The sequence below is a fragment of the Sporosarcina sp. P34 genome, assembly GCF_002743375.1.
Taxonomy (GTDB): Bacteria; Bacillota; Bacilli; order Bacillales_A; family Planococcaceae; genus Sporosarcina.
The window spans coordinates 228,149-285,819 of record NZ_PDZC01000002.1 but is presented as its reverse complement, the minus strand read 5'-3'; the positions used below and the strand labels follow the sequence as shown (position 1 = coordinate 285,819).

The 57,671-nt window shown below is 42.2% G+C and carries 58 protein-coding genes, 2 riboswitches and 2 other annotated features (2 of these 62 running past the window's edge); of the genes, 50 read left to right on the top strand and 8 right to left on the bottom strand.

What is annotated here, in order from left to right; genetic code table 11:
* Positions 1–500: the 5' portion of a phosphatase PAP2 family protein gene (locus CSV63_RS05335; protein ID WP_158233915.1), read on the bottom strand. Its footprint begins 136 nt before the window's first position; the window shows 500 of its 636 coding nt (coding positions 1–500); it begins with the start codon at positions 498–500; its stop codon lies beyond the left edge, outside the window.
* A 293-nt stretch (positions 501–793) separates the two neighbouring features.
* On the opposite strand from CSV63_RS05335, the gene desA reads away from it, so the two are divergent.
* The 4 genes from desA to CSV63_RS05315 all read left to right on the top strand — a co-directional run bounded on the left by desA (position 794) and on the right by CSV63_RS05315 (position 5,045).
* Positions 794–1,840, top strand: coding sequence for a Delta(5) desaturase DesA (gene desA, locus CSV63_RS05330; protein WP_099694864.1), 1,047 nt, complete (start codon positions 794–796; stop codon positions 1,838–1,840).
* A 116-nt stretch (positions 1,841–1,956) separates the two neighbouring features.
* The gene (locus CSV63_RS05325) at positions 1,957–3,084 is read left to right on the top strand and encodes a sensor histidine kinase (RefSeq protein WP_099675780.1); all 1,128 of its coding nucleotides are present in this window, start codon (positions 1,957–1,959) and stop codon (positions 3,082–3,084) included.
* Position 3,085: 1 nt separating this feature from the next.
* Positions 3,086–3,697, top strand: a complete 612-nt coding sequence (locus tag CSV63_RS05320; protein ID WP_099694863.1) for a response regulator transcription factor — start codon at positions 3,086–3,088, stop codon at positions 3,695–3,697.
* A 43-nt stretch (positions 3,698–3,740) separates the two neighbouring features.
* Positions 3,741–5,045, top strand: coding sequence for a D-serine ammonia-lyase (locus CSV63_RS05315; RefSeq protein WP_099694862.1), 1,305 nt, complete (start codon positions 3,741–3,743; stop codon positions 5,043–5,045).
* A 169-nt stretch (positions 5,046–5,214) separates the two neighbouring features.
* Here the strand turns inward: CSV63_RS05315 and thiW are convergent, their stop codons facing one another.
* The 4 genes from thiW to thiM are packed head-to-tail and all read right to left on the bottom strand — an operon-like array spanning position 5,215 to position 7,979.
* On the bottom strand, positions 5,215–5,703 hold the full coding sequence (gene thiW / locus CSV63_RS05310) for an energy coupling factor transporter S component ThiW (RefSeq protein ID WP_099695012.1): 489 nt from the start codon (positions 5,701–5,703) through the stop codon (positions 5,215–5,217).
* A gap of 11 nt (positions 5,704–5,714) precedes the next feature.
* Positions 5,715–6,374 carry a thiamine phosphate synthase gene (thiE, locus tag CSV63_RS05305; protein ID WP_099694861.1) on the bottom strand — a complete coding sequence of 220 codons (660 nt, stop codon included), beginning with the start codon at positions 6,372–6,374 and terminating at the stop codon, positions 5,715–5,717.
* On the bottom strand, positions 6,374–7,189 hold the full coding sequence (gene thiD, locus CSV63_RS05300; protein ID WP_099694860.1) for a bifunctional hydroxymethylpyrimidine kinase/phosphomethylpyrimidine kinase: 816 nt from the start codon (positions 7,187–7,189) through the stop codon (positions 6,374–6,376). Before thiD ends, thiE begins: the two co-directional genes overlap by 1 nt.
* A 16-nt stretch (positions 7,190–7,205) precedes the next feature.
* On the bottom strand, positions 7,206–7,979 hold the full coding sequence (thiM, locus tag CSV63_RS05295) for a hydroxyethylthiazole kinase (RefSeq protein WP_099694859.1): 774 nt from the start codon (positions 7,977–7,979) through the stop codon (positions 7,206–7,208).
* A gap of 62 nt (positions 7,980–8,041) precedes the next feature.
* Positions 8,042–8,143, bottom strand: a riboswitch (TPP riboswitch).
* 192 nt (positions 8,144–8,335) lie between these two features.
* On the opposite strand from thiM, the gene CSV63_RS05290 reads away from it, so the two are divergent.
* The 3 genes from CSV63_RS05290 to CSV63_RS05280 all read left to right on the top strand — a co-directional run bounded on the left by CSV63_RS05290 (position 8,336) and on the right by CSV63_RS05280 (position 11,973).
* Complete coding sequence (locus CSV63_RS05290; protein WP_099694858.1) at positions 8,336–9,532, top strand: DUF3238 domain-containing protein; 1,197 nt, start codon at positions 8,336–8,338, stop codon at positions 9,530–9,532.
* Between the two features lie 500 nt (positions 9,533–10,032).
* Positions 10,033–11,574: an aldehyde dehydrogenase gene (gene adh / locus CSV63_RS05285; RefSeq protein ID WP_099694857.1), complete on the top strand. Its 1,542-nt coding sequence runs from the start codon at positions 10,033–10,035 to the stop codon at positions 11,572–11,574.
* A 42-nt stretch (positions 11,575–11,616) separates the two neighbouring features.
* Positions 11,617–11,973: a DUF779 domain-containing protein gene (locus CSV63_RS05280; RefSeq protein ID WP_099695011.1), complete on the top strand. Its 357-nt coding sequence runs from the start codon at positions 11,617–11,619 to the stop codon at positions 11,971–11,973.
* A gap of 96 nt (positions 11,974–12,069) precedes the next feature.
* On the opposite strand, the gene CSV63_RS05275 is transcribed toward CSV63_RS05280, so the two are convergent.
* Positions 12,070–12,471, bottom strand: coding sequence for a thiol-disulfide oxidoreductase DCC family protein (locus tag CSV63_RS05275; RefSeq protein ID WP_099694856.1), 402 nt, complete (start codon positions 12,469–12,471; stop codon positions 12,070–12,072).
* A 171-nt stretch (positions 12,472–12,642) separates the two neighbouring features.
* Here CSV63_RS05275 and CSV63_RS05270 point away from each other — a divergent pair, with 171 nt between their 5' ends.
* Both CSV63_RS05270 and CSV63_RS05265 read left to right on the top strand, forming a co-directional pair.
* Positions 12,643–12,843, top strand: coding sequence for a hypothetical protein (locus CSV63_RS05270; RefSeq protein ID WP_099630506.1), 201 nt, complete (start codon positions 12,643–12,645; stop codon positions 12,841–12,843).
* 137 nt (positions 12,844–12,980) lie between these two features.
* A complete protein-coding gene (locus CSV63_RS05265) occupies positions 12,981–13,337 on the top strand; it encodes a hypothetical protein (protein ID WP_099694855.1) in 357 nt (118 codons plus the stop codon).
* A gap of 175 nt (positions 13,338–13,512) precedes the next feature.
* Here CSV63_RS05265 and metH read toward each other — a convergent pair whose 3' ends face one another.
* Together metH and CSV63_RS05255 are read right to left on the bottom strand one after the other, a co-directional pair.
* A complete protein-coding gene (metH, locus tag CSV63_RS05260) occupies positions 13,513–16,950 on the bottom strand; it encodes a methionine synthase (RefSeq protein WP_099694854.1) in 3,438 nt (1,145 codons plus the stop codon).
* Positions 16,931–18,790, bottom strand: coding sequence for a bifunctional homocysteine S-methyltransferase/methylenetetrahydrofolate reductase (locus tag CSV63_RS05255; protein WP_099694853.1), 1,860 nt, complete (start codon positions 18,788–18,790; stop codon positions 16,931–16,933). The genes metH and CSV63_RS05255 overlap by 20 nt, the downstream gene beginning before the upstream one ends.
* 83 nt (positions 18,791–18,873) lie before the next feature.
* Positions 18,874–18,985: riboswitch (SAM riboswitch) on the bottom strand.
* Positions 18,986–19,149: 164 nt separating this feature from the next.
* Between CSV63_RS05255 and CSV63_RS05250 the strand changes: the two genes are divergently transcribed.
* From CSV63_RS05250 to rplP, 41 genes are all read left to right on the top strand, one after another.
* Complete coding sequence (locus CSV63_RS05250) at positions 19,150–19,347, top strand: hypothetical protein (protein ID WP_099694852.1); 198 nt, start codon at positions 19,150–19,152, stop codon at positions 19,345–19,347.
* Positions 19,348–19,476: 129 nt separating this feature from the next.
* Positions 19,477–20,076, top strand: coding sequence for a biotin transporter BioY (locus CSV63_RS05245; RefSeq protein WP_099694851.1), 600 nt, complete (start codon positions 19,477–19,479; stop codon positions 20,074–20,076).
* On the top strand, positions 20,076–21,077 hold the full coding sequence (gene bioB, locus CSV63_RS05240) for a biotin synthase BioB (protein WP_369823785.1): 1,002 nt from the start codon (positions 20,076–20,078) through the stop codon (positions 21,075–21,077). The genes CSV63_RS05245 and bioB overlap by 1 nt, the downstream gene beginning before the upstream one ends.
* A 361-nt stretch (positions 21,078–21,438) precedes the next feature.
* Positions 21,439–21,909 carry a CtsR family transcriptional regulator gene (locus CSV63_RS05235; protein ID WP_099695010.1) on the top strand — a complete coding sequence of 157 codons (471 nt, stop codon included), beginning with the start codon at positions 21,439–21,441 and terminating at the stop codon, positions 21,907–21,909.
* An 11-nt stretch (positions 21,910–21,920) separates the two neighbouring features.
* The gene (locus CSV63_RS05230) at positions 21,921–22,472 is read left to right on the top strand and encodes a UvrB/UvrC motif-containing protein (RefSeq protein ID WP_099694849.1); all 552 of its coding nucleotides are present in this window, start codon (positions 21,921–21,923) and stop codon (positions 22,470–22,472) included.
* Complete coding sequence (mcsB, locus tag CSV63_RS05225; RefSeq protein WP_099694848.1) at positions 22,462–23,550, top strand: protein-arginine kinase McsB; 1,089 nt, start codon at positions 22,462–22,464, stop codon at positions 23,548–23,550. Before CSV63_RS05230 ends, mcsB begins: the two co-directional genes overlap by 11 nt.
* 184 nt (positions 23,551–23,734) lie before the next feature.
* On the top strand, positions 23,735–26,182 hold the full coding sequence (locus CSV63_RS05220) for an ATP-dependent Clp protease ATP-binding subunit (protein ID WP_099695009.1): 2,448 nt from the start codon (positions 23,735–23,737) through the stop codon (positions 26,180–26,182).
* Between the two features lie 89 nt (positions 26,183–26,271).
* Positions 26,272–27,642 carry a DNA repair protein RadA gene (gene radA / locus CSV63_RS05215; RefSeq protein WP_099694847.1) on the top strand — a complete coding sequence of 457 codons (1,371 nt, stop codon included), beginning with the start codon at positions 26,272–26,274 and terminating at the stop codon, positions 27,640–27,642.
* 163 nt (positions 27,643–27,805) lie between these two features.
* Positions 27,806–28,894, top strand: coding sequence for a PIN/TRAM domain-containing protein (locus CSV63_RS05210; RefSeq protein ID WP_099694846.1), 1,089 nt, complete (start codon positions 27,806–27,808; stop codon positions 28,892–28,894).
* Positions 28,895–28,920: 26 nt separating this feature from the next.
* Positions 28,921–29,601: a 2-C-methyl-D-erythritol 4-phosphate cytidylyltransferase gene (gene ispD, locus CSV63_RS05205; RefSeq protein ID WP_099694845.1), complete on the top strand. Its 681-nt coding sequence runs from the start codon at positions 28,921–28,923 to the stop codon at positions 29,599–29,601.
* Between the two features lie 13 nt (positions 29,602–29,614).
* Positions 29,615–30,094 (top strand): 2-C-methyl-D-erythritol 2,4-cyclodiphosphate synthase, encoded by a 480-nt coding sequence (ispF, locus tag CSV63_RS05200; protein WP_099694844.1) that lies wholly within the window; start codon positions 29,615–29,617, stop codon positions 30,092–30,094.
* An 83-nt stretch (positions 30,095–30,177) separates the two neighbouring features.
* Positions 30,178–31,638, top strand: coding sequence for a glutamate--tRNA ligase (gltX, locus tag CSV63_RS05195; protein ID WP_099694843.1), 1,461 nt, complete (start codon positions 30,178–30,180; stop codon positions 31,636–31,638).
* A gap of 57 nt (positions 31,639–31,695) precedes the next feature.
* Positions 31,696–31,910: a binding site (T-box leader), on the top strand.
* A 92-nt stretch (positions 31,911–32,002) separates the two neighbouring features.
* Positions 32,003–32,677 carry a serine O-acetyltransferase gene (gene cysE / locus CSV63_RS05190; protein WP_099630521.1) on the top strand — a complete coding sequence of 225 codons (675 nt, stop codon included), beginning with the start codon at positions 32,003–32,005 and terminating at the stop codon, positions 32,675–32,677.
* On the top strand, positions 32,658–34,058 hold the full coding sequence (gene cysS, locus CSV63_RS05185) for a cysteine--tRNA ligase (protein WP_099694842.1): 1,401 nt from the start codon (positions 32,658–32,660) through the stop codon (positions 34,056–34,058). Before cysE ends, cysS begins: the two co-directional genes overlap by 20 nt.
* 4 nt (positions 34,059–34,062) lie before the next feature.
* Entirely contained in the window at positions 34,063–34,482 is a 420-nt protein-coding gene (locus CSV63_RS05180; protein WP_304442416.1) for a Mini-ribonuclease 3, read from the top strand.
* Positions 34,479–35,237 (top strand): 23S rRNA (guanosine(2251)-2'-O)-methyltransferase RlmB, encoded by a 759-nt coding sequence (gene rlmB / locus CSV63_RS05175; protein WP_099694841.1) that lies wholly within the window; start codon positions 34,479–34,481, stop codon positions 35,235–35,237. The genes CSV63_RS05180 and rlmB overlap by 4 nt, the downstream gene beginning before the upstream one ends.
* Positions 35,234–35,749: an NYN domain-containing protein gene (locus tag CSV63_RS05170; protein WP_099694840.1), complete on the top strand. Its 516-nt coding sequence runs from the start codon at positions 35,234–35,236 to the stop codon at positions 35,747–35,749. Before rlmB ends, CSV63_RS05170 begins: the two co-directional genes overlap by 4 nt.
* Positions 35,750–35,831: 82 nt before the next feature.
* Complete coding sequence (sigH, locus tag CSV63_RS05165) at positions 35,832–36,470, top strand: RNA polymerase sporulation sigma factor SigH (protein ID WP_099694839.1); 639 nt, start codon at positions 35,832–35,834, stop codon at positions 36,468–36,470.
* An 81-nt stretch (positions 36,471–36,551) separates the two neighbouring features.
* Positions 36,552–36,701 (top strand): 50S ribosomal protein L33, encoded by a 150-nt coding sequence (gene rpmG, locus CSV63_RS05160; protein WP_099694838.1) that lies wholly within the window; start codon positions 36,552–36,554, stop codon positions 36,699–36,701.
* 56 nt (positions 36,702–36,757) lie between these two features.
* On the top strand, positions 36,758–36,943 hold the full coding sequence (gene secE / locus CSV63_RS05155; protein WP_099630527.1) for a preprotein translocase subunit SecE: 186 nt from the start codon (positions 36,758–36,760) through the stop codon (positions 36,941–36,943).
* Positions 36,944–37,049: 106 nt separating this feature from the next.
* On the top strand, positions 37,050–37,586 hold the full coding sequence (gene nusG, locus CSV63_RS05150; RefSeq protein ID WP_099630597.1) for a transcription termination/antitermination protein NusG: 537 nt from the start codon (positions 37,050–37,052) through the stop codon (positions 37,584–37,586).
* Between the two features lie 170 nt (positions 37,587–37,756).
* Positions 37,757–38,182: a 50S ribosomal protein L11 gene (gene rplK / locus CSV63_RS05145; RefSeq protein ID WP_029053289.1), complete on the top strand. Its 426-nt coding sequence runs from the start codon at positions 37,757–37,759 to the stop codon at positions 38,180–38,182.
* Between the two features lie 121 nt (positions 38,183–38,303).
* Positions 38,304–39,002, top strand: coding sequence for a 50S ribosomal protein L1 (rplA, locus tag CSV63_RS05140; RefSeq protein ID WP_099694837.1), 699 nt, complete (start codon positions 38,304–38,306; stop codon positions 39,000–39,002).
* A gap of 43 nt (positions 39,003–39,045) precedes the next feature.
* Positions 39,046–39,184, top strand: a sequence feature (ribosomal protein L10 leader region).
* A gap of 30 nt (positions 39,185–39,214) precedes the next feature.
* Positions 39,215–39,715 (top strand): 50S ribosomal protein L10, encoded by a 501-nt coding sequence (gene rplJ / locus CSV63_RS05135; RefSeq protein WP_099630529.1) that lies wholly within the window; start codon positions 39,215–39,217, stop codon positions 39,713–39,715.
* 67 nt (positions 39,716–39,782) lie between these two features.
* Positions 39,783–40,142 (top strand): 50S ribosomal protein L7/L12, encoded by a 360-nt coding sequence (rplL, locus tag CSV63_RS05130; protein ID WP_099694836.1) that lies wholly within the window; start codon positions 39,783–39,785, stop codon positions 40,140–40,142.
* A gap of 87 nt (positions 40,143–40,229) precedes the next feature.
* Positions 40,230–40,832, top strand: coding sequence for a class I SAM-dependent methyltransferase (locus tag CSV63_RS05125; protein WP_099694835.1), 603 nt, complete (start codon positions 40,230–40,232; stop codon positions 40,830–40,832).
* 220 nt (positions 40,833–41,052) lie between these two features.
* Positions 41,053–44,598, top strand: coding sequence for a DNA-directed RNA polymerase subunit beta (gene rpoB, locus CSV63_RS05120; protein WP_199203604.1), 3,546 nt, complete (start codon positions 41,053–41,055; stop codon positions 44,596–44,598).
* Between the two features lie 175 nt (positions 44,599–44,773).
* Positions 44,774–48,367 (top strand): DNA-directed RNA polymerase subunit beta', encoded by a 3,594-nt coding sequence (rpoC, locus tag CSV63_RS05115; protein WP_099694833.1) that lies wholly within the window; start codon positions 44,774–44,776, stop codon positions 48,365–48,367.
* Positions 48,368–48,663: 296 nt separating this feature from the next.
* The gene (rpsL, locus tag CSV63_RS05110; RefSeq protein ID WP_085132019.1) at positions 48,664–49,083 is read left to right on the top strand and encodes a 30S ribosomal protein S12; all 420 of its coding nucleotides are present in this window, start codon (positions 48,664–48,666) and stop codon (positions 49,081–49,083) included.
* Positions 49,084–49,118: 35 nt separating this feature from the next.
* The gene (gene rpsG, locus CSV63_RS05105) at positions 49,119–49,589 is read left to right on the top strand and encodes a 30S ribosomal protein S7 (protein WP_099630534.1); all 471 of its coding nucleotides are present in this window, start codon (positions 49,119–49,121) and stop codon (positions 49,587–49,589) included.
* A gap of 47 nt (positions 49,590–49,636) precedes the next feature.
* The gene (gene fusA / locus CSV63_RS05100) at positions 49,637–51,715 is read left to right on the top strand and encodes an elongation factor G (protein ID WP_099694832.1); all 2,079 of its coding nucleotides are present in this window, start codon (positions 49,637–49,639) and stop codon (positions 51,713–51,715) included.
* A 115-nt stretch (positions 51,716–51,830) separates the two neighbouring features.
* The gene (gene tuf / locus CSV63_RS05095; protein WP_099694831.1) at positions 51,831–53,018 is read left to right on the top strand and encodes an elongation factor Tu; all 1,188 of its coding nucleotides are present in this window, start codon (positions 51,831–51,833) and stop codon (positions 53,016–53,018) included.
* 365 nt (positions 53,019–53,383) lie between these two features.
* Complete coding sequence (rpsJ, locus tag CSV63_RS05090; protein WP_085427465.1) at positions 53,384–53,692, top strand: 30S ribosomal protein S10; 309 nt, start codon at positions 53,384–53,386, stop codon at positions 53,690–53,692.
* A 37-nt stretch (positions 53,693–53,729) separates the two neighbouring features.
* Positions 53,730–54,359, top strand: a complete 630-nt coding sequence (rplC, locus tag CSV63_RS05085) for a 50S ribosomal protein L3 (protein ID WP_099630537.1) — start codon at positions 53,730–53,732, stop codon at positions 54,357–54,359.
* Positions 54,360–54,384: 25 nt separating this feature from the next.
* Complete coding sequence (gene rplD, locus CSV63_RS05080) at positions 54,385–55,008, top strand: 50S ribosomal protein L4 (RefSeq protein WP_099635778.1); 624 nt, start codon at positions 54,385–54,387, stop codon at positions 55,006–55,008.
* Positions 55,008–55,295 (top strand): 50S ribosomal protein L23, encoded by a 288-nt coding sequence (gene rplW, locus CSV63_RS05075; RefSeq protein WP_099694830.1) that lies wholly within the window; start codon positions 55,008–55,010, stop codon positions 55,293–55,295. The genes rplD and rplW overlap by 1 nt, the downstream gene beginning before the upstream one ends.
* A 33-nt stretch (positions 55,296–55,328) precedes the next feature.
* Positions 55,329–56,159 carry a 50S ribosomal protein L2 gene (rplB, locus tag CSV63_RS05070; protein ID WP_099630539.1) on the top strand — a complete coding sequence of 277 codons (831 nt, stop codon included), beginning with the start codon at positions 55,329–55,331 and terminating at the stop codon, positions 56,157–56,159.
* A gap of 60 nt (positions 56,160–56,219) precedes the next feature.
* A complete protein-coding gene (rpsS, locus tag CSV63_RS05065; RefSeq protein WP_099630540.1) occupies positions 56,220–56,498 on the top strand; it encodes a 30S ribosomal protein S19 in 279 nt (92 codons plus the stop codon).
* Between the two features lie 20 nt (positions 56,499–56,518).
* Complete coding sequence (rplV, locus tag CSV63_RS05060) at positions 56,519–56,863, top strand: 50S ribosomal protein L22 (RefSeq protein WP_037561627.1); 345 nt, start codon at positions 56,519–56,521, stop codon at positions 56,861–56,863.
* A gap of 3 nt (positions 56,864–56,866) precedes the next feature.
* Positions 56,867–57,529 (top strand): 30S ribosomal protein S3, encoded by a 663-nt coding sequence (gene rpsC / locus CSV63_RS05055; protein ID WP_099694829.1) that lies wholly within the window; start codon positions 56,867–56,869, stop codon positions 57,527–57,529.
* Between the two features lies 1 nt (position 57,530).
* Positions 57,531–57,671, top strand: partial view of a 50S ribosomal protein L16 gene (gene rplP / locus CSV63_RS05050; protein ID WP_029053270.1) — the 5' portion only. 294 nt of this gene lie beyond the right edge of the window; only the first 141 of its 435 coding nucleotides appear in the window; the start codon lies at positions 57,531–57,533; the stop codon falls past the right edge of the window.

Here is a 57,671-nt window from a genome sequence, read left to right as displayed (position 1 = left end):
ATAAAAACCGCAAGAATCGTAATAGCAATTCGGCTTCCTGTAGTCTTAAGATCTCTCCATACAATATAAGCGAGTATTGTATAGAGGCTGAATGCCATCATCGTATGTCCACTAGGAAAACTATACCCGCCAATATCGATCAGACGATGAAAGTTAGGGCGTTCCCGTTTGAAGATGAATTTGAGTACTTGATTAAGAATGCCGGTCCCAGCTAGTGCTATAGCAAATAGTACTGCTTGGTCACGGTGTTTCTTCCATAAAAGAACTCCAAGTGTCAGTACGGCTAGTAGGGCAACTGACGTCGTGGAACCAATAGTAGTAAAGAGTTTCATCAAAGACGTGAGTCCCTTAGATTCTGCACTTTGTACAAAGTCTATTATAGGTTCATCAAAACTAGAGATCGTTTGCAAATGAATCGATCGGGCAATATAAGCGAAAAATCCGGTAAATAGAATACAAATAATCCAAACGGATACTAAACGAAGTGATAATTCACGCACGGTATACATTCCTTTCTATTGTTGTATATTGTGAACGATTATAAAAAGATTGTACAGTGAAATGTAGAAATATATGGGGATAAATGTCGAAAGGTCAAAAAACGGATACTATCTAACTTTAGCACCAACACAAAGTTATATAACGATTTAACTCATGTATCGTATACTGTTGGGCCCGTCCCAAAACATATGACATTTGTCATCTCAAAGTCATGACACCTAAGTCTACCTCTCCTGCTGTATACAAGTTATTCTTAATGTACTAGCAAACCCAGTAGGAGGGAAATTCAAACATGAGTAAAGAACAAACGAAGCAACTGCACAAAGACGTCGCGCCTTTTGCGAAGTCTGATTTGAAAAAGAGTATTGTTCAGATGATCAATACGATTCCACCGGTATTGATTTTATGGTTCTTGGCTTACCAAAGCTTGAGTGTATCTGTCACATTAACGATTGCATTGGCAATCGTTGCAGCGTTCTTTGTAGTTCGCACATTCATCATCTTCCATGACTGCACGCACGGTTCATTCTTCCGCAACAAGAAAGCGAATAATATTGTTGGAACAATCACTGGCGTCTTGACATTATTCCCATACGAAAAATGGAAAAGAGAGCACTCGATTCACCACGCATCTAGTTCAAACTTAGATAAACGGGGTGTTGGAGATATCTGGGTCATGACTGTTGAAGAGTACGAAAATGCTTCCAAGTTCGAGCGTTTCTGCTATCGTGTTTATCGTAACCCTATTGTCTTGTTTGGATTTGGACCTTTATATTTGGTACTCATCTCAGGTCGTTTCAACCGTAAAGACGCTCGTAAGAAAGAGCGTATGAATACGTATTTGATCAATATTATTCTAATTGCAATCTATACAGTGTTAATCGTAGCAATTGGCTGGAAAGCATTCTTGCTGATTCAAGGTACTATGATGTTCACGGCTGGTGCTCTTGGTATTTGGTTGTTCTACATTCAACATACATTTGAAGATTCGTATTTTGAAGAGGAATCTGACTGGGATTACGTGAAAGCAGCAGTTGAAGGAAGTTCATACTATCAATTGCCGCGTGTTCTTCAGTGGGCAACAGGCAATATTGGATTCCATCACGTACACCACTTGGCACCACGTGTACCGAACTATAACTTGGAAATGGCGCATGAATTGACTCCGCCGCTGCAAAAAGCTACAACAATTACATTGAAAACAAGTTTGGAATCATTACGTTACCGCTTGTATGATCCAAATAATAAAAAGTTTATCACATTTAAAGAAGCAAAACGGTATTCATTGAAAGATAAGTTGTCGATTGATTTAAAACCAAAACGTACACGCTTATCATAAAATGGCAGGAGAAGGAGCAATCCTTCTCCGCCTTTTTATTTTGTCCACATATCTCCAAAGAGCTAGTGTAGTCAATGTTTGTTACAATGGAAGGAAAAGGACGGTGATGAGATCGAATGTATAGTTGGTATAGTATTTTCCCGAAAAGCCCATGGCTCAGTATTTATGCTTGGGTTGTGTTTTGTATATTGCCTTTCTTTTTTATTTTACGAAGCGCATCCCCATTTAATTTAACAATTGGTATCATATTATTAGTATTATTTTTCCTGTCATATTATTTTTCCGCTAAGTCAAAAAGTGGTCTTATGTATATGTGGATCAGTTTTGAAATTGTCATTACGGTCGTGATGACATTGTTATTTGGCTATGTTTATCTGTCACTGTTTATTGCTTTCTCTATTGGGCATATCAGAAGACCGGTCGGCTTTTTTGTTATTTACGGATTACATATTGCGATTTTAATTGCCGCAATCGTTGCGGGGTTCTTTCTTGAAATCGAATTATTTTTACCACAAATACACTTTGTTATTATCACGGTTATCGGAGTAGTATTACTGCCATTTAATTTGTACAACCGTCAAAAACGAGACTTACTTCAAGATCAGTTGGAAATTGCAAGGGAACGGATATCAGAACTGATGATCATTCAAGAGCGTGAGCGTATTGCTCGAGATCTCCATGATACACTTGGACAAAAGTTATCTATGATTGGTTTAAAGAGTGACTTAGCTTCTCGATTGATGGATCGGGATATCGAGTCGGCAAAAGCAGAAATTCAAGATATACGTCAAATTTCTAGTACGGCATTAAAAGAAGTACGAGATCTTGTTAGTGGTATGCGACGTGTGAAGCTTAAAGATGAACTGGTGCGCGTCCAACAAATGCTGAAGGCGGCTGAAATTGAAGTGGATATAGAAGGGAATCCCAACTTCCCCGACGTGTCGCCTATTGTAGAAAACGTACTCGTAATGTGTCTCAAGGAAGCAATTAATAATGTAGTAAGACACAGCTATGCAAAACAATGTTGTATTATATTTGAACAGACAGAAAAAGCATTTGTCATTCGAATAAACGATAATGGGATTAGTATCGCGCAAAATGGCGTGAATTTACCAGGGAATGGGCTGGATGGCATGAAGGAACGATTAGAGTTCGTCAACGGTAAGTTGTCGATTAAAAGTGACAATGGGACGCAACTAAAAGTCATGGTACCTGCTGTCTTAAAGCAAATAAAGGAGGGGTAATATGATTCGCATTGTAATTGCTGAAGACCAAGGAATGCTGCTCGGTGCACTAGGGTCGTTGTTGAACCTGGAAGAAGACATGGAAGTAGTAGGCAAGGCTAAAAATGGTCAGGAAGCCGTAGACTTGGTAAAAAGTCTTCAGCCCGATATTTGTATAATGGATATTGAAATGCCGATTAAAACCGGCTTGGATGCTGCGGAAGAACTACAAGATATGGAATGCCAAATTATTATTCTCACGACGTTTGCTAGGGCGGGTTATTTCGAGCGAGCGCGGAATGCAGGAGTTCGTGGATATCTGCTGAAAGATAATCCCATTGAAGAGTTGGTTAAATCGATTCATTCGATTATAGAAGGGCGCCGAATTTATGCACCGGAATTAATTGACATAGCATTTGATATGAAAGAAGAAGAGAAGAATCCATTGACTGAGAGGGAAGTTCAAGTACTTAAGTTGGTATCGGAAGGGAAGACTACGAAACAGATTGCGGCTGAACTGTTTTTATCACCCGGTACTGTCCGTAATTATGTCTCCACCATACTAGATAAACTTGGTGTTCGTAATCGTATTGAAGCGATTACGTTATTCAATGAAAAAGGCTGGTTTGAGTGAAAACTACACGGACGTACATTCATAACAAGGGAGTGAGTGATAAGTGAATAAGATTACGCAAAGTGAATGGCTTGTAAAGCTACCCTTATTACAAAGCGTGATGGAGCAGAAGGAAGTGTTATGGTGTAATCCTTCCGTCGAATTGGTAGCAGCGGGCCTGTTGAAGACCCGTTTATCAAAATTCGATATAGTTGACGCCAGTGATCGTCTGGAGAGATTCGCTCCCTATTTGGCGAAAGTCTTTCCAGATACGGATAAAGGTATCATTGAATCCCCATTAACCCCAATTCCAAAAATGAAGCAAGAACTTGAAAAAGCGTATGCTATTCATATTCCTGGAAAGCTTTTATTAAAACAGGATAATGCGTTGCCGATCTCAGGTTCAATCAAGGCGCGTGGTGGTATTTATGAAGTTTTAAAGCATGCAGAGACACTCGCGGTAAGTAGTGAGTTGCTGGATTCTACAAAAGACTACAGTCAATTCGATACTCCGAGATTCCGAGAGTTGTTTGCGAAGCACAAAATTGCCGTAGGCTCGACAGGGAATCTGGGATTGAGTATTGGTATTATGAGTGCAAAGCTTGGCTTCAATGTCACGGTGCATATGTCAGCCGATGCCAAACAGTGGAAAAAGGACTTACTGCGCTCAAAAGGTGTTCAGGTCGTGGAGTATATCGATGATTACAGTAAAGCAGTAGAAGAAGGCCGGCGTCAGGCAGAAGCTGATCCGTCTTGTCATTTTGTGGATGATGAAAACTCTACGGACTTATTCATGGGATATGCAGTGGCAGGGGAACGTGTTGCGGCACAATTGAAAGAGCAGAATATTACTGTCGATGAAGCGCACCCTCTATTCGTCTATTTACCTTGTGGTGTAGGCGGGGGACCAGGCGGTGTGGCATTCGGATTAAAATTGGCTTTAGGTGATCATGTGCATTGCTTCTTTGCAGAACCGACACACTCACCGTGTATGATGATTGGCATGATGACAGGAATGCACGACCAAGTATCGGTTGCAGATTTTGGCTTGGACAATAAAACTGCGGCTGATGGTTTAGCAGTCGGAACAGCTTCTGCATTTGTGGGAAAAACGATGGAACCATTCCTCACAGGATGCTATACGGTAGAAGATCAGACATTATTCACGCTCCTGAAAGAACTGGCGGACAGTGAAGACATCTGGCTGGAACCTTCAGCACTTGCTGGTATGACAGGACCTATACAAGTTATTAAGTCTACATTACCGTCAGCGGACTCCAAAAACGCAACGCACCTTGTGTGGGGAACGGGTGGAAATATGGTGCCTGAGGACGAAATGAAGAGTTATTATCATTATACGAGGAAATAATACACTCGACTTCCCGGGAAATCGACAAAAGATCCGCAGAGACTAATCTCTGCGGATCTTACTTTTTTAAATGGAAGATTTGGAAGCTAGGAGACATCGTTGTTCGACATTCCCGAACACAAATTTGATTTCATTACGGTTGCCCGACATTTTGTGCTACATCATGGTCTTACCGTAAGTCTTTAAAAATCTTCAATTTCAAGAGTTTTGGAACCAATAATAGACCGATAATTGTCCCACTCACCGTCGATACAAGAAAAGGGGGTAGGAAAAATAAAGCGGTTACGGTTGTGCCCATCAAAATTTTGGCATAAGGCACTGCAAACAATGGTGCTAACAAACCGGTACCAATAATCTCTCCAATACCTGCACTCCAATTCTTTTTGAAACGCTGATATAATACGCCTGCTAAAAATGCACCAATCATCCCACCAGGAAATGCGAGCAGTGAACCTGTCCCTGTCAGTATACGTACGAGTCCTGTCATAAACGCTACCACGACAGCGGCCCACGGACCCATTACGATTGCCACTACGACGTTCACAGTATGCTGTATGGGATATGCTCTGGCGATCCCAGCAGGGAATGAAACGAATGCAGAGCCGGCAACTGCAATGGCGACAAACATTGTCATAAAAATCATTTTACGTGTATTCATACGATCCCCATTCATGCCAACAAGGAGTGTATTGTTTTTGATAAATCACTTGCTGCATACTGTGGATCTTTAGCCGATGCGATAGCGGAGACCACAGCAATACCGTCTGCCCCGGCTTGGATAACAGAGCCGGTAGTAGCCAGCGTAATGCCTCCTATAGCGACGATCGGCATATCAGGGAACGCAGTATGAATTTCTTTTACTAGAGTGGTACCTACAACTGCCGAAGCATCGAGTTTGGTTGACGTCGGATAGATCGGACCTAGACCTACATAATTCGCCCCAATTGATTGTGCAATTTGTACCTCATGTGCATTGTGAGTCGAAACTCCAAGCCACTTATCCGGACCCATTCGCTGACGCACGCTGTCTGCCTGTTCATCATCTTGTCCTACATGAACCCCGTCTGCATTAATGGCCAAAGCCAAATCCACATCGTCATTGATGATGAAAGGAACACGATACACTTTGCAAAGTGCCTGACACTTTCTAGCAAAACCGAGCAAAGCCTCGCCTTCAAGTGCATTCGATCCCTTTTCACGCAACTGAAAACATGTAACACCACCGCGAAGAGCCGCTTCTACTATTGCTAACGGATCTTGATTCCCTGCATTTGGTGTGCCCATTACAAAATATAAGCCTAATGCTTTCCTCACATCCATGTTTGGCATCAGTGCATCTCCTTTTTCAGGTCACCGTACGCCCAGTGATTGGTTGGTCCGTGCCCTGAACCAATCTTTAAGCCATTTTCAATCGCTGCCTGTATGAATTGCTTCGCTTCGGCAACTGCATCCGTTAAGGAATAGCCCCTAGCTAGAAAACTCGTCAAAGCCGCTGCGAATGTGCATCCGGTTCCGTGTGTATCTTTAGTTTGAATCCAAGGTGTTGTTACAGTGAATGACTGCCCTTCTTTGTCCGCGTAATAATCCTTTGCATCCAGTACATCATTGCGGTGACCGCCTTTCATAACGACGGCTCTTGCTCCCATTTTGATAAAAGCGGCTGCAGCTTGCCGAATGTCTTCGTCTGTTTGTATTTTCATTCCGGTTAGCACTTCCGCTTCAGGAATATTTGGAGTCACAACGGTAGCCAGCGGTAGTAAATGTTCTTTTAATGCTTCAATCGCCTGTTGTTGCAATAAAGCCTGTCCTCCCTTTGCAATCATGACAGGGTCAATGACTAAAGGAAACGGAGGATATTCTTTTAATAGCGTTGCTACTTCCGTAATGATTTCTGACGAAAACAACATCCCGGTTTTACATGCTTTCACATCAAAGTCATCAAGTACTGCACGTATTTGTGCTATTACTCCGTCTGTCTGTATTGGATAAACACTGTGAACGCCGTGTGTGTTCTGAGCCGTCACTGCGGTTATGGCAGATGTGCCGTATACACCTAGCTCCTGAAACGTCTTTAAGTCGGCCTGAATTCCTGCGCCTCCTCCGCTATCTGAACCGGCAATGGTCAATGCTACTTGTACTGTCAATTGAAAAACCTCCTGTCTAGTATACTGAAATTTTTTTCCGTTCGTTATCCAATGTATGTAAAGTATTTAAGAAGTTCACAGCAAAGTCGCCAGGACCACGTGATACTTTTGCTGTTTGTTCACCAGCCCGTTTATAAAATGAAAGGGCATCCGCTACGGCCTCCAAAGGATGTTCCATTCCTACAGAGAGAAAAGCACCCGTTACAGAACTGAGTAAACAACCCGTGCCGGTTATGGTAGTCATCATCGGGTGGCCGCCTGTAATGGATAATGTGGAATGGCCATCCGTAACTACATCAACTTCGCCTGAAACCGCGACGAGACAGTTGTGCTTAAGAGCAGTCTTTTTCGCCATACTTTCTATGTCGGCAGAACCTTCTCCTGCGTCGACACCCTTAGCGGCCCATGGAACATCTGCAATCGCAGCAAGTTCCCCTGTATTACAGCGGATCAGTGTGATATCTACCTCGTCCAGTACTTTTAGGACACTAGCTTTACGAAAAGCCGTAGCACCTGCACCCACTGGATCTAGTACTACAGGTTTCCCTTCTGTGCGGGCGCTTTTTCCTGCCAAAATCATTGCATCTACTGTTTGTTGCTTCAATGTACCAATATTTAAAATACTGCAAGCGGCAATTCTTGCTATGTCTTCTGCCTCCTCCACTGCATCCGCCATAACGGGAGAAGCGCCTATTGCAAGTAACCCATTTGCCTGGAAATTCGCGACTACAAAGTTTGTCATGCAATGAACGAGCGGTTGCTTTTTACGAAGTTCTTGAATAAGCTGCATGTTTCTTTTCCTCCTTAAAAAGGTATATATACAAAAAGCCCATGCAAAGATGGGCGGTTGGGTATGAAAACTACCCACTTTCCTCCGCTAGTATGGACTAGATCAGGTTCAAAGGGTTTGCGTAATTGCATCTCAGCCGAAAGAAGGCGCCCCTAGTGGTGGCTATGTATTAGACAGGATGATTATATCATATACATGAAAAAGGTTAAAATTTTACTGGCATTATAGGATCAAAGTAATTGAAAATGAGTGATTGTGCATAGACGAAAAGGTATAACGATATGCTGAATGTTACATAATTATCTGAAGGCGTATAACTGTTTCAGATGAAATAGATAAAAGGGAGCAGATCGCAAATGGAAAAATTATTCGAAATTCAACAGATGAATCATACATTGGATGATATATCATTCACGTGGAGTGACACAGGTGGTTATTACCGTGTTTATAAAAATGACCGACAAGTATATGAAGGAACGGCTCCGAAGTTTACGGATGGGGAGCTAGATCGGTCATATCCTTTACAATATACAGTGGAACGAGTGGAGGAAGGGCAGGTTCGAGATGTAATTGTTATTCAGACATCACCGCTGACAGAAGTTCAGGAAGATGAACATCCTTTACAACGCTTGGTGATCACAACGATTGCCGCCCCATCACAAATTGCTCTGTCATGGGAGTGGATTAAGGATGTAGAGAAGTTTGATGTTTACCGTAATGGACAATACATCGAGACGATTTCTGATAATCGTTTTATTGATCGCGAGACAAGTTCTTCTGAGGCGGTTGTATATAGTATCGTGGCAACGCGCCCATTAATTGATAGCAATCAGAAAATGAATGTCAGTAAATCAATCGCATCAAAAGTGTTTGAAGTGATCATGCCTACGGATCCTACTAATAAACCAACAGAAGAAGTCTATACATTTTCCGTGCGAGTAAAGCAACGTGATCGATTACTCATTCCAGTGGCTGACAGGAAAAAGTTTAATGAAGTGAAGCAATGGAAGTTTCGCTACACGACTTTTTTAAAGGAAGATATTATAAAAAACCCGAATCTTTTTTCGCCGATTCCATACTTTACAGGAGATGATCGGGACTTCAACCCAGAAGGAAAAAGCTTCCGCACCCGTGTAGATATAGAAGGAGAGTTTATAGGTGAAGACAGCCATCTGCGGTTTACGAAAGCAACGGGGCCGTCAATTGGCTTAAATACTATGAAACGGTATAAACGCCATGCCCATGCTTCTGTAGAGGGGATAGAAATTGATCGGTTAGAGGGGAAACCGAAAGAAGTTCATTTTACAATTACTCATGATGTAGGCAATCCATTAACCGCTTCACCATCTATTCACTATGAAGTGAAAGCTCATTTGGATCAGCAAGGTAACTTAGATCTGGTTGGCTATCATAATGATGCGCCTCATCATGAAATTTATTTAGCGCTTGATGGCGAGAACTGGCGCACTGTACATCGTACTGAAAGTGAAGGATTGGCGTATTTGACGGGTGTGCTAGGAGATAATTATTGGCGCTATGTGACATGTAATTAATAACGAACCGCCGCAATCCACAAAGGATTGCGGCGGTTCGTTTAACTATACCTTACTAATTGATCGTATCTTGAAAACTCCTCCGTTCTGAATTTAGCTTTCTGACGTGGACGTTCAACTTCTTAATTGACTCTGCTGTCAGTTCAATTTTTCCGTCTGCTCATGTATTTTCCATGTCTCTAATTTTTCACTTATTTCTTTTATATTTTATCTATAGGCTACAAAACTTCGGGTCAATCAATCTATTACTCGAAAACAAGTCGCCGAAGTGCTATTTCGTTGGTTCGAACTTTATAAGCTTGGAACTTCAAAATCTTTTTCATTGATTTATAGTAATGTTTTGTTGAAAGCGCTTACCAAATGGTTTAAAATAAAAGATAGCTTATGAAAGCGCACACATCAGGCATAATGTGAAACTATGTTTCGTATAATAGCTTTGCGTGCATAACGATTGCGCTGGGATACAAGCAAAATAATGGGAACGGGGAGTGTGACGCAGTATGGTACAAGCTTCAGAAAATCTAGTTTATGCAAATCCGAATACACAAGGTTCAAAGGTTCAGTTCAAAGAACGCTATGATAATTTCATCGGTGGCAAGTGGACGGCACCAGTAAAAGGCCAGTATTTCGATAATTCCACGCCAGTTACAGGTAAGGTATTTACCCAAGTGGCGAGATCTACGGAAGAAGACATTGAACTGGCTCTGGATGCAGCTCATGCAGCAAAAGATGCATGGGGAAAGACATCGGTCACTGAACGTTCTAATATTTTGTTGAAGATAGCGGATCGTATTGAAGAGAACTTGGAAATGCTAGCTGTAGCTGAAACGTGGGATAACGGAAAAGCTATCCGTGAAACATTGAATGCTGATCTTCCGCTTGCAGTGGATCATTTTAGATACTTTGCTTCTGCAATACGTGCGCAAGAAGGCGGAGTTAGTCAAATTGACAACGATACAGTAGCCTACCATTTCCATGAGCCGTTAGGAGTCGTTGGGCAAATTATTCCCTGGAACTTCCCGCTTCTGATGGCGGTATGGAAACTTGCTCCGGCATTGGCTGCAGGAAACTGTATCGTATTAAAACCGGCTGAGCAAACACCTGCCTCCATTTTGGTATTGGTTGAATTAATCGAAGACTTACTACCAGCAGGTGTTCTGAATGTAGTCAACGGTTTCGGGCTAGAAGCAGGAAAACCACTAGCATCCAATCCGCGCATCAATAAAGTTGCCTTTACGGGGGAGACGACAACAGGTCGTCTAATTATGCAGTACGCTTCTCAAAACTTGATTCCGGTTACACTGGAACTGGGCGGAAAATCTCCGAATATTTTCTTTGAGGATGTCATGGCGCAAGACGATGCATTCCTTGATAAGGCAGTTGAAGGTTTTGTTATGTTTGCATTGAACCAAGGTGAGGTCTGTACATGTCCGTCCCGTGCATTGATTCAGGAATCCATTTATGACAAATTCATGGAACGCGCACTTGAGCGTGTTAAAGCGATCAAAATAGGAAATCCATTGGATCCAACGGTCATGATGGGTGCTCAGGCATCCACTGAACAACTAGAGAAAATTCTTTCTTACTTAGACATTGGAAAACAAGAAGGCGCGGAATGTTTGACGGGCGGTGAGCAAAATAAACTTGAAGGTGATCTTGCAGAGGGGTATTATGTGCAGCCGACTGTATTTAAAGGACATAATAAAATGAGGATCTTCCAAGAAGAAATCTTTGGTCCTGTAGTAGCGGTTACGACATTCAAAGATAAAGAAGAAGCACTGGAAATAGCGAATGACACATTGTATGGACTAGGTTCAGGTGTATGGACGCGCGATATGAATACAGCGTATCGTTTCGGTCGTGGTATTCAGGCAGGACGTGTATGGACAAACTGCTATCACGCGTATCCGGCACACGCTGCATTTGGTGGCTACAAAGCATCAGGAATCGGACGTGAAAACCACTTGCAAATGCTGGCACATTATCAGCAGACGAAGAACATGCTAGTTAGCTACGACGAAAGCAAACTAGGATTCTTTTGATTGAATCTATCTGGAGGATCCGAAGTGAATGGAGGAATTCCTATGCCAGATCGAGTAGTCGCAACAGAAGATGCGTTGGCCCTTATAGAATTGTTAAAAGATAAGCACGGCCCTTTGATGTTTCACCAGTCTGGCGGTTGCTGTGATGGATCTTCTCCGATGTGTTACGAAGATGGAGACTTGATTATAGGTAATCAAGATATCTTGCTTGGGCATATTGGCGGCATGCCATTCTATATGATGAAAAGCCAGTTTGAATACTGGAAGCATACACAACTGATTATTGATGTAGTCGACGGACGTGGAGGGATGTTTTCGCTTGAAGGGGTAGAAGGCAAACGTTTCTTAACTAGATCCCGTGCTTTCACCGACGGGGAGTATAAGGAATTAACTTCATAAAAAAGCCTTCCGAAGAATAGGAAGGCTAGGACTGAAAGCAACTCTCATCACATGAGACCTTGCTTTCAGTTTTTTATTTACTGTATTTGATTTCTATCATGCCAGAAAACGTTGGCGATCCTCGGGCGAAGGCAACATGCAGGATAACTCCTTCTTACCGAACCATTTATATCGATTTTTTGCAATATAGTCATAGACGACGTCGCGGATTGCTGGCGGAATGACTACGAATAAAAATGCCAAGTGCCATAAACCATCCAATTTTTTGGCGATACGTAAAGCTGCGCCTGACTTTGTATAGGCTTTACCGTTTTCAATCAATACTAAGCTATCTACGTCATCAGAAATTTGGTAGTCTTTCCGAAGTTTTCTACCTACATCGTCTTGTAACGAAGCAAATGAAAAGTGTTTGTACGGGTCACGTTTAATGATAAATTGAACGCTTGCATCACAGAAGTTACATTCGCCATCAAATAGTATAATTCTATCTCGTTTCATAGTTACTCTCTCCTTCGAAAATAGATGATATCGTACTATACCCACATAGCTTTGACTTCACTCATGCGCAGTAAACAGAATAGTGTGAATTTGTTGGCGTGTAGTATATAATAAAAGATAATAAGCTCGCCTTGTCTTGTGCATCATATAAAAAAGAAGGAGTGAAAAAGTATGGAGCGTCAATACATCCATCCAGCTGAGCTGGAGTTGCGTCGTGACTCTGACTTTTTACGTTCTGAGAATATGGTAGGCGAAGGTGCTCCGGTTCATGGCGCGTTAAATGAATGTAAATTTATTGTGAAGAAGCTGGAATTAATAGAGAATAGTCTAGGTTATGAGAAGCCTTCTACACCTAGAAGCTGTGAATTATAAATAGCTTATTCAAAATATAGCAATGACCTTTATCTCTATTGATAAAGGTCATTGCTATTTATTTTTCACTATACTATGGCGGCAGCCCGTAACAAACTTGTTGGCTCGCATGTAATAAGGTATAAGGAGGTGGAGAAATGAACCAAGGACATTGTGGAATGTCAGGCGGACATGGTCAGCAGGGATGGGGACACCATCAGCATCATCAAGGAATGCATGGCCATCAAGGTTTTCAACCCGTTTTTTGCCCGCCACAATATCGCTTTAACGATTGCTTCACTAAACAGGAAATGCCATTTATTCATCCGATCGTGAATGTGAATCGACACCACGTAGTCGGCGTGCCACAGCACTACTACACAGAAACTACGGAAAACGTTATGGGCTCTACTATCATGCCAGGAAGAGGACCAGGCTATGGACCAGGATTTGGACCAGGATCTGGAGGTATGTGGGGTGGCGGAGGTTGTCACCGCCGTAGAAGATGCCGCTGATCATTTTTTAATATGAAGAATCCGCCATCTCTAGTATTTCAGAGATGGCGGATTGTTTTATTTCCTCAAGCGCCAGACTCTCGGGACGTTTCAGAACTACCAAAAAGGCAAAGAGCGCCTTTGTGGTATTTCCTCCAACGCCTGTCGAGTCTAAATGGCGCTTTCAGCATTAGGGTTATGCGTTAAAGTATCTTGCGTCGGGATGGGCGAAGACGATGGCGGATACGGATGCTTCTGGTTCCATCATGAATTCTTCTGTTAGTACGACGCCGTGGTCTTCCGGTTTGATGAGGCGGAAGAGTTTAGCTTGATCTTCTAGATTTGGACAAGCCGGGTAGCCGAATGAGAAACGTTGGCCTTGGTATTTGGCCGCGAAACGTTCGAGCATTGTAAAGTCTGTCGGATCAGGGAATCCCCATTGGTCACGTATTTCTTGGTGAATCCGTTCAGCGAAGCCTTCTGCCAACTCCAACGCAGTCGCTTGGAACGCATGGCTTTCAAGGAATTTGCCTTCTTCCTTCAGTTTGTTTGCATAATCACGGACCCCTTTACCAGCAGTCACTTGCATGAATGCAACGTAATCCATTTCACCACTTTGCACTGTTTTCAAGTAATCAGCCAAGCACAGGAAAGGCTCTTTTTCTTGACGGGGGAACGTAAATCGTTCAATTTCAGTTTTTGAATCTTCCGGATCATAAATGATCACGTCATCCCCGTCTGCCTGAGCGGGGAAGAATTGATAGATACCGGAAGCTTTCATCTTGTCGGACTTCAAGAACTCCGTTACCATTTCATGAAGTTGTACTGCGCGTTCTTCTTTTCTTTCAAGCATTTTATCGACATTTCCTCGTAGACCTAAGTGGTGACCGATAAGTGTACGCATATTTACGTAAGGATGTAAGTGGGCAACCGAGTAATCTTTCACGACCCGTCTACGTAAATCGGTTGGTGTGAATACAGGAACGTCAGTGCGTACCGTTTTCACAGGACGTGGCTTCACTGCAACTGCTGTCGTGCCTCGACTTGCTTTAATCGCATCATTGGTTTCGCGTTTCTCGATACTTTCTGCTAATTCTTCGAGTAACGCCCCTTTGTCATTACTTTGTAGACGGTTTGCTAAGTCGAGACCTTGCATCGCATCTTTTGCAAAAATAACCGGGCCATCGTACTCAGGTGCGATTTTCGTTTCAGTAAAGCGCCTTGTTAATGCGGCTCCACCTACCATTACTGGCGTGTCGATTCCTGCTGCCTTAAAGTCCTGTGCTGTCAACACCATTTGCTGGGCAGACTTTACGAGAAGTCCAGATAGTCCTACAATGTCTGGTTTTTCTTTACGAATTACTTCGATTAATGTAGCTGGCGTAACTTTAATACCAATATCTATTACTTTAAATCCGTTATTACTTAAGATGATTTCCACGAGGTTTTTTCCGATATCATGTACGTCACCTTTGACTGTTGCCAGAATGATCTTGCCTTTCCCGCTATCGTCTTCTTTCTTTTCCATGAACTGTTCAAGGTATGAAACAGAAGCTTTCATGACTTCAGCACTTTGAAGAACTTCCGCTACGATCAGCTGGTTGTCATTGAATAGACGCCCAACTTCAGCCATTCCTTTCATCAAAGGACCATTGATGATATCAAGTGGTGTGTCGTATGTCTTTAAAGCCGTTTCCAAATCAGGAATTAAGCCTTCCTTTGTACCCTCCACTACATAGTACGCAAGACGATCAGGCACAGTTTTTGGAATATCGTCTTCTGATTTCTCTTTTTTCTTACCACGATAGAAGTCCGTAAACTCCGCTAATGTTTCATCTGTAGTGTTAAACAGTAATTCGTTCGCCAGTTTAATTTCTACTTCTGGAATCGAAGCAAAGCGCTCAAGTTTCTCCGTATTTACAATTGCATAATCCAGACCTGCTTGTGTGCAGTGATACAAGTACACGGCATTCAACACTTCACGGCCAACAGGGGGCAACCCGAAGGATACGTTACTGACACCGAGAGTCGTTAAAGTGCGCGGAAGTTTTTCTTTGATTAATCGAATTCCTTCAATTGTTTCTACTGCCGATCCAATGTATTGTGCGTCACCTGTACCAACAGGGAAGACGAGTGGATCAAAAATAATATCTTCCGGTGGGATCTCCCATTTATTAACGAGTAAATCATAAGAACGCAACGCAACTTCTAGCTTACGTTCTCTCGTCACTGCCATTCCGGTTTCATCAATCGTTCCTACAACTACGGCCGCTCCATATTTTTTTACTAAAGGAAGTACGGCATCAAAGCGTTCTTCACCATCTTCTAAGTTAATAGAGTTGATGATTGCTTTACCCTGCGAGAATTTCAAGGCCTCTGCAATGACGTTTTCGTCTGTAGAGTCGATGACTAGAGGAACTTTGACTTTTTTTACGACTTCTTTCATGAAGCGAGTCATATCGTATAATTCATCACGGTCAGGGTTCGCAAGACAAATATCCAATACATGCGCACCACGTTTTACTTGTGCCCGTGCGATTTCTGCAGCTTCCTCAAACTTTTCTTCTATAATTAGTTGTTTGAATTTACGTGAACCGATAACGTTTGTACGTTCCCCGATTAATAATGGACGTAATGTATCATCGTAGAGCAAAGGTTCAATCCCTGAAATGGCATGACCATGAGGATTTTCTGGCATCTTGCGTGGAGCCTTGTCTTTAACTACCTCACGAATTGCGCGAATATGATCAGGCGTTGTACCGCAGCAACCGCCAACCATGTTCAACCAACCTTTTTCAGCGAAGCCTTCCAGCTTTTTCGATAATGATTCAGGAGATTCATGATAATGTCCTTCTTCATCCGGCAATCCGGCATTTGGATAACAGGTTACGTAGCTAGTCGCCAATTCGGACAATGAACGCAAATGGTCAGTCATGAATTCAGGACCTGTTGCACAGTTTAAACCGACCGAAAGTGGGTGGACGTGTTCAATGGAAATATAGAAGGCTTCAATACTTTGTCCAGCAAGCGTTGTACCCATCGGTTCAATCGTACCTGAAATCATGATAGGAATTTCGCGTCCAAGCTCTTCAAACGCCTTCTTAATACCAATTGTTCCAGCTTTCACATTCAGCATATCCTGACTTGTTTCCATCAGTATCAAATCGCTGCCTGCTTCTATAAGCGCTCTTGCCTGTACATAGAAATCATTAGATAGTTCATCGAACGTAATACCGCCCGTTACAGAAAGCGTCTTTGTCGTGGGCCCGATCGCGCCCGCGACAAAACGTGGCCATTCTGGTGTGGAAAACTTCGCTGCACTCTTTTTCGCAATTTCTACAGACTTTGCATTAATTTCAACTGCACGATGACCAAGTGAAAATTCATCCAATACAAGGGGAGTACCGCCAAATGTATTCGTACAAATGATATCAGCACCGGCTTCTAAATATTCATCGTGAATCTTCTCCAAAACATCAGGGCGTAACACACTCATGTATTCATTACATCCATCGTATTCTTCTCCGCCGAAGTCTTCCGTTGAGAAATCTTCCGCTTGCAGCATCGTCCCCATCGCACCATCAATGATAAGGATTCTTTTTTCTAGTTGTTCTTCAATGGGATGTCTCTGCATGTGTTAATTCCCTCTCCTTCTGCTGGTCTATTTTCTTAATATATTCATGTAACTCTAATGTCATATCGTAACGTAGGAACGGTGTGATGAGGTACAGTCCATTAAAATACTGAGCCGCTGTATCTATCAATTCTTTTGCAATTTCAAGCCCTGTTTCAGTTGATTTTTCACGGTCATCTCCGCATTCACGCATTCTTTCCAACACATCTTCCGAAAGCTTGATACCCGGTACCTCGTGATGCAGGAACTCTGCATTTCGTATATTCGTCAATGGCATGATCCCAATAAAGATCGGTGTATCCAGGTGTTTTGTTGCTTCGTATACATCAATAATCTTTTCTTTCGTGTAAACTGGCTGAGTGATGAAATAGTCCGCACCCGCTTCAATCTTCTTCTCGAGCCGTTGTACAGCACGATCGATGACGCGGACGTTCGGATTGAAAGCTGCTGAAATAGAGAAGCTGGCTTTCTTGCGCAACGGCTTACCGGAGAATGAAATTCCTTCATTCAATTTCTTAATTAACTGTAATAACTCCATGCTAGATACATCGTAGACGCTTGTAGCACCGGGGAAGTCCCCAACCTTTGTCGGGTCGCCTGTCACAGCTAGGATATCGTGAATGCCTAATGCATCAAGCCCCATCAAATGCGATTGCAAGCCAATGAGATTGTGATCGCGACACGTTAAATGTACAAGCGGGCGGATATTATGTTGCATCTTGACGATCGAGCCCATCGCCATGTTGCTGATGCGTGGAGAAGCAAGTGAATTATCTGCCATGGTTATAGCGTCAACTCCCGCGTCATATAACAAATTTGCACCTTTGATATAATCTTCTGTTTCCAAGTGGCGCGGTGTATCTAGTTCTACTATTACTGTACGCTCTGTTTTTGCTTTTTCGTGAAGAGGTTGATGTTTTGCAGGTTCCGCTTCATGAATCACGATGGGTTTCGCTGGTTGTACGATCTTTTCTGTGATGGGTGTCAGTCGCGCTAACTGTGTTTTCGCAGCTTTAATATGCTTAGGTGTTGTCCCGCAACATCCTCCAATCAATCGAACACCTTGATCACGAAGTAATACAGCAGCGCGTCCAAAGTATTCTGCTTCTGATTCATAAACAATACGTCCATCTTCTACATCTAAGAGACTGGCGTTTGGATATGCGGATAAAAATGCTTTCTCTGGTAGTGTCACATTATCGAATGCTTGAATCGTGTGGTAAGGACCTAATCGACAGTTAACGCCTACGATATCCGCTCCGAGCGACTCTAGCTGATGAAGTGCATCGTTTAATGAAAGTCCGTTCTGTAAGACGCCGGGGTCATGCATAGAAACTTGTGCAATCAATGGAACATCCGTGATTTTCTTTAATGTTGTAACTACGGATGATAGCTCTTCGAAGTCATAATACGTCTCTAATAGAAGACCGTCAGGATCACCTGTTAATAATGCATTGGCTTGTTCAAGTACGACTTTTTCAATTTCATCCAGTGTCGCATCGCTTTTACGTATACCTCGCAAGCCGCCTATTGTTCCAAGTACAAATTGCCCCCCAGGCGCAGCTGCACGTTTGGCAATTTGAATGGCTGCTTTATTGAAATCCGTGACATGACTTTCTAAGCCGTAGCGAGCTAATTTGATTGCGTTCGCACTGTAAGTGTTTGTCTGGATTATATCTGCACCAGCTGAGATGTAGTCTTGATGAATTTGCTCTATAATTTCAGGCTTTTCTATATTTAGTTCTTCATAACAGTAATCAATTCCGTAAGAATATAAAATCGTCCCCATTGCACCATCTGCCGTTAGGACATTTGTTTGTAGTTTCTCGAGCAATGACATAAATCCATCTCCCCTTTAGCTTGTTTAATCAAAAAAAGCCTTCAAGTATATTAGAAGGCTTTGTAATCTCAATGACTAGTTCCCTCTCATCTTTTCAGAGTGTCAATTTGACAGTCTGCTGGAAGTAGCACCTTGCCCAAATGGCTGGTTGCTGAAGCGTCGACGGGCCAGTCCCTCGGCTTCTCTTGATAAGATATGTTTCTTATTCAATTATTTAGATTATTCTAACCACATCATAGCGGCTTTGTTGGCTATCGTCAAGTGTCCGTTTGGTGAAGTTCAAAGCGTGGAGTTAGTGCATAGAGAAATTACGGTGTATATGCTAAAATTAATGAAATAACTTGAAAAGGTGAGAAATTATGCGTTTCTTTAAATACTCATTTCCAATCGCTGTTCTTGTAGGTACACTTGCTTGGATTATGATAGGTAACAGTTACGAAGAAGTTGCTTATGATATGCGTGTGTATATTACAATTGGGGCTGCTATATTCAGTGGTTTACTCTCAAGTGTTTTGTTTCGCAAAGAAAAGGAAGAACAGATCGATGAGAAAAAGTAGACTGTCAGCTTTATGCTGCAGTCTTTTTTTGTCTGTTTTTATAAGTTAACCAAGAAATAAATTGTGTTGACATGCAATGGGTTAACCGATATTATTTATGAGGTAACCAATTTAAAAAGAGGTGTCGTAATGACAATAGCAGCAGAGAGAAGACCGGGAAGTAGATTCAGTGCACTAACTATTGTATATAGCGGGATGTTCGCAGCGTTAATGATGATTGGAGCGAATATTACATCCTTCGTACCGTTTTTAGTAGTTGGTGGAGTACCCATCACATTACAAACATTTTTCGCTATCTTATCAGGGCTATTACTTGGTAGTCGTCTAGGTGCATTATCGATGACCGTCTATATGTTAATAGGACTAGCAGGAGCACCAGTCTTCGCTAAATTTTCAGGAGGCTTCGGTCAGATCTTGAGTCCAACATTTGGATTTATTCTCACGTTTATTCTGATCTCTTATGTAGCTGGAAAGATTGTTGAGCGAAAGCATACTATGTCTGCATTTATTATCGCAGCATTTATCGCTACAGCAATCAACTATATACTAGGTACAACTTGGATGTATTTTGCGTACAAGATGTGGGCTGCTGCACCCGACGTGTTTACCTACAAGATTGCTTGGCTGTGGATGATGCCGCCACTACCGAAAGATTTAATTCTAGCTGTACTGTCAGGCATATTCGCATTTAGAATATCAAAACACTTGAAAGTGAGGCGGACATTATAATGAACTATCAAAGGCTGGCTACTCAAGTACTCGAAGGCCATGTGCTAACTGATGAGGAATCACTCGCAATATTGAATAGCCCAGATGAGGATTTACTATTATTACTGCACGCGACATACTCGATCCGATCACATTACTTCGGCAATAAAGTAAAGTTAAATATGATCATCAATACGAAATCGGGGCTATGTCCAGAAAACTGTGGATATTGCGCACAATCCATTATTTCAAAAGCACCTGTTGAAAAGTATGCAATGATGAAATCGGAAGAAATACTAGAAGGTGCGGAACGTGCCGCTGCTAATAATGCGGGCACCTATTGCATCGTAGCAAGTGGGCGAGGACCGCGTGACAGTGAGTTGGACATCGTGATTGATTCTGTTAAACAGATTAAAGAGAAGCACAAGAACATGACGGTATGTGCTTGTTTAGGTATTTTGAAGCCGGGACAAGCAACACGTTTGAAAGAGGCAGGAGTAGATCGCTATAACCATAACTTGAACACATCTGCAGAACATCACGAGAATATAACAACGTCGCATACATACGATGATCGTGTAAATACTGTAGGACTTGCCAAAGAAGCGGGCATCTCTCCATGTTCAGGCGTTATCGTCGGCATGCGTGAAACAAAACAAGATATCATATCCATGGCGCGTAGCCTACGTGAATTGGACGCAGACTCGATACCTGTAAACTTCTTGCACGCAGTGGATGGAACCCCGTTGGAAGGAACATCAGAACTGGATCCACGTTACTGCTTAAAGGTCTTGTGCCTATTCCGTTACATTAATCCTAGCAAGGAAATTCGCATCTCGGGTGGACGTGAAGTGAATCTTAGAAGCCTACAACCCCTAGGCCTCTACGCTGCGAACTCCATCTTTATCGGTGATTACCTCACAACATCTGGTCAAGAAAACGATCAAGATCAAAAAATGTTGGAAGATATGGGCTTCGAAGTTGACCTGGAACCTTTGAAAAAAGAACCCGTCACTTTGTAAATAGAAAAGAAGAAAATATTAGTATACGCCGTGACTGAAGACAATCCACTATAAGGATCTGTTCTTCAGTCTTTTCTTATTTAGTTAGAATTCCGTTTAGGGAGGTTACAATAGTGCACCGTAAGTGTAAAGCACCCGTCTAGAATGTTAGTAAACGGTGCCAAACTATCCACTTTATTTTTTGTCTCATTACTAATTGAATAATCAATAGCCAGATGTGACAACCTAGCAATAGGTTTTCTTTCAACGTAATAAGGTATACATATAAACAAATGAATTGCATCCCACCTAATTTTTACGATATAATTAAGTCAAAGATAGTCAAAGTCAACTAGGAGATTGAGTGAAGCGAGGTGACGAGATGCGTAATATTTCTGACATTATAGAAGGGTATTTGAAGTCGATTATAGAAGAGGAAGATAGTGCTTCTATTGAAATCAAAAGAAATGAGATTGCCGAGAAATTCCAATGCGTACCATCACAGATCAACTACGTAATCAAAACCCGGTTTACGGTCGAAAGAGGCTATGCCGTGGAGTCTAAGCGAGGGGGCGGGGGCTACATCCGAATTTATAGAGTACGTACCAACTCCCGAAAGGACTTACTTGAACAAGCGTTGGAGATTTTGGAGAGTGAAGCGTCTTCTACAATGGCGGAAGATGTCATCATCCGTTTAATTGAAGAAGAAGTCATTACAGAACGTGAAGCAAAGCTGATGCTTGCTGCGGTGAGTCGCGCTACTCTGCGTTATATGTTGCCTGAGCGGGATGCGTTACGTTCGCGTATTCTTCGCGCCATGTTAGTTACGTTAATTTATGAAGAGATAGAATGAGGTGAATCTCCATGCTTTGTGAAAACTGTAAAGAACGACCGGCTACTGTAGTGTTTAAACAGGAAACTTTAAATAATGCAACAGAGCGCCATTTATGTGATAAATGTGCATTTTACTCACAAACATTTACTTTCAGTCCAGACCAGGAGCCGTTATCCATTCAACAATTTTTAGCACACTGGTTGGGCGGTTCAGAATTATTTTCAGAACAAAAAGTTGATGAAAGATTACCAGATGGTCCGAAATGTCCAAATTGCGATTTGTCTTTTCATCGTTTCCTGGATATCGGAAAGTTTGGCTGTGCTGTATGTTACGAAGCATTCAGCGGACAACTGCCAAGGTTGTTTGCCAAATTGCATAATGGACATACCCAACACCGTGGAAAGATTCCGGTTTCACTTAATGAACGCTTTGCTTTGAAGAGAAAACTTGAAGATATCCGCACGAAAATGCAGCAAGCCGTAGAAAATGAACATTTTGAAGAGGCGGCAACTTTGCGTGATGAGGCGAACCAGTTGAAACAGCAACTGTCAGACGGGGGTGATGATCGACATGTCATTTGAAAAATTCCTCAAACAAGAACTGACAGGTTGGATGGTGGCGGAAGGTGAGCACGCTGACATTGTTTTATCCACAAGAATCAGGTTAGCTCGTAACTTGCAAGATTATCTATTTCCGATTAGTGCTTCACAGGAAGACGCAAACCGCGTGAGCGAAGCGTTAAATCAAGCAGTCAAGACGATGCAGAATCACCATTTCACAGGCACAGCAATGAAAGATTTGTCACCACTTGAAAGACAAATCTTAGTTGAGAAACATTTGGTCAGTCCACAGTTGATCAACCCTGAAAAACATGGGTCGGTTTTGCTTTCAGAAGACGAAACGATCAGTATTATGGTGAATGAAGAAGATCATATTCGCATTCAATGTATATATCCTGGTTTTCAAATAGACCAGGCATATGAACAGGCTGATCGAGTGGATAGCGAACTGGAAGTGAATTTGAACTATGCTTTCGATGAAACATTCGGCTATTTGACAAGTTGTCCATCCAACACAGGTACAGGAATGCGCGCGTCTGTCATGATGCATTTACCTGCGTTGACGATCACTAAGCAAATCGAGCGAATTATTCCCGCGATATCTAGACTTGGAATGGTCGTACGTGGAAGTTACGGGGAGGGCAGTGAAGCACTCGGCAATATTTATCAAGTGTCCAATCAAATCACACTCGGCAAATCAGAAGAAGAAATCTTCAAAGACTTGGAAAGTATTTCAAAGCGCTTGATTGCGCATGAAAAGAAATCACGTGAATTATTATTGGCTAAATCGGAAGTTCACTTAGAGAATAGGTTATTTAGGGCACTCGGTACCCTGACCTATTCGCGAATATTACCTTCAGCGGAAGCGGCAAAATGTTTGTCTGACGTTCGTTTGGGTATTGATTTAGGTATCATAGAAAATATTGATATGACCATTTTGAATGAATTGATGATTTTCATGCAGCCAGGTTTTCTTCAGCAATACGCAGAGACGGAACTAACATCTGAGGAACGAGATATCCTTCGTGCGCAATTATTCCGAGATCGGCTAGGTGTAGTGCGGTCTGCTGAACAAAAAAAAGACAGTGATCCGTCATGAGCATAGTTTTTGCAAGAAAGTCTAATAGCATTTATAATTAATCAAAGATAGTCAAAGTCAATATGCGAATTAGGTTGTATCGCAAACTGACGTGAATATATATAGTTATAGGAAACAAGGCAAGGATGCGTTATTTTGCATAACATAGAATATAGTCCACTGATGAAGGAAGAGGGGAATGGATATGATGTTTAATCGATTTACACAACGTGCACAAAAAGTTTTACAACTGGCTCAAGAAGAGGCTATTCGTTTAAAACATGAATCTATTGGTACTGAGCATATTCTACTCGGATTGATTCGAGAAGGTGGCGGCATCGCAGCAAAAGCTCTTGAAGCAATTAGCGTGAGTGCAGATACTATTGAGCGAGAAGTAGAAATTCTAGTAGGTGTAGGCTCTAAAGATGTAGGTCCGATCGTTCATTATACTCCACGCGCAAAACGTGTCATCGAATTATCCGTGGATGAGTCTCGTAAATTAGGACATTCTTATATTGGTACCGAGCATATTTTATTGGCTTTGATTCGAGAAGGAGAAGGCGTGGCAGCGCGCGTTCTGAATAATGCGGGTGTTAGCTTGAATAAAGCACGCCAGCAAGTACTTCAATTGCTTGGTAATGATGAAAGCTCAGTTGGGAACCCAGCAAATTCTGCATCAGCGGCAACACCAACATTAGATGGCTTAGCGCGTGATTTAACTGAGATCGCACGTGAAGGTACATTAGATCCTGTTATTGGACGAAGCAAAGAAATCACACGTGTTATTGAAGTATTGGCACGCCGAACAAAAAACAACCCCGTGCTGATTGGGGAACCAGGTGTAGGTAAAACAGCGATTGCGGAAGGTTTGGCGCAGCAAGTCGTAAGTAATGAAGTACCTGAAATTTTGCGTGACAAACGCGTGATGACGCTGGATATGGGGACAGTCGTTGCGGGCACGAAATACCGCGGTGAGTTTGAAGATAGAATGAAGAAAGTAATGGAAGAAATTCGTCAAGCAGGTAACATCATTTTATTCATCGATGAATTACACACGTTAATCGGTGCAGGTGGAGCAGAAGGGGCTATTGATGCCTCCAACATCTTGAAGCCATCACTTGCACGTGGCGAACTACAATGTATCGGTGCTACAACACTTGACGAATACCGTAAATATATTGAAAAAGATGCAGCACTTGAACGACGTTTCCAACCGATCCAAGTCGATGAGCCAACTGTAGACGAAACAATTCAGATTATTAAAGGCTTGCGTGACCGTTACGAAGCGCATCACCGAGTAAAGATTACCGATGAAGCAGTTGAAGCAGCGGCGATGATGTCTGATCGTTATATCTCGGATCGCTTCTTACCAGATAAAGCGATTGACCTAATTGACGAAGCAGGGTCGAAAGTACGCTTGCGTTCGTATACAACTCCTCCTAATTTGAAGGAGCTCGAGGTGAAGCTTGAAGCAATCCGTTCCGAGAAGAATGCAGCCGTTCAAAGCCAAGAGTTTGAGAAGGCCGCTTCTTATCGTGATAAAGAGCAGAAAATGAAGGAAGAATTGGAAACAACGAAATCCGCTTGGAAAGAGAAGCAAGGGCAGACAGAGTCCGAAGTGACAGTAAATGATATCGCTTCTGTTGTGGCAATGTGGACAGGAATTCCCGTTGACAAGATTGCGGAAACAGAATCTGCTAAATTGCTTAACATGGAAGAAATTCTACATGAACGTGTCATTGGCCAAAATGAAGCTGTCGTAGCGATTTCCAAAGCAATCCGTCGTGCCCGTGCGGGATTAAAAGATCCTAAACGTCCAATTGGTTCATTCATTTTCCTTGGCCCTACTGGTGTAGGTAAAACTGAACTAGCTCGTGCGCTAGCGGAAGTAATGTTCGGTGATGAAGATGCGATGATTCGTATCGACATGTCAGAGTACATGGAAAAGCATGCAACATCTCGTTTAGTTGGATCACCTCCAGGCTATGTTGGTTATGAAGAAGGCGGTCAGTTAACGGAAAAAGTTCGCCGTAAGCCTTATTCAGTAGTACTACTTGATGAAATCGAAAAAGCACACCCTGATGTATTCAATATCTTATTGCAAGTATTGGAAGACGGGCGTCTGACGGATTCTAAAGGACGTACAGTTGATTTCCGTAACACGGTAGTCATCATGACTTCCAACGTAGGGGCAACGGAATTGAAGAAAAACCGTTACGTTGGCTTTAATATTCAAGATGGCGAATCAGATTATGATGATATGAAAGAGAAAATGCTTGCAGAATTGAAAAAAGCATTTAGACCAGAGTTCTTAAACCGTGTAGATGATATGATTGTCTTCCACTCATTGGAGAAAGAGCATTTGCGTGAAATTGTTAGCTTGATGAGTGATGAGCTGGCAAAACGTTTGGCTGAACAAGACATCGAATTGATGTTAACTGAATCTGCCAAAGATAAGATTACGGATGAGGGGTATGACCCTGAATACGGAGCTCGTCCACTACGCCGTGCATTACAGAAACATGTAGAAGATCGTTTATCTGAAGAATTACTCGAAGGTAAAGTTCTGGTGGGTGAAAAAGTAATCATTGATGTAGAAAATGACCAGTTTGTCGTGCGTACGGAGAAACCAACAGTGGCAGCAGAAAATTAATAATAGCATAAATCGGATAGCTCGCTCGCTTAGTTTTTAAAAAGCGCAGCGAGCTGTCCTTTTCGTATTTTATAGTTAGGAGAGAGTATATGGCTAAGCGTAAATCGAAGTTCATGTGCCGTTCTTGTGGATATGAATCCGCTAAATGGATGGGGCGCTGTCCGGGTTGTGGAGAATGGAACACGATGGATGAAGAAGTAGAGATAGTACAAAAAGGGCCGCGTGCCGCATTTCAGCATGGGGAGAGAGTGAAGCAGAAGGCTTTGCCGATCAGTCAGGTGGAAACGGCTGAAGAGCCTCGTGTCAAAACGGAATTAAAGGAGTTAAACCGCGTGCTTGGAGGGGGAATTGTTCCTGGCTCGCTCATATTAATTGGTGGTGATCCGGGAATCGGAAAATCTACATTGTTGCTTCAAGTCTCCTCGTTACTTGCGAATCAACAACAACGCGTACTATATATATCGGGAGAGGAATCGATTAAGCAAACCAAGTTACGAGCAGAACGTCTAGGTGTGAAATCAGATGAGTTGTATATTTATGCCGAAACCGATCTTGCAATGATCAATGAAACGGTGGATGAAGTGAAGCCGAGATTTGTTATTGTAGACTCGATTCAGACTGTTCACCATCCCGAAGTATCATCGGCACCAGGGAGTGTATCACAAGTGCGTGAATGTACCGCAGAACTAATGCGTATAGCAAAGACGCAAAACATTGCCATATTCCTTGTAGGTCACGTGACAAAAGAAGGACAAATTGCAGGGCCACGATTGCTTGAGCATATGGTGGATACGGTACTGTATTTTGAAGGAGAACGTCACCATACATACCGTATTTTACGCAGTGTTAAAAACCGTTTTGGTTCCACTAATGAAATTGCCATTTTTGAAATGTTGCAAGCTGGATTAAAAGAAGTCTTAAATCCTTCTGAAATGTTTTTACGTGAGCGTTCGCAAGGTGGAGCAGGCTCTACCATTGTTGCTTCTATGGAAGGTACACGACCCATACTGGTTGAAATTCAGGCATTGATGACGGCATCAAGTTTTAATTATCCGAAGCGAATGGCGACTGGACTGGATCAAAACCGTGTGCAGTTATTGATGGCTGTATTGGAAAAACGTGCAGGAATGCTATTGCAGACACAAGATGCGTATATTAAAGTTGCAGGCGGCGTTAAGTTGGATGAGCCGGCAATTGATTTAGCCGTGTTACTGAGTATTGTTTCTAGTTATCGTGATACAGCTGTAGGGGCGCGGGATTGTTTTGTTGGGGAAGTAGGGTTAACAGGTGAGGTTAGAAGGGTATCTAGAATAGAACAACGCGTTACGGAGGCGGCGAAGCTAGGTTTTGATCGCATTATCATCCCGGCGTCTAATCTGGGTGGTTGGGATATTCCGAATGGGATTGAAGTAGTAGGAGTCGAAACTATAACGGAGGCATTAGGTGCGGCATTTAGATAATAAATTTTTATATAACAAGATGAATGGAAAGGTAAGAAACTTTCCTGCCATTTAATTAGTCCTAGTAGGTTAAATGAGGGATTTTCAGAAATTCCTCACTTAACCTAAGCGACCAACCATAATTCGTTGTATACTATTAGGAAGGAAAAGGAGGTGGAAGAATATGTTGAAAAGAGTAGTCCAAGTTTCATTCTTATTAATCGGAGGAACTCTCGGTGTTTTATTTTTACCGTACTTATTCGCTATGTTTGAGTTTACATCTCGCCCCATTATAGAGAACCCTTATGTGGAGGCAATTATAGGAGCCATCATTCTATTTTTATTAAGCTTATTTTTAACTGAACCGATTGTGAACTTTATTAAATGGATAGAAGAAAGACTTCTGAAAGCACCGATTATGGATTTGTTATTCGGTACAATTGGATTAGTCGTAGGATTAATCGTTGCATTTTTATTCAGTTTCGGACTAAGTGCAATTGGCTTTCCAGTAGTATCTTCTGTTGTACCTGTTTTATTGTCTATTCTTCTCGGCTATTTAGGTTTCCAGGTAGGTTTTAAAAAGTGGGAAGAGTTTATCAATGCTTTTTCCAATTTACGCATGACAACGACAAAAAAGAAGGAATCAGCAGAACCGGTGGTCACTCCACCACAAAAAGATGTATATAAATTATTGGATACAAGTGTCATTATTGATGGGCGTATTGCAGATATAGTGGCAACGGGATTTTTGCAAGGGATTTTAGTTGTACCTCAGTTTGTACTGACGGAACTTCAGCATATAGCAGATTCATCTGACACGTTGAAGCGAACAAAAGGTCGGCGTGGCCTAGATATACTAAAACGTTTACAAAATGATGACGGACCACAAGTTCTCATTACGGACGAAGATATTCCGAATGTAGCAGAAGTGGACTTGAAGTTAGTTAAACTGGCGAAGAAAATGGATGGTTTAGTTGTAACGAATGATTTCAACTTAAATAAAGTATCGGATTTGCATGGTGTTGCAGTTTTGAACATCAATGATCTTGCGAACGCAGTGAAACCGGTAGTCATTCCGGGTGAAGAAATGCATGTGGTCGTAATTAAGGACGGCAAAGAACACAATCAAGGCGTTGCATACTTGGATGATGGCACCATGATCGTAATTGAGGATGGTCGTTCTCATATCGGGGATGCTATTGACGTTGTAGTAACAAGTGTATTGCAAACATCTGCGGGTCGAATGATTTTTGCGAAACCCAAAGGTCGATAACCAGCATAGAAAGCAGAGTGACGAACGTGAACTATACAGTGATGATTCCTGCTGCGGGAAGTGGCAAACGAATGGGTGCTGGACAAAATAAACTCTTCTTGAAAATTGGGGAGCATTCAATTTTGTATCATACAGTAAGTGTGTTTCAAGAAGACCCTAATTGTGAAGAAATCATTCTGGCTGTAAAGCCGGAAGAACAAGCCGTGATTGAAGAAATTCTTCAACCGCATCAACACGTCAAACCTATTACATTTGTAAAGGGTGGTGGTGAGCGTCAAAACAGTGTAGCGGCTTGTATCTCTGCTTATAAAGGGAAAAGTATCGTGCTAGTACATGACGCAGCTAGACCTTTCCTAAATTCAGCAATCATTACGAAACTGGTGCATACTGCTAATGAAAAAGGAGCAGCTATAGCGGCAGTTAGGGCGAAAGATACGATCAAGTATGTGGAAGACGGTACTGTGAAAGAAACTTTGAATCGTGAAAAACTATGGCTTATACAAACACCTCAGGCATTTCAATATGAAGTGCTGAAAAAAGCATCTGACTTGGCTATTCAAGAAGGTTTCCTCGGCACGGATGAATCCGCGCTGGTGGAACGAATGGGTCACGAAGTCCAGGTGGTAGAAGGCTCGTATGACAATGTAAAGATGACGACTCAGGAAGATTTGGCGATAGGTGAAATCTTACTGGCAAGAAGAAAGTAGGAGGAATAATTACATGTTTCGAATTGGGCAAGGTTTTGATGTACATGCATTTGAAGAAGGAAGACCACTCATAATCGGGGGAATCACCATTCCGCACACAAGGGGGTTGATCGGTCACTCCGACGCGGATGTGTTATTGCACACCGTAACAGACGCTGCACTCGGCGCAATTGGTAAGGTGGATATTGGCACACATTTCCCTGACACGGATGACGCTTTTAAAGACGCCGATTCTGCTGTTTTGTTGGAAAAAGTGTGGGCGATGGTTAAAGAAGAAGGTTACCATCTAGGGAATATTGATTGTACAATTATTGCGCAGCGCCCGAAAATGGCACCATATATTGGAGATATCCGTGAGCGTGTAGCGGAATTGCTTGAAGCGGACCTATCACAAGTGAATGTCAAAGCTACGACTACGGAACGTCTAGGTTTCCCTGGGCGTGAAGAAGGAATCGCAGCGATGGCTACGATTTTGCTAATGAAAAACCAGTAACTTTCAAAACGGCTTATAGAGTGCTAAAATAGATAGGAAATTATATAAGAACGTAATCAATTCGAAACGGAGAGGTAAATATTATGACACAAGAAGTACGTGTGCGTTATGCACCGAGTCCAACAGGCCAACTACATATTGGTGGCGCGCGGACCGCGTTATTCAACTATTTGTTCGCTCGTCACTATGATGGGAAATTCATTGTTCGTATTGAAGATACGGATACAGCGCGAAATATCGAAAGTGGTGAACTGTCACAACTTGAAAACCTAACGTGGCTAGGTATCCATCATGATGAATCAATTGATATTGGTGGAGAATACGGACCGTACCGCCAAATGGATCGTCTGGATTTGTATAAAAAGTATGCAGATGAAATGCTTGAAAAAGGACATGCTTACAAATGTTTCTGTACAACTGAAGAGTTAGAAGCGAAGCGTGACGCACAAAAAGCATCGGGAATCGCAGCACCCATGTATGATGGCACTTGTCGTCATTTGACAGCAGAACAGGTGGCGGAAAATGAAGCAGCGGGGAAAACCTACACTATTCGTATGCGTGTTCCTGAAGATGTTACGTATACAATTGATGACCTTGTGCGTGGAGAGGTAACATTCGAATCAAAAGATATCGGTGACTGGGTTATGGTTAAAACGAATGGTATTCCTACGTATAACTTTGCTGTAGTCGTTGATGATCATTTGATGAAAATCTCTCACGTTTTCCGTGGGGAAGAGCATTTGACGAATACACCAAAGCAACTAATGGTATTTGATGTATTCGGTTGGGATCATCCGCGATTTGGTCATATGACGTTGATCGTCAATGAAGAGCGTAAAAAGCTTTCAAAACGTGATGAATCAATCATTCAATTCATTACACAGTATAAAGATTTAGGTTATTTGCCGGAAGCTATGTTTAATTTCTTCGCTTTACTTGGTTGGTCGCCTGTCGGAGAAGAGGAGATTTTCTCTCATGACGAACTCGTGAAACAATTCGATGAATCTCGCTTGTCAAAATCACCCTCCATGTTCGACACAAATAAGCTGACGTGGATGAATAACCAATATATAAAAAAACTGTCCTTGGAAGAAGTAATTGAATTAACTTTACCTCATCTACAAGCAGCAGGGCTGGTTTCGGAAAATATGTCTGCTGAAGAACAATCATGGGTTCACGATTTGATCGCGTTATACCACGGTCAATTAAGTTTTGGTGCTGAAATCGTCGAGTTATCCGCCCAGTTTTTCCATGACACACTGGAATATGATGAAGTAGCCTCGGAAATTCTAGCCGGTGAACAAGTACCTGAGGTGATGACATCACTTAAAGGGCAGCTTGAGGCATTAGAAACTTTTGATGCGCCATCTATTAAATCGGCGATTAAAGCGGTGCAAAAAGAAACGGGACATAAAGGTAAGAACTTATTCATGCCTGTACGTGTTGTGGCGACTGGTCAGACATCAGGACCCGAACTACCTGATGCAATCGCGCTGATCGGTAAAGAAAAAATCATTCAACGCATTGAAAGATTTGCAAAATAATCAATATTGACAATTTGATGAAATTCTGTAAAATGAACCTAATGTGAAATGATCATATTAAAAGCGTTGAGAAGGAAAGTACATAGTGGATACTCTTTAGAGAGGGTCATCTAGGCTGGAAATGACCTGAGTCGTGCACTATCGAAATGCACCTTTGAGCGATGAGCTGAAACTGTTAGTAAGCCATACGTATAGTCTGCGTTAAAGACATTAAGCGGGGGACAATTAGGTTCTCAAGCGGAGTGGAACCACGCATTTAATGCGTCTCTGTCATCATAAGTGACGGGGGCGCTTTTTTTATCTTACGAATTTTTTAAAAGTGTAAACCGTCGTCATGTGAAAGAAGAAAAAAGGGGGAAGTTCATTGTTCAAACGTATGAAAGAAGATATTCGGTGTATTTTCGATCAAGATCCGGCAGCTCGTAGCACAATTGAAGTAATCTTAACGTATTCGGGGTTGCATGCCATTTGGATGCATCGTATTGCGCATGTGTTTTATAAGCGTAATCTTCGTTTCTTGGCTCGTGTAGTATCGCAAGTTAGCAGATTCTTTACGGGAATTGAAATTCATCCTGGAGCAGTAATAGGCAGACGTCTATTCATTGATCATGGAATGGGTGTAGTAATAGGGGAAACATGTGAAATTGGCGATGATGTGACACTTTACCAAGGAGTTACACTAGGGGGAACAGGTAAAGAAGGCGGCAAGCGACATCCGACGCTATGTGATAATGTATTGGTTGCATCGGGTGCCAAAGTACTTGGTTCCATCACGATTGGTGAGAACAGTAAGGTAGGAGCGGGTTCGGTCATATTGAAAGAAGTGCCTCCCAACTCTACAGTAGTTGGGATACCAGGAAAAATCGTTATTTCCAATGGAGTACGTGTAAATAGTAAACTGGATCATTCTACGCAAGATCCTATTTCGGATGAAATCAAGCGATTGGAAAAGCAAATTCAGGAGTTAAAGCTACGTACTCAGCAGTTGGAAACCATGAATGAAAAAAAGGGAGATTTACATGAGCATTCAACTTTATAATACATTGACACGTAAGAAAGAAAAATTTATTCCGATAGAAGAAGGAAAAGTTAAAATGTATGTCTGTGGACCGACCGTTTACAACTATATTCATATCGGAAACGCTCGTCCTGTCATTGCTTTTGATACGATTCGTCGCTACTTGGAATATCGTGGATATGAAGTGAATTATGTCTCGAATTTCACAGACGTAGACGACAAAATCATTAAAGCAGCAAATGAATTAAATGAAGAGGTCGGAGAATTAACCGACCGTTTCATTGCGGCATATCACGAAGATGTAAGTGCTCTCGGCTGTGAGGAAGCGACAGCGCATCCTCGAGTAACTGAGCATATTCAGGACATTGTGGAGTTCATTCAAGTTCTAATCGACAAAGGATTTGCCTACGAGTCCCATGGAGATGTCTATTTCCGTACACGTGAATTCGAAGGATACGGGAAACTTTCACATCAATCTATTGATGAATTAAAAGTAGGTGCACGGGTGGAAGAGAACGCAATCAAAACAGATCCTCTTGATTTTGCGCTTTGGAAGTCAGCGAAAACGGGAGAGATCTCATGGGATAGTCCGTGGGGTACGGGTCGTCCAGGGTGGCATATCGAATGTTCGGTAATGGCTAAGCAACTTCTTGGGGACACTATCGATATTCACGCAGGTGGGCAAGACTTAACATTCCCGCATCACGAAAATGAGATTGCGCAGTCTGAAGCGGCTACGGGAAAAACCTTCGCCAACTATTGGATGCATAACGGCTATATCAATATTGATAACGAAAAAATGTCGAAGTCATTAGGTAATTTTATTTTGGTACATGAAATTCGGAAACAAATCGACCCGAAGGTGCTACGTTTCTTCATGCTGTCTGTGCACTATCGTCATCCAGTTAACTTTGCGCAGGAACTCGTAGAGAGCGCGGCGAATGGATTGGAACGGATCCAAACTTCGTACAGCAACTTGCAACACCGCCTATCTATTTCGGCAGACCTGGCGGAAAGTTCCGAGTCATGGTCAAATAAGATCCAAGAACAAATTAACGCATTTGAGAAAGCGATGGATGATGACTTTAATACTGCTAATGCAATTGCGTCAATTTTTGAACTATCCAAACAGGCGAACGTGTACTTGCTTGAGAAAAATACAGACCGCCACACTCTTCAGCAATTCATCGATGCGTTGGATCTATTAATGGGTGTACTTGGTTTGCCTTTTGAAAGCACTGATGAATTGATGGATAGTGATGTGGATAAATTGATTCAAGAACGTCTTGAGGCTCGGAAGAATCGTGATTTTGCACGGTCGGATGAAATTCGTGATGAATTAAAAGTACGAGGAATTATTTTAGAAGATACAGCGCAAGGTACTCGCTGGAAAAGAGGGTAACCGTGTGGGGAATTTACGTGAAATAGACGTTAAACAACTCAATGCACTAGCACTTGCTTATATGGGAGATGCTGTATATGAAACAGCGGTTAGAGAGCATTTACTACGCTGTGGACGTGTAAAACCACAAATTTTGCATAAGGAAGCTACACGCTTTGTTTCTGCAAAAGCACAGGCACGAATTATCCTGACGATGAGAGATCAACAACTTCTCACGGAAGAAGAATTAACGGTAATGCGACGTGGTCGCAATGCGAAAGCGGGATCCGTCCCTAAAAACACTGATGTTACTACGTATAATTACAGCTCTGCATTCGAAGCGGTCCTCGGGTATGTACATTTATTGGATCGGCAAGAGCGTCTGGCTGAACTGATCGAGATGGCGATTCGACTAGTGGAGCATCCTGAGGAGGAAAAAGCATGACAGAGTCAGAAGTGGAATTGATTGGTGGAAGAAACCCTGTCGTAGAAGCATTGCGTTCTGGTAGGCAGTTGAATAAAATCTGGGTGGCAGAAGGTGTGAATAAAAAAAGTATCGGCGAGATTATAAAGCTTGCTAAAGAAGCGGGGGTAGTTGTGCAGACGACACCGAAGCAGAAATTAGATGGTATGACGGATCTGAGTCACCAAGGAATTCTCGCTTCGGTTGCTGCTTACGATTATGCCGAGCTGGAAGACTTATTTGCAATCGCTAAAGAAAGGCAAGAAGATCCGTTCTTTATCATTCTTGACGAGCTTGAAGATCCACATAATCTTGGGTCTATTTTACGAACAGCAGACGCTTCGGGTGTACATGGCATCATCATTCCGAAGAGACGCGCTGTTGGATTGACAGGCGTGGTAGCAAAAGCATCAACAGGTGCGATTGAACATATACCAGTTGTGCGGGTAAATAATTTGTCCCAAACTGTGGATGAGCTAAAGAAACGAGGGGTGTGGATTGCGGGGACAGATGCATCCAATTCCACTGATTACCGCAATATGGATGCTACGTTACCTTTAGCTGTCATTATAGGTAGCGAAGGAAAAGGCATGTCACGCATTTTACGAGAAAGATGTGATTTCCTTTATAGGTTGCCGATGGTCGGAGAAGTTACGTCTTTAAATGCTTCGGTAGCGGCGGCATTATTGATGTATGAAGTTCTACGAAAGCGTCAATCCGCCCAGGCTACATCATGAAAAAAGATGTGCTACTCGTTGATGGATACAATATCATCGGTGCGTGGCCTGAACTACAACAACTAAAACAAGAAAATTTTGCGCAAGCGCGTGATCGACTTATTGAGCGGATGGCTGAATTTCAGGCCAACAAGGGATGGCGTGTCATCGTAATATTTGATGCCCACCTGGCACCGGGTATAGAGAAACGAAAAAAACAATACCGCGTGGAAGTCGTCTTTACAAGAGAGAATGAAACGGCGGATGAACGAATTGAAAAATTGGTTTCCGAATTATCCAATCGCTTGACACAAATCCATGTAGCAACTTCAGATCTTGTAGAACAATGGGTAGTGTTTGCCCAGGGTGCACTTCGCATCTCTGCGCGAGAGTTGGAAATTGCTATGAAAGAAGTGGATCGTGTAATTGCGCAAAAGTTAAAAGATTCACTAGAACAACGGCCTCTATCAAAGATTCCTCTGACGGATGAAGTGGCAGCAGAATTCGAAAAAATGAGACGTGGTAGAAAATGAGTAGTTGACGTGAAAAATCACCACGTCTATACTGACATATAAAACCAATTAGTACTCTGGGGTGGAGGGGTTGGTGCGGATCATGGAAAATGCGAAGAGTAAAAACGATTATTCTAAACTATCTGATGAAGAAATGGTGGAATTGATCCATTTAGGGAATTCGGATGTATTAGAGTTTTTAATAACCAAATTTCAACCGGTTGTCCGAATGAAAGCGAGAACCTATTTTATTATTGGTGGAGATCGTGAAGATATCATGCAAGAAGGAATGATTGGACTTTATAAAGCGATACGTGATTTCCGTCCTGATAGATTAAGCTCATTTAAAGTCTTCGCTGAATTGTGTGTGACGCGGCAAATTATTACAGCTATTAAAACTGCCACGCGTCAAAAACATATTCCGCTTAATACATCTGTTTCGTTGGACAAGCCGATGTATGATGAAGAACATGAGCGAACGTTGCTGGATATCATATCGGGGTCTACGTTAGATGACCCTGAAGATTTAATCATCCATAAAGAAAATTTCGTATTCATGGAAAAAGAGATGAACAAAGTGTTGAGTGGATTGGAAAAAGAAGTATTAACATTGTACTTAGAAGGTCAATCCTATCGGGAAATTTCCGAAGTGCTTAATCGTCAAGTAAAATCAATAGATAATGCTTTGCAACGGATTAAGCGTAAACTAGAAAACTCGATGGCAATGGATCTGGTACGCTAAATATATCAATAGTAAATTGACATATCGTTAGTTAAATGATACTCTTTAGCGAGACTATTGTCTTGAATTAGGTGAATTGAAATGTCGAAAAAAATAACTTTAAGCTGTGAGATATGTGGTTCGCGAAACTATTCTTTGCCCGCTGGCAACAACAGCTGTGAGGGAAGAATGAATATAAAGAAGTTTTGCAGTCATTGCAATGCACATACATTGCATAAGCAAACCATTTGACCAGTTACATAGAGTTCGCGTCGGAACACTATGTCATTCGGAAGGGTTGGAGAAGAATGGGCAAGATTACCGATTTTTTGAAAAAAGTCGTTTCGGAAATGCGGAAAGTCAGCTGGCCGAAACGTAAAGAATTAACAAAGTATACTGTAGTTGTTATTTCAACGGTCATATTCATGGCTATCTATTTCTTCGTAGTAGATCTAGGTATCTCCGGAGTAATGAAATGGTATACAGGTCTGTGAAAATGAAGTATGAATAGCGTGAGAATATCCCGTTTTGATGAAAGAACGGGTTTTTTCAGCTTTATTTTAAGGGAGGGACGGACGCATAGTCCTCAATGTCATGGAAATGGATAAAAATTGGTATGTTGTGCATACGTACTCAGGTTATGAGAACAAGGTAAAGGCTAATCTTGAAAAGCGTGTCGAGACAATGGGCATGTCAGACAAGATATTTCGTGTCGTCATTCCTGAAGAGGAAGAGACGGATATTAAAGACGGTAAAAAGAAAACAGTTATGCGTAAAACGTTCCCAGGCTATGTTTTGGTTGAATTAATCATGACAGATGACTCTTGGTACGTTGTTCGCAATACACCAGGTGTTACTGGATTTATCGGTTCATCAGGTGGTGGGGCGAAGCCTACACCGTTGTTGCCGGAAGAAGTAGAGTTCATCCTAAAGCAAATGGGTATGAAGGAACAACGTGTAGATATCGATTTTGGGGTAGGCGAAAGTGTAACAGTGCTAGAAGGACCATTTGCACACTTTGAAGGTAAAGTGGAAGAGATTGAAATGGACAAAGGTAAAGTTGTCGTAAGTGTCGATATGTTCGGACGCGAAACGAAGATGGAGCTTTCGTTCGACCAAGTAGAAAAAATGGATTGATGGGCAATGGGAATTTTCCTCTTGCAAAATCTGTGTAATGGTGGTATCATTTCAAAGGTCAGACCTAGTCTGTACGGATTAACCAATTCTACCGACGTCGTCGGCAGGCACATATTTGAGTGGGAGGGGCAACCCAATTACCACATCACGGACTTAAGGAGGTGTGTCTCGTGGCTAAAAAAGTTACTAAAGTAGTGAAATTGCAAATTCCAGCTGGTAAAGCAAATCCAGCACCACCAGTAGGGCCGGCATTAGGTCAAGCAGGTGTTAACATTATGGGATTCTGTAAAGAATTTAACGCTCGTACAGCAGATCAAGCTGGTCTAATTATTCCAGTTGAAATCTCGGTATTCGAGGACCGTTCGTTTACATTCATCACAAAAACTCCGCCGGCAGCAGTATTGCTGAAGGTTGCAGCAAACGTTCAAAAGGGTTCAGGTGAGCCTAATAAAAACAAAGTTGCTACAGTTAAGCGTGATAAAGTTAGAGAAATCGCAGAACAAAAGATGCCAGACTTAAACGCGGCGTCAGTTGAAGCGGCGATGGCAATGGTCGAAGGTACTGCTCGCAGTATGGGATTCAAAATCGAAGACTGATTTTGGTTTTTCATAATACAGCAATTGTTTGAAGGTGAAGGCTGCGGTCGAATGAGATTCGCAGCCTTCATTAAGTGGGAGGTTTAATCCGTTAAAACCACAAATGAGGAGGAAAATTCTGATGGCTAAAAGAGGTAAAAAATTCGTAGATGCAGCGAAGCTTGTAGATCGTACAGCTACATACACTACGAAAGAAGCAATTGAACTTGCTAAAAAGACAACTACTACTAATTTTGATGCAACAGTTGAAGTAGCTTTCCGTCTAGGTATTGATACTCGTAAAAACGATCAGCAAATCCGTGGAGCTGTAGTACTTCCAAACGGTACTGGTAAAACTCAACGCGTATTAGTATTCGCTAAAGGTGATAAAGTGAAAGAAGCAGAAGCTGCAGGCGCAGACTATGTAGGCGACGCAGAATTGATTGCTAAAATTCAACAAGGTTGGTTTGATTTCGACGTAATCGTTGCTACACCTGACATGATGGGCGAAGTTGGTAAGATTGGTCGCGTACTTGGACCAAAAGGACTTATGCCGAACCCGAAAACAGGTACTGTAACATTTGACGTAACAAAAGCTGTTGAAGAAATTAAAGCTGGTAAAGTTGAATATCGTGCGGATAAAGCGGGAATTATCCATGCACCAATCGGTAAAGTTTCTTTCGATAACGAGAAGTTAGAAGAAAACTTCTTGACGATCTTTGAAACGATTCAAAAAGCTAAACCTGCATCAGCAAAAGGAACATTCATGAAATCGGTAAACGTTACGACAACTATGGGTCCTGCTGTAAAAATAGACCCGTCAAGCGTTACTGTTAAATAATAATTGACAAGCATATAGTGATCTGTTAAGATTACGCTTGTTATGATGATAACCATTTGTACCGAAGACAGCAGGTGTGGCTTGCCACTTAATGCTCCTGCCGAGGACAAGACGCTCTTTTTAAAAGATGACGACTTTTCTGCCCTCATGTCTTAGACATTGAGGGCTTTTTATATCGGTATAAGTGACCCTAATTACCAGGAGGTGTCAACATGAGCAAAATTTTAGAAGCTAAACAAGCGGTCGTGTCAGAAGTTGCTGACAAACTGCAATCAGCAGCATCTGTAGTAGTTGTCGATTACCGTGGTCTTACGGTTTCACAAGTTACAGAACTGCGTAAACAACTTCGTGAAGCGGGCATCGAGTTCAAAGTTTATAAAAACTCAATGGTGCGTCGTGCGACGGTAGTTGCAGGACTAGAAGGTTTGAACGAAAACTTGACAGGTCCAAACGCTATCGCCTTCTCTACAGAAGACGTAGTAGCGCCGGCTAAAATCTTAAATGATTTCGCTAAAAAGAACGACAAGCTTGAAATTAAAGCGGGTGTGATCGAAGGAAACGTTGCATCAGCTGAAGATGTGAAAGCATTGGCTACTCTACCGTCTCGCGATGGTCTACTATCTATGCTACTCAGCGTTCTTCAAGCGCCAGTACGAAACTTTGCACTTGCTACGAAAGCAGTTGCAGAACAAAAAGAAGAGCAAGGTGCTTAATTTCGCATCTTAACTGTGACCGGAAAAAACTAGCCGGTTAAATACAACTTTCCAGGAGGAACTTAAAATGACTAATGCACAAATTTTAGACGCAATCAAAGAAATGACAGTTCTTGAACTAAACGACCTTGTTAAAGCAATCGAAGAAGAATTCGGCGTAACAGCAGCAGCACCTGTTGCAGCAGCTGGAGCAGTTGCGGAAGCGGCTGTAGAGCAAACTGAATTCGATGTAATCCTTGCATCAGCTGGAGATCAAAAAATTAAAGTTATCAAAGCAGTTCGTGAAATCACTGGCCTAGGCTTGAAAGAAGCTAAAGCTCTTGTAGACGAAGCTCCTAAAGCTGTTAAAGAAGCAGCATCTAAAGAAGAAGCAGAAGAAATGAAAGCTAAACTTGAAGAAGTTGGCGCAACTGTAGAATTTAAGTAATTTCTACTTCCTTGAGAAAAGCCCGTCTATCTGACGGGCTTTTTTCTTCATATATAGAGAATGTAACTCTACGCGGGAGGTGTATATATGGGAGAGCATTATTACTCAAAAAAACCTCAAGTTTCAAGTGCCCCCAAGCAGTGGAAGGCTGAGATTCGTAACAAAGTTTTTTTATTTACGACAGATGCTGGCGTATTTAGTAAAGGTAGTGTAGATGAAGGATCAAAATTGCTCGCTGAGACGTTTAAACTACCGTCCGTCGGGGGAGACTTCTTGGAAATAGGGTGCGGTTATGGACCGATTGCGTTGTCCATTGCGTCGGATTTCCCTGAACGGCTTGTCCATATGGTAGATGTTAACGAGCGGGCGTTAGCGCTTTCTAAAATAAATGCCCAACAAAACAAGATCGGTAATATACAAATTTATGAGAGTAGTGGAGTTGATCAAGTACAATCTGATGGCTTTGCTGCGATTATAACAAATCCTCCTATTAGAGCAGGTAAGCAAACAGTCTTTTCATTTTACGACGGTGCTTATGAAAAGTTGGCTTTAGGTGGCGAACTATGGGTCGTTATTCAAAAGAAACAAGGGGCTCCATCCACGATAGACTACTTGAAGAAGTTGTTTGGTAATGTGGACACAGTTGCCAAGAAAAAAGGCTACTTTATTTTGGTAGCGAAAAAAGTTTGACAGGATCGATATCTTATAGTAGCATTGTTAAATGCATAAATGTTTATATTGCAGCTGTATGCCCTTTTGTGTGATGTAGTAGAGGAAAAGGCATATTGATGTTTGGATAAAGATTGTGAAATCGAAAATGAGCTCTTGTCGGAACTCGTTTTCTTTTTGTTTTTTCGAAGTCACAGCGGAATTTCTGATTTTGCAAAAACTAATATTGTCTTAATGAGGGGTGAATGAGTTGACAGGTCATTTAGTTCAGTATGGTCAACATCGTCAGCGTAGGAGTTTCGCGCGAATCAAAGAAGTACTCGATTTGCCAAATTTGATTGAAATTCAAACGGCATCTTATGAGTGGTTCTTAGAAGAGGGGTTACGTGAAATGTTTCGGGATATTTCTCCTATCCAGGATTTCACAGGTAACTTGTCCTTGGAATTTATCGATTACAAACTGGGTGATCCCAAATATCCAGTAGACGAATCAAAAGAGCGCGATGTGACATACGCCGCACCACTTCGTGTAAAAGTACGTCTTCATAACCAGGAAACCGGCGATGTGAAGGAACAAGACGTTTTCATGGGAGATTTCCCGCTCATGACGGAAAATGGAACATTCATTATTAATGGGGCTGAGCGTGTTATTGTATCACAGCTCGTTCGTTCGCCAAGTGTTTACTACAATGATAAGACGGACAAAAATGGTAAGCGAGGATTTGGCGCTACTGTTATTCCGAACCGTGGAGCGTGGCTTGAGTATGAAACAGATGCAAAAGATGTAGTACATGTCCGTATCGACCGTACTCGTAAGTTGCCAATCACTGTTTTATTGCGTGCATTAGGCTTCTCTACTGATCAAGAAATTATCGATTTAATCGGCGATAATGAATATTTACGGAATTCATTAGAAAAAGATAATACCGAGACTTCAGAAAAAGCGATGCTTGAAATCTATGAGCGACTTCGTCCAGGTGAACCACCAACACTAGACAGCGCAAGAAGTCTTTTGTATTCACGTTTCTTCGATCCGAAACGCTATGATTTGGCGAATGTTGGACGTTATAAAATGAATAAGAAGCTTCACTTGCAAAATCGACTGTTCAACCAAACGGCTGCTGAAACACTTGTCGACCCTGAAACAGGCGAGATTTTAGTGGAAAAGGATCAGCTGATCGACCGACGTACATTGGATAAATTACTACCATTTTTATCTCAAGGTATCAATACTGAATCGATCGAACATGTAGGGTCTATATTGGAAGAGCCAATGGTTATTCAGACGCTAAAGATTTACGCGCCAAAAAGTGAAGAAAAACAAGTGATTAATGTCATTTCTAACGCTGAAGTAGACGAGTCTATTAAGCATATTACCCCTTCAGATATCGTTGCTTCTATAAGTTATTTCTTCAACCTCTTGCATGGTGTAGGAAACACAGATGATATTGACCATCTTGGTAATCGTCGTTTGCGTTCTGTTGGTGAATTACTCCAAAACCAATTCCGTATCGGTCTTTCCCGTATGGAGCGTGTGGTTAAAGAGAGAATGTCTATCAATGACACGCAATCTATAGTACCTCAACAATTGATCAATATTCGTCCTGTTATTGCATCAATTAAAGAGTTTTTCGGTAGCTCGCAGCTATCTCAGTTCATGGACCAAACCAATCCATTGGCTGAATTGACACATAAGCGTCGTTTATCTGCACTAGGACCTGGTGGTTTGACTCGTGAGCGAGCAGGAATGGAAGTTCGTGACGTTCACTACTCTCATTATGGTCGTATGTGTCCGATTGAAACGCCAGAGGGACCAAACATTGGACTGATTAACTCGTTGTCTACATTCGCGAAAGTAAATCAATTTGGTTTCATTGAGACTCCATATCGTAAAGTAGATCCAGAAACGGGTCGCGTTACGTCACAGATTGATTATTTAACAGCAGATATTGAAGATAACTATGTAGTGGCACAAGCAAACGCGTTGCTTGAGGAAGACGGGTCATTTACGAATGAAGGCGTCGTGGGACGTTTCCAAGGGGATAACACTGTATTCCGCCGTGAACAAATGGATTATATGGATGTTTCACCTAAGCAAGTTGTATCAGCAGCTACTGCATGTATTCCTTTCTTAGAAAATGATGACTCTAACCGTGCATTGATGGGTGCGAACATGCAACGTCAAGCGGTTCCTTTGTTAAATCCCGAAGCACCATTAGTGGGTACAGGTATGGAGCACATTTCTGCACGTGATTCAGGAGCAGCTGTTGTTTCTAAATACCACGGTATCGTAGAACACGTAGAAGCTAAGGAAATTCGTATTCGTCGTATTGAAGAAGTGGGCGGTAAAGAAGTCAAGGGTGACCTTGTTGTTTGTCGTTTATCTAAATTCATTCGTTCGAACCAAGGAACTTGCTATAACCAACGTCCGATTGTGAAAGTTGGCGACCGTGTCAAACCACTTGATATTCTTGCGGACGGACCATCGATGGAACAGGGAGAACTTGCGCTTGGACGTAACGTTCTAACTGCGTTCATGACATGGGATGGTTACAACTACGAAGATGCGATTATCATGAGTGAGCGTCTGGTGAAAGATGATGTATTCACGTCTGTTCATATTGAAGAATATGAATCGGAGGCACGTGATACTAAGCTTGGGCCAGAAGAAATCACGCGTGATATTCCAAACGTCGGAGAAGATGCATTACGCAACTTGGACGACAGAGGAATTATTCGTATCGGTGCAGAAGTACGAGATGGAGATATCTTGGTCGGTAAAGTAACGCCTAAGGGAGTTACGGAATTGACTGCGGAAGAACGTCTTCTACATGCGATCTTTGGGGAAAAAGCACGTGAAGTCCGTGATACTTCATTACGTGTCCCTCATGGAGCAGGCGGAATCGTTCTGGATGTCAAAGTCTTCAACCGTGAAGACGGCGATGAGCTATCTCCAGGAGTAAACCAGTTAGTACGAGTATATATCGTACAGAAGCGTAAAATCTCTGTTGGAGATAAGATGGCAGGACGTCACGGTAATAAGGGTGTTATTTCCCGAATCTTACCTGAGTCGGAAATGCCGTTCCTTCCAGATGGTACACCGATCGATGTTATGTTAAATCCACTTGGTGTTCCGTCCCGTATGAATATCGGACAGGTTCTTGAAATGCATCTTGGTATGGCTGCACGCAGTCTAGGTATTCACACTGCTTCTCCTGTATTTGACGGTGCGAACGAAGAAGACGTTTGGGCTACAATGGAAGAAGCGGGAATGGACCGTGACGGTAAAACCATGCTATACGATGGCCGTTCAGGTGAACCATTTGATAACCGTGTATCAGTCGGCGTTATGTACTTGATCAAACTTGCCCACATGGTAGATGATAAGTTGCACGCACGATCTACTGGACCATACTCACTCGTTACACAGCAACCACTCGGCGGTAAAGCCCAGTTCGGTGGACAGCGTTTCGGGGAAATGGAAGTATGGGCGCTAGAAGCATACGGTGCCGCTTATACATTGCAAGAAATTTTAACAGTCAAATCCGATGACGTCGTAGGACGTGTGAAAACATACGAAGCGATTGTCAAAGGTGATAGCGTACCTCAACCAGGTGTACCGGAATCATTTAAAGTACTAATCAAAGAACTTCAAAGTTTAGGGTTAGACGTGAAGATGTTGACAGAAGACTTCGAAGAAATTGAGTTACGTGATTTAGATGACGAAGAAGATTTGCAACCAACTGACGCATTGAACTTGATTAAAGAAGATCAACCGATCGCCTAGAGAAGATAGCACTGATCTGAAATGTAAATAAAACAAACAAAAATGAATAGAAGAGGGCTTCGAGCACCCTCTTCTATTTTATTCAGTAAGAAGAATGTCTTACATGAATGTACTACTACAAGTTAAGTTGACTGATAAGCCGTTATGGCGATTAGACTAAAGGGAGGTTGGCTCCTTGATAGATGTTAATAATTTTGAGTATATGAAAATTGGCCTTGCTTCACCTGACAAGATTCGTTCTTGGTCGTATGGCGAAGTAAAGAAACCTGAAACGATTAACTACCGTACATTAAAGCCTGAGAAAGACGGATTATTCTGTGAGAGAATCTTCGGTCCGACAAAAGATTGGGAATGTCACTGTGGTAAATATAAGCGAGTCCGTTATAAGGGCGTTGTTTGTGATCGTTGTGGCGTAGAGGTAACGCGTCAAAAAGTCCGTCGCGAACGAATGGGACACATTGAGCTTGCAGCACCTGTCACACATATTTGGTACTTCAAAGGAATTCCGAGCCGTATGGGCTTGATTTTGGATATGACACCACGTGCATTGGAAGAGATTATCTACTTTGCATCTTACGTAGTTGTCGAACCGGCTGATACACCACTTGAACGCAAGCAATTGCTTTCTGAGAAAGAGTACCGTTTGTACCGTGAAAAATATGGTTCTAAATTCCAAGCTGCAATGGGAGCGGAAGCAATCGAGCAACTACTACGTGCAATCGACTTGGATAAAGAAACAGATTCGTTAAAAGAAGAGTTGAAAACGGTACAAGGTCAGCGTCGTACACGCGCGATCCGACGTCTAGAAGTCGTGGAATCTTTCCGTAACTCTGGAAACCGTCCGGAATGGATGGTACTTGAAGTACTTCCAGTCATACCCCCTGAATTGCGTCCTATGGTACAGCTAGATGGAGGGCGTTTTGCAACATCTGACTTGAATGATCTTTATCGTAGAGTTATTAACCGGAACAACCGTCTAAAGCGTCTATTGGATCTAGGAGCACCTGGCATTATCGTTCAGAACGAGAAGCGTATGCTTCAAGAAGCGGTAGATGCACTTGTAGATAATGGTCGTCGTGGAAGACCTGTAACGGGTCCAGGAAACCGTCCGTTGAAATCACTTTCTCATATGCTGAAAGGTAAGCAAGGGCGTTTCCGCCAGAACTTACTTGGTAAACGTGTAGACTATTCTGGTCGTTCGGTTATCGTAGTAGGTCCTAACTTGAAAATGTACCAATGCGGTCTGCCTAAGGAAATGGCGATCGAGCTATTTAAGCCGTTCGTTATGAAAGAATTAGTAGAACGTAACTTGGCGCATAACATCAAAAGTGCGAAACGTAAGATTGAACGTCTTCATTCCGAAGTATGGGATGTATTAGAAGACGTCATTAAAGAACATCCAGTGCTTCTTAACCGAGCACCGACACTTCACCGTCTGGGGATTCAGGCATTCGAACCGATACTGGTCGAAGGACGCGCAATTACGTTGCACCCGCTCGTATGTACAGCTTACAACGCTGACTTCGATGGTGACCAAATGGCTGTTCACGTACCACTATCCGCCGAAGCTCAAGCTGAAGCCCGTCTATTGATGCTAGCTGCTCAAAACATTTTGAACCCGAAAGACGGAAAACCAGTTGTAACCCCGTCGCAGGATATGGTTCTTGGAAACTATTACTTAACAGTCGAGCGAAAAAATGCGGCTGGAGAAGGTTCTGTGTTTAGTGATCCGAATGAAGCGTTAATCGCCTATCAAACAGGACATGTTCACTTACATTCACGTATCGCAGTTCAAGCTGGAAGTCTTAACAATCCAACGTTTACGGATAAACAAAACAGTCAGCTATTGTTAACGACTGTAGGTAAAATCATTTTCAATGAGATATTACCGGAATCGTTCCCGTACATCAACGAACCGACGAATCATAACTTACAGGTAGAAACACCTGACAAGTACTTTATCGACGGAACAGTAAATGTTAAGGAACACTTGCAGGAAGCAGAGCTAATCACGCCGTTCAAAAAAGCGATCCTTGGGGAAATTATCGCGGAAATCTTCCGTCGTTTCCACATTACAGAAACTTCTAGAATGTTGGATAGAATGAAAAACCTAGGATTTAAATATTCTACTCGTGCTGGAATTACAATCGGTATTTCCGATATCGTGGTCTTGCCGAATAAAGCAGAAATTTTGAATGAGGCACAAGAAAAAGTTGATAAAGTCACACAGCAGTTCCGACGTGGGTTAATTACCGAAGAAGAGCGTTATGATCGAGTCATCTCTTATTGGAGCCATGCGAAGGATATCATTCAGAATAAGCTAATGGATTCATTGGATATTGAAAACCCGATCTTTATGATGAGTGACTCCGGAGCCCGTGGTAACGCATCAAACTTTACACAACTTGCGGGTATGCGTGGACTAATGGCCAACCCGGCTGGACGGATTATCGAACTTCCGATCAAATCTTCCTTCCGTGAAGGTCTGACAGTACTCGAATACTTTATCTCTACACACGGTGCACGTAAAGGTCTTGCCGATACAGCATTGAAGACTGCCGATTCAGGTTACTTGACTCGTCGTCTCGTAGACGTAGCACAAGATGTTATCGTTCGTGAAGAAGATTGCGGAACAGACCGTGGTCTTGCAATTACTGCATTAACCGAAGGAAATGAAATGATCGAAACATTGTTTGAACGTATTGAAGGTCGTCACACGAAGAAGACTATCAAACATCCGGAAACGGGTGAAGTCATTCTTGCGAAAAACGGATTGATTACTGCGGATATAGCGAACATAGTAGTTCAAGCTGGGATCGAAGAAGTGACGATTCGTTCTGCATTTACATGTAATACAAAGCACGGCGTATGTAAAAAATGTTACGGTATCAACTTAGCCACTGGAGAAACGGTAGAAGTAGGGGAAGCAGTGGGAATCATTGCAGCGCAATCTATCGGAGAACCAGGAACACAGTTAACGATGCGTACATTCCACACAGGTGGAGTTGCCGGAGACGATATTACGCAAGGTCTTCCACGTATTCAGGAAATTTTCGAATCTCGTAATCCGAAAGGTGTAGCGGTTATTTCTGAAATTGCAGGTACTGTTATTGAAATTGATGAAATCCGTGAAGGCCTGAAAGAAATTACTATTGAAGGTGAAGTAGAAACACGTAAATATCCTACGTTGTACAATGCGCGCTTAAAAGTAGAAGTAGGCGATGTAGTTGAGCGTGGGCAAACTATTACTGAAGGTTCTATTGACCCTAAACAATTGATCGTTGTAAAAGACGTTTCCACTGTACAAGAGTATCTCTTGAAAGAAGTTCAAAAAGTCTACCGTATGCAAGGGGTAGAGATCGGTGATAAGCACGTTGAAGTGATGGTACGTCAAATGCTTCGTAAAGTTCGAGTAATTGAAGCGGGAGATACTGATCTTCTTCCAGGTTCATTATTGGACATTCACCAATTCTCTGAAGCGAACGAAAAGGTGTTGTTGGCAGGCAAAGTTCCAGCTACCTCACGTCCGGTAATTCTCGGAATTACGAAAGCTTCACTTGAAACAGAATCATTCTTGTCAGCCGCATCATTCCAGGAGACGACAAGAGTTCTTACAGATGCAGCAATTAAAGGTAAAACAGATGACTTGCTAGGTCTGAAAGAAAACGTTATTATCGGGAAATTGGTCCCTGCAGGTACTGGAATGCAGAGATACCGCCAAATAAAAATGCAACACGATGAAGTAGAAGAGACTATTACAGCTGAATAAAAATAAACGGGACATCGCTCCCGTTTATTTTCTTAAATTCGTTGACAAGTTATTCTAGAGATGATAATATACAAAAGGTTGATAGTTGTTGACCGTTAACTTTAAAGGAAGAAAAAGTTCTTTCGAATAAGTACAAGGCGATAAGCAATCATCATTATAAAATAACAGTAAGCAAGGATCTTTGGAATTACTGTCACCCGTTTTTGTGTGTGCACGCACAAAAACTTTGTTTTTACTTAAAAATGAACCACCTGGGTGTGTGGTATTATAAAAAACTTGGAAGGAGGAACAACCTGATGCCTACAATTAATCAATTAGTCCGTAAACCTCGTAAATCGAAAACGGAAAATTCTAAGTCTCCGGCTCTAGGAAAAAGCTATAACAGCTTTAAAAAGTCTATGACAAACGTGAACTCACCACAAAAAAGAGGTGTTTGTACACGTGTTGGTACTATGACTCCTAAGAAACCGAACTCGGCGCTACGTAAGTATGCTCGTGTTCGTTTAACTAATACATTGGAAGTAAACGCATATATTCCAGGTGAAGGCCACAACTTGCAAGAACACAGTGTGGTACTAATCCGCGGAGGACGCGTAAAAGACTTACCGGGTGTTCGTTACCATATCGTACGTGGGGCACTTGATACAGCTGGTGTTACTGGCCGTATGCAAAGCCGTTCAATGTATGGAGCTAAAAAGCCCAAAGTTAAGAAGTAATACAAAACTAACAATATTGAAAGGAGGAACTAATTATGCCTCGTAAAGGTCCAGTAACAAAACGTGATGTACTACCTGATCCGATTTATAATTCCAAGCTTGTAAGCCGCCTTATCAACAAAATGATGGTAGACGGTAAAAAAGGTACTTCTCAAAAGATTCTTTATGGAGCGTTCGAAATTATTAAAGAACGTTCTGGACAAGAACCAATCGAAGTATTCGAAGCAGCTTTAAATAACGTAATGCCAGTTCTTGAAGTGCGTGCTCGCCGCGTAGGTGGAGCTAACTATCAAGTACCGGTTGAAGTACGCCCTGAACGTCGTTCGACTCTAGGCCTTCGTTACCTTGTGAACTATTCACGTACACGTGGAGAAAAAACAATGGAAGAACGTCTAGCGAATGAAATTCTTGATGCATCAAATAACACAGGTGCTTCTGTTAAACGCCGTGAAGAAATGCATAAAATGGCTGAAGCCAACAGAGCATTCGCTCACTATCGCTGGTAAGGTCGGATAAACAATAGCAGTAATCCGAAACGGAAGGAGATTACAAAATGGCTAGAGAGTTCTCACTAGAGAATACTCGTAACATTGGTATCATGGCTCACATTGACGCTGGTAAGACAACGACAACTGAGCGGATCCTTTTTTACACAGGTAAAATCCACAAAATTGGTGAAACGCACGAAGGTGCATCACAAATGGACTGGATGGAGCAAGAGCAAGAACGTGGAATCACGATTACTTCAGCTGCAACAACTGCAGCATGGAAAGGTCACCGTGTAAACATTATCGATACACCGGGGCACGTAGACTTCACTGTTGAAGTTGAACGTTCACTTCGCGTATTGGATGGTGCTGTAGCGGTACTTGATGCACAATCAGGTGTTGAACCACAAACAGAGACAGTTTGGCGCCAAGCGACAAACTATAAAGTACCACGTCTCGTATTCGTAAACAAAATGGATAAGACGGGTGCTGACTTCCTTTATTCAGTAGGAACACTACGTGACCGCCTACAAGCGAATGCACACCCTATTCAATTGCCAATTGGTGCGGAAGATAACTTCTCAGGAATTATCGACTTAATCGAAATGAAGGCAACTATGTATCCTAATGATCTAGGAACAGATACGACAGTGGAAGAAATTCCTGCTGAACATCTTGAACTAGCTAAAAAATACCGTGAGAGCCTAATTGAAGCTATTGTAGATTTCGATGAAGATCTTATGGAGAAGTACCTTGGCGGTGAAGAACTTACTATAGAAGAAATTACGACAGCTATTCGTAAAGCTACGTTGGCAGTTGAATTCTATCCTGTAGTTTGTGGAACTGCTTTCAAAAACAAAGGTGTACAACTAGTACTAGATGCGGTAGTAGACTACCTACCATCACCACTTGATGTACCTCCAATGATGGGCTTCAACCCTGAAACTGAAGAAGAAGAAGTGCGCGAATCATCTGATGAAGCACCATTCTCAGCATTGGCGTTTAAAGTTATGACGGATCCTTATGTAGGTAAACTTACATTCTTCCGTATTTACTCTGGTGTTCTTCAAGCTGGTTCTTACGTAGCAAACTCTACAAAAGGCAAGCGTGAGCGTGTAGGACGTATTCTTCAAATGCACGCAAACAGCCGTGAAGAGATTTCTGAAGTACACGCGGGTGAAATTGCTGCTGCTGTCGGTTTGAAAGACACAACTACTGGAGATACACTATGTGATGAGAAAGCATTGGTCATTCTTGAATCAATGGTATTCCCAGAGCCGGTTATCTCTGTAGCGATTGAACCGAAAACAAAAGCGGACCAAGATAAAATGGGCCAAGCTCTTGCTAAGCTGCAAGAAGAAGATCCAACATTCCGTGCACACACAGATCAAGAAACAGGAGAAGTAATCATCGCGGGTATGGGTGAACTTCACTTGGATATTATCGTCGACCGTTTACGCCGTGAATTTAAAGTGGAAGCAAACGTGGGCGCGCCACAAGTTTCTTACCGCGAAACATTCCGTCAGTCAGCTGAAGTCGAAGGTAAATTCGTTCGTCAATCAGGTGGACGTGGACAGTTCGGTCACGTATGGATTGAATTCGGTCCAAACGAAGAAGGAAAAGGATTCGAATTCGTTAATAATATTGTTGGTGGTTCTGTTCCTCGTGAATACATCCCAGCAGTTGAAGCAGGAATTCGTGATTCATTGGATAACGGTATTTTAGCTGGATATCCTTTAATTGATGTCAAAGCACGTCTGTATGACGGATCTTACCATGACGTTGACTCCAACGAAATGGCATTTAAGATTGCTGCATCAATGGCGTTGAAAAATGCTGCATCAAAATGTAATCCTGTAATTCTTGAACCAACAATGAAGGTAGAAGTTATAATTCCGGAAGAATACATGGGCGACATTATGGGTGATATCACATCACGCCGTGGCCGTGTAGAAGGTATGGAAGCTCGTGGTAACGCACAAGTAGTTCGTGCAATGGTTCCACTTGCTGAAATGTTCGGTTATGCAACTTCTCTACGTTCAAACACACAAGGACGTGGAGTATTCTCAATGGTGTTCGATCACTACGAGGAACTTCCAAAGTCTATCGCTGAAGAAGTAATCAAGAAAAACAAAGGTGAATAATAAAGTTCATCCTTGTTTCTTTTAAGCAATACTTGTAAGATGTGGATAGTCGAAGGAATACTTTCGGCTTCCATATTAAAAAACTATTTTTTTAAATAAAGGGAGGATCTCTAAAATGGGTAAAGAAAAATTTGACCGCTCCAAGGAGCACGCAAACGTAGGAACAATTGGTCACGTTGACCATGGTAAAACAACTTTGACTGCTGCAATCGCAACAGTTCTTTCTAAAGCACAAGGTGGAGAAGCAAAGTCATACGCTGACGTTGATAACGCACCTGAAGAAAAAGAGCGTGGAATTACAATCAGTACTTCACACGTTGAGTACGAAACTGACAAGCGTCACTACGCACACGTTGACTGCCCAGGTCACGCTGACTACGTTAAAAACATGATCACTGGTGCTGCACAAATGGACGGCGGAATCCTAGTAGTTTCTGCTGCTGATGGCCCAATGCCACAAACTCGTGAGCACATTCTTCTTTCACGTCAAGTAGGTGTTCCTTACCTAGTTGTCTTCATGAACAAATGTGACATGGTAGATGACGAAGAACTACTTGAATTAGTAGAAATGGAAATCCGTGAACTTCTTTCTGATTATGACTTCCCTGGCGATGATATTCCTGTCATCAAAGGATCAGCTCTTAAAGCTCTTGAAGGAGAGCCAGAGTGGGAAGAAAAAATTCTTGAACTAATGCAAGCAGTAGATGACTATATTCCAACACCAACTCGTGACACTGACAAGCCATTCATGATGCCTGTAGAGGACGTATTCTCAATCACAGGTCGCGGTACGGTAGCAACTGGTCGTGTTGAGCGTGGAGTAGTTAAAGTCGGAGATGTTGTTGACATCATCGGTCTTGCTGAAGAACCAAAATCTACTACTGTAACTGGTGTAGAGATGTTCCGTAAACTTCTTGACTATGCAGAAGCGGGCGACAACATCGGTGCTCTTCTTCGTGGTGTATCACGTGAAGATATCGAACGTGGACAAGTACTTGCTAAGCCAGGTACAATCACTCCACACACTCAGTTCAAATCTGAAGTTTATGTTCTTTCTAAAGAAGAGGGTGGACGTCACACTCCATTCTTCTCTAACTACCGTCCTCAGTTCTACTTCCGTACAACTGACGTAACTGGTATCATTCAACTTCCTGAAGGCGTAGAAATGGTTATGCCTGGAGATAACGTTGAAATGACAGTGGAACTTATTTCTCCTATCGCGATTGAAGAAGGTACTAAATTCTCAATCCGTGAAGGTGGACGTACAGTTGGGGCTGGCGTTGTAGCAACAATTACAAAATAATTTTTTGGATCCCGCCATTGAGGCGGGATTTTTTTGTTTTCGACTACATGAAAGATTAGCGTTGTATTTCAAAAATAGTGTTTTGAAACGACCTTAGGATAATGCGAAAGTAAAGTCTAGCAGCGGACTTCAAATCACGTGCAAATCATGATAAAAGCTGATAGTATAGTAAACGGATTAAAAGTTAAATTAATTTCTTCAAAAGGGTTGCGCAATCCTTTTATATTATGTATAATGTTGAATGTTGGTCTTTGACTGCGATGAAGCGAGAGGTTACCGATACACCCGGCCGCTTTGCCATGGCGCGTGTAAGGAAAATTTTCGTGGAGAATTGTCTAGAAAATAGGCGAAAGGGAGGGAAAATAATGGCAAAACAAAAGATTCGTATTAGATTGAAAGCTTATGATCACAGAATGATCGATCAATCAGCTGAAAAGATTGTTGAGACGGCTAAACGTTCTGGAGCTAGTGTTTCAGGTCCAATTCCGTTGCCAACTGAAAGATCAGTTTACACGGTATTGCGTGCTGTTCACGTATATAAAGATTCACGTGAGCAATTTGAAATGCGTACGCACAAACGTTTAATCGATATCGTGAATCCAACGCCACAAACGGTGGATGCACTTATGAAGCTTGATTTACCGTCAGGCGTCGACATCGAAATTAAACTATAAAACATAAAAACAAACAATATTACAGGAGGTGTGACTAATGACCAAAGGAATCTTAGGAAGAAAAGTCGGAATGACGCAAGTATTTGCTGAAAACGGCGATCTAATCCCAGTAACAGTGATTGAAGCTGCTCCAAACGTTGTTCTTCAAAAGAAGACAATAGAAACAGACGGCTACGAGTCAATCCAACTAGGATTTGATGATAAACGTGAAAAGCTTTCAAACAAGCCTGAACAAGGCCATGTAGCAAAAGCTAACACTGCACCTAAGCGCTTCATTCGCGAAGTTCGCGGAGCTGACGTTAGTGCATACGAAGTTGGTCAGGAAGTCAAAGTCGATACATTTGCAGAAGGCGATGTAGTTGACATTACAGGAGTTTCAAAAGGTAAAGGATTCCAAGGTGTTATTAAGCGCCACGGTTACTCACGTGGACCAATGACTCACGGATCACGTTTCCATCGCGCACCAGGTTCACTTGGAGCAGTTGATGCACAACGCGTATTCAAAGGAAAAAAACTACCTGGACGTACTGGTGGCAAAACGGTAACGATCCAAAACGTTGAAATCGTTCGAGTTGACGCTGAGCGCAACTTGTTATTAGTAAAAGGTAACGTTCCTGGAGCTCGTAAATCACTTGTACAAGTGAAAAGTGCTATCAAAGGAAACTGAGTAAAACAGAAAGGAGGAAACAGGAATGCCTAAAGTATCTGTAGTAAGTCAAACAGGTTCTGCTGTCGGCGACATCGAATTAAACGATGCGATTTTTGGAATCGAGCCGAATGAAGCAGTATTATTCGAAGCAATTGTTCAACAACAAGCTTCTTTACGCCAAGGTAACCACAAGGTTAAAACTCGCGCGGAAGTAGCAGGCGGCGGTCGTAAACCATGGCGTCAAAAAGGCACAGGTCGTGCTCGTCAAGGTTCAATCAGATCACCACAATGGCGTGGAGGCGGTATCGTATTCGGTCCTTCACCACGTAGTTACAGCTATAAAATGCCTAAGAAAGTTCGTCGTTTAGCACTTTTATCTGCTCTGTCTACAAAAGTAGCAGCTGAAGAACTAATCGTTCTAGACAACTTAGCATTTGATGCACCAAAAACAAAAGGCTTTGTAAAAGTGCTTGAAGATCTTTCAATCACGAAAAAAGCATTATTTGTTACAGCTGACCTAGAAGAATCAGTAGCGTTATCCGCTCGTAACATTCCAGGAATCAGCGTCGTTTCAGCGAATGGTATCAATGTTTTAGACCTAGTCGGACATGACCAGCTTGTAATGACAAAAGCAGCAATAGAAAAAGTCGAGGAGGTGCTTGGTTAATGGAAGCACGTGATATTCTGAAACGTCCGGTCATTACCGAGCGTTCTTCTGAACAAATGGAAGACTTAAGAAAATATACATTCGAAGTTGATACACGCGCGAGCAAAACTCACGTGAAACAAGCTATTGAAGAAATCTTCGGTGTTAAAGTTGAAAAAGTTAACGTTATGAACTACAAAGGTAAGTTCAAGCGTATGGGGAAACATGCTGGTTATACAAACAAGCGTCGTAAGGCAATTGTTACACTAACTACTGATTCCAAAGATATCGAGCTTTTTGAAATTTAATTAATTCATAATAAATGAAGGAGGGAACACAAAATGGCGATTAAGAAGTACAAAGCTACCTCCAACGGACGTCGTAACATGACTTCTTCTGACTTTGCTGAGATTACAGCTAGCAAACCAGAAAAATCATTGCTTGAACCAGTCAAGCGTAAAGGCGGACGTAACAACCAAGGTAGAATGACAGTTCGTCACCAAGGTGGAGGACATAAGCGCCAATACCGTGTCATCGATTTCCAACGTCGGAAAGATGGCATTCCAGGACGCGTTGCTACGATCGAATACGATCCAAACCGTTCAGCAAACATCGCATTAATCAATTATGCAGATGGAGAAAAGAGATATATTCTTGCTCCTAAAGGATTGACAGTAGGTTCCACAATCATTTCAGGACCTGAAGCGGATATCCGCGTAGGAAATGCTCTGCCACTAGAGAACATCCCTATGGGTTCTACAATCCACAACATTGAAATGAAGCCAGGTAAAGGCGGACAATTAGTTCGTTCTGCAGGAACTTCAGCTCAACTACTAGGACGCGAAGGCAAATATGTCATCATTCGTCTGCAATCAGGAGAAGTTCGTATGATCCTTGCTACTTGCCGTGCTACAATCGGTCAAGTGGGTAACGAGCAACACGAATTGATCAACATTGGTAAAGCAGGTCGTTCACGTTGGTTAGGCAAACGTCCAACTGTTCGTGGATCTGTAATGAACCCTAACGATCACCCACACGGTGGTGGTGAAGGCCGTACACCAATCGGTCGTCCGAGTCCTGTTACTCCATGGGGTAAACCAACTCTTGGATTCAAGACACGTACGAAGAACAATAAATCAGATAAACTTATCGTTCGCCGTCGTAAAAAATAATGTTATTGCACTGCGGTTCAGTAGATGGACCGTAGTACATACTCGGAAGGAGGTTCCAGAATGGGCCGCAGCTTGAAAAAAGGACCTTTTGCAGATGACCATTTACTAAAAAAGGTTGACGCACAAAAAGATGCAGAAAAGAAACAAGTTATTAAAACATGGTCACGCCGTTCAACAATCTTCCCGACTTTCATCGGATTGACGATTGCAGTATATGATGGACGTAAACATGTTCCTGTTTATGTAACAGAAGATATGGTAGGTCACAAACTAGGTGAATTCGTACCTACACGCACATACCGAGGCCATGGTGCCGACGATAAGAAAACAAAACGCTAATTTGAGAGGAGGTTATCCTGATGCAACAAGCTAAAGCATCTGTACGCACAGTCCGTATTGCTTCTCGCAAAGTTCGTTTGGTCGTTGATCTTATCCGCGGCAAGAATATAGGTGAAGCTATGGCTATTCTACGACTTACGCCTAAAGCGGCATCTCCAGTCGTGGAAAAATTATTGAAATCAGCAATTGCAAACGCTGAACATAACTACGAAATGGATACTGAGAACTTAATCGTCAGTGAAGTATTCGTAGATGAAGGACCAACAATGAAACGTTTCCGTCCACGTGCACAAGGTCGTGCAAGTGCGATCAACAAACGTACAAGCCACATCACATTAGTGGTATCTGAAAAGAAGGAGGGGTAATTAGTGGGCCAAAAAGTACATCCTAATGGACTACGTGTAGGCGTCATCCGTGACTGGGACTCAAAATGGTACGCGGAAAAAGATTATGCGTCCTTACTACATGAAGACTTAAAGATCCGTGAATACATCGAAAAACGTCTTGTAGAAGCATCAGTTTCAAAAGTTGAGATTGAGCGTGCTGCTAAGCGTGTTAATATTACAATCCACACTGCAAAGCCAGGTATGGTTATCGGTAAAGGTGGTTCCGAAGTAGAAACACTTCGTAAGCAACTTAACGAAATTACAGGCAAGCGTGTACACATCAACATCGTAGAAATCAAACGTGCTGATTTGGATGCAAGATTAGTTGCAGAATCAATCGCTCGTCAATTGGAAAGTCGTGTATCATTCCGTCGTGCTCAGAAACAAGCGATTCAGCGTACTATTCGTTCTGGTGCAAAAGGAATTAAAACACAAGTATCTGGACGTCTCGGCGGAGCGGATATCGCTCGTGCGGAACACTACAGTGAAGGAACTGTCCCTCTTCATACATTACGTGCAGATATAGATTATGCACATGCTGAAGCTGATACTACTTATGGTAAGCTTGGCGTAAAAGTATGGATTTATCGTGGTGAAGTCCTTCCAGTAAAAGCTAAGAAGAACTCTGGGGAAGGAGGCAAATAATATGTTAATGCCTAAACGTGTAAAACATCGTCGTGTATTCCGTGGGAAAATGCGTGGTGAAACAAAAGGTGGCGCTACAGTTCAGTTTGGTGAGTACGGTCTTCAGGCTCTAGAAGCAAGTTGGATCACTAACCGTCAGATT

Coding starts and splice junctions, on each gene's coding strand:
- desA (WP_099694864.1), top strand. CDS start 794: ATGAGTAAAGAACAAACGAAGCAACTGCACAAAGACGTCGCGCCTTTT.
- CSV63_RS05325 (WP_099675780.1), top strand. CDS start 1,957: ATGTATAGTTGGTATAGTATTTTCCCGAAAAGCCCATGGCTCAGTATT.
- CSV63_RS05320 (WP_099694863.1), top strand. CDS start 3,086: ATGATTCGCATTGTAATTGCTGAAGACCAAGGAATGCTGCTCGGTGCA.
- thiW (WP_099695012.1), bottom strand. CDS start 5,703: ATGAATACACGTAAAATGATTTTTATGACAATGTTTGTCGCCATTGCA.
- thiE (WP_099694861.1), bottom strand. CDS start 6,374: ATGCCAAACATGGATGTGAGGAAAGCATTAGGCTTATATTTTGTAATG.
- thiM (WP_099694859.1), bottom strand. CDS start 7,979: ATGCAGCTTATTCAAGAACTTCGTAAAAAGCAACCGCTCGTTCATTGC.
- CSV63_RS05290 (WP_099694858.1), top strand. CDS start 8,336: ATGGAAAAATTATTCGAAATTCAACAGATGAATCATACATTGGATGAT.
- adh (WP_099694857.1), top strand. CDS start 10,033: ATGGTACAAGCTTCAGAAAATCTAGTTTATGCAAATCCGAATACACAA.
- CSV63_RS05280 (WP_099695011.1), top strand. CDS start 11,617: ATGCCAGATCGAGTAGTCGCAACAGAAGATGCGTTGGCCCTTATAGAA.
- CSV63_RS05275 (WP_099694856.1), bottom strand. CDS start 12,471: ATGAAACGAGATAGAATTATACTATTTGATGGCGAATGTAACTTCTGT.
- CSV63_RS05270 (WP_099630506.1), top strand. CDS start 12,643: ATGGAGCGTCAATACATCCATCCAGCTGAGCTGGAGTTGCGTCGTGAC.
- CSV63_RS05265 (WP_099694855.1), top strand. CDS start 12,981: ATGAACCAAGGACATTGTGGAATGTCAGGCGGACATGGTCAGCAGGGA.
- metH (WP_099694854.1), bottom strand. CDS start 16,950: ATGCAGAGACATCCCATTGAAGAACAACTAGAAAAAAGAATCCTTATC.
- CSV63_RS05255 (WP_099694853.1), bottom strand. CDS start 18,790: ATGTCATTGCTCGAGAAACTACAAACAAATGTCCTAACGGCAGATGGT.
- CSV63_RS05250 (WP_099694852.1), top strand. CDS start 19,150: ATGCGTTTCTTTAAATACTCATTTCCAATCGCTGTTCTTGTAGGTACA.
- CSV63_RS05245 (WP_099694851.1), top strand. CDS start 19,477: ATGACAATAGCAGCAGAGAGAAGACCGGGAAGTAGATTCAGTGCACTA.
- bioB (WP_369823785.1), top strand. CDS start 20,076: ATGAACTATCAAAGGCTGGCTACTCAAGTACTCGAAGGCCATGTGCTA.
- CSV63_RS05235 (WP_099695010.1), top strand. CDS start 21,439: ATGCGTAATATTTCTGACATTATAGAAGGGTATTTGAAGTCGATTATA.
- CSV63_RS05230 (WP_099694849.1), top strand. CDS start 21,921: ATGCTTTGTGAAAACTGTAAAGAACGACCGGCTACTGTAGTGTTTAAA.
- mcsB (WP_099694848.1), top strand. CDS start 22,462: ATGTCATTTGAAAAATTCCTCAAACAAGAACTGACAGGTTGGATGGTG.
- CSV63_RS05220 (WP_099695009.1), top strand. CDS start 23,735: ATGATGTTTAATCGATTTACACAACGTGCACAAAAAGTTTTACAACTG.
- radA (WP_099694847.1), top strand. CDS start 26,272: ATGGCTAAGCGTAAATCGAAGTTCATGTGCCGTTCTTGTGGATATGAA.
- CSV63_RS05210 (WP_099694846.1), top strand. CDS start 27,806: ATGTTGAAAAGAGTAGTCCAAGTTTCATTCTTATTAATCGGAGGAACT.
- ispF (WP_099694844.1), top strand. CDS start 29,615: ATGTTTCGAATTGGGCAAGGTTTTGATGTACATGCATTTGAAGAAGGA.
- gltX (WP_099694843.1), top strand. CDS start 30,178: ATGACACAAGAAGTACGTGTGCGTTATGCACCGAGTCCAACAGGCCAA.
- cysS (WP_099694842.1), top strand. CDS start 32,658: ATGAGCATTCAACTTTATAATACATTGACACGTAAGAAAGAAAAATTT.
- rlmB (WP_099694841.1), top strand. CDS start 34,479: ATGACAGAGTCAGAAGTGGAATTGATTGGTGGAAGAAACCCTGTCGTA.
- CSV63_RS05170 (WP_099694840.1), top strand. CDS start 35,234: ATGAAAAAAGATGTGCTACTCGTTGATGGATACAATATCATCGGTGCG.
- sigH (WP_099694839.1), top strand. CDS start 35,832: ATGGAAAATGCGAAGAGTAAAAACGATTATTCTAAACTATCTGATGAA.
- rpmG (WP_099694838.1), top strand. CDS start 36,552: ATGTCGAAAAAAATAACTTTAAGCTGTGAGATATGTGGTTCGCGAAAC.
- secE (WP_099630527.1), top strand. CDS start 36,758: ATGGGCAAGATTACCGATTTTTTGAAAAAAGTCGTTTCGGAAATGCGG.
- nusG (WP_099630597.1), top strand. CDS start 37,050: ATGGATAAAAATTGGTATGTTGTGCATACGTACTCAGGTTATGAGAAC.
- rplA (WP_099694837.1), top strand. CDS start 38,304: ATGGCTAAAAGAGGTAAAAAATTCGTAGATGCAGCGAAGCTTGTAGAT.
- rplJ (WP_099630529.1), top strand. CDS start 39,215: ATGAGCAAAATTTTAGAAGCTAAACAAGCGGTCGTGTCAGAAGTTGCT.
- rplL (WP_099694836.1), top strand. CDS start 39,783: ATGACTAATGCACAAATTTTAGACGCAATCAAAGAAATGACAGTTCTT.
- CSV63_RS05125 (WP_099694835.1), top strand. CDS start 40,230: ATGGGAGAGCATTATTACTCAAAAAAACCTCAAGTTTCAAGTGCCCCC.
- rpsL (WP_085132019.1), top strand. CDS start 48,664: ATGCCTACAATTAATCAATTAGTCCGTAAACCTCGTAAATCGAAAACG.
- rpsG (WP_099630534.1), top strand. CDS start 49,119: ATGCCTCGTAAAGGTCCAGTAACAAAACGTGATGTACTACCTGATCCG.
- fusA (WP_099694832.1), top strand. CDS start 49,637: ATGGCTAGAGAGTTCTCACTAGAGAATACTCGTAACATTGGTATCATG.
- tuf (WP_099694831.1), top strand. CDS start 51,831: ATGGGTAAAGAAAAATTTGACCGCTCCAAGGAGCACGCAAACGTAGGA.
- rpsJ (WP_085427465.1), top strand. CDS start 53,384: ATGGCAAAACAAAAGATTCGTATTAGATTGAAAGCTTATGATCACAGA.
- rplC (WP_099630537.1), top strand. CDS start 53,730: ATGACCAAAGGAATCTTAGGAAGAAAAGTCGGAATGACGCAAGTATTT.
- rplD (WP_099635778.1), top strand. CDS start 54,385: ATGCCTAAAGTATCTGTAGTAAGTCAAACAGGTTCTGCTGTCGGCGAC.
- rplW (WP_099694830.1), top strand. CDS start 55,008: ATGGAAGCACGTGATATTCTGAAACGTCCGGTCATTACCGAGCGTTCT.
- rplB (WP_099630539.1), top strand. CDS start 55,329: ATGGCGATTAAGAAGTACAAAGCTACCTCCAACGGACGTCGTAACATG.
- rpsS (WP_099630540.1), top strand. CDS start 56,220: ATGGGCCGCAGCTTGAAAAAAGGACCTTTTGCAGATGACCATTTACTA.
- rplV (WP_037561627.1), top strand. CDS start 56,519: ATGCAACAAGCTAAAGCATCTGTACGCACAGTCCGTATTGCTTCTCGC.